The organism is Photobacterium piscicola (assembly GCF_900166965.1).
In the GTDB taxonomy this organism is placed as follows: Bacteria; Pseudomonadota; Gammaproteobacteria; order Enterobacterales; family Vibrionaceae; genus Photobacterium; species Photobacterium piscicola.
In genome coordinates, this window is record NZ_FUZI01000002.1 from 115,343 (window position 1) to 173,013 (window position 57,671).

A 57,671-nucleotide genomic window follows, 5' to 3' on the forward strand; every position below is an offset into this window, starting at 1 on the left:
GCGGTAGCTGTTTTAAAACATTTGGCACATGCTCGGAAAGTGGTACTCGACCATCAGCGTTAGTAACAATTGCCTGTGGTAACACACCTAAAATGCGATCTTTAAGTTGTTGTTCAAAACCATTCATGACGGACATTACTGTAATTAATGCCATCACCCCCACTGTGATGCCCGCAGTTGACATGTAGGAAACAAAGCGACTAAAACGGTCACCTGAACGTCCACGTAAGTAGCGTAAGCCAATAAAAAAAGATACAGGATGAAACATAGGATTGAAAAACCACTCCTTTATTTGATAGCTCAAGAATACGCGTTAACGGGTCTATTTACCATCTAGCAAGGTAAATGTAATGTAAAAACAGAGAGTAAAAGTTATCCACTTTACTGAGATCGCTTGCTCGTAGGTACGCACTAAGTAATAATTAACACAAATGTCACCGCTATTATTTTTAGTTTGATAACCTTCAACAGTGACACACTCGATGACAATTAACTGGCAGTGAGTAAGCAATGAGACAAGATGAATATTTTTCAGTTCACTTAGGACTAACAATCAATGTCGAACCATTAGCAGATGGTAAGCCTCTTCCCAATGCCGATACCTTCAGTGCAGAAATACCACCACTGTTTCGTATAGCCCGCGAATGTAACACGCTCGAAGAAAATGCAGAACGTCTATTAACCAACTTTGGAAAAGAAGACAGTAAAGCATTAATTGATTATCTTAGTGCTCAAAATAGTAAAATAAACCTGCTGTTATCTTACGTGCTATCTCAACAAGATAATGCTAATTATCGTTATATAACCGAAACTTTTGGTGCTAGTAATCTGAGCTTTCATAGCCCACAGCCTTTTACTCTTGGGCAAAATGTCACCGTTAAACTATTTTTAGATCACCCAGCAGCTGCAATTTATTGTTATGCTGAGGTGGTTAATTGCTCCGCTTTAGATGATCGTTTTTTAATTCAGTTACGCTATATGCGACTGTTAGAAGAAGATCGTGATTTATTAATCCGTGCTGCACTGCATTGCCAACAAAAGCTTTTACGTCAGCGGGCCCAACAACGAAACATGAATAATAACAATGACGAATAAAACATTACTCTCAATCCCCTTACCAAAAAAATCTGGGGATAATCGTTACATCGGTAATTTATCTGGTTCTGCGTTGGCATTGTCATTAGCAGAAATAGCCACTAAATATAATGGTCCTATACTTGCCGTTGTTGCAGATACGCAAACTGCGTTAAAACTACAGCCAGAGATCAGCCAATTTTGTGATCTTGACGTCCATGTTTTCCCTGATTGGGAAACATTACCTTATGATAATTTCTCTCCACATCAAGATATTATCTCTGAGCGCTTAGCTCGCTTATATAAAATGCCAACACAAAAAAATGGTATTATCTTAGTCCCTATCAGCACACTTTTGCAGCGATTAACACCTAAAGAATTCATTCACCAACATGCGTTAATCGTTAAAAAAGACGATCGTATCTCACTTGAAAAACTGCGATTACAACTAGAAGCATCAGGTTATCGTCACGTTGATCAAGTGATGGAGCACGGTGAATATGCTAGCCGTGGTTCATTGGTTGATCTGTTCCCAATGGGTAGTAACGCACCATACCGCATTGATTTCTTTGATGATGAAGTAGACTCTATTCGTCAATTTGATCCTGAAAATCAACGCTCAACAGCTGAAATCAATACCATAGATCTACTACCAGCGCATGAGTTCCCAACCGATGAGCTAACAATAGAAAACTTCCGTATGCGATGGCGCGAACGTTTTGAAGCGCGTCGAGAGCCTGAATCTATCTATCAGCAGGTTAGTAAAAAAATATGGCCAACTGGTATCGAATATTGGCAGCCACTATTTTTTAATCATACCGATACTCTGTTTGATTATTTACCAACCAATGCGCTATTAGTGACACTCGGTGATTTAGAGCCTGCGGTCGACACTTTCTTACATGATGCAGAGTATCGATATGACCAACGTCGCGTTGATCCGCTACGACCTTTACTTGCGCCTAAAGAATTATGGCTAACTAAAGATGAAATGTTTGCTGGCTTTAAGCAACTGCCTCGTGTACGTATACAACGTGAAGTAATTGATGCAGACAAAGCAGGTCGCTATAACCCAGCTTTAACCCCCGTCCCAGCTATAACAATTAATCATCAACTCAAAGAGCCGTTAGCTGAATTACGTCACTTTACTGAGCAATTTAAAGGGAAAATCATTTTCTCTGTCGCCTCGGAAGGTCGTCGAGAAGCATTATTTGATCTATTAGCGCGCATAAAACTACGTCCAACCGTTTTTGATAACCTTGATGCTGCAATGGTGGATAAAGCTAAACATTGTCTCGTTATTGGCGCTGCTGAAAATGGTTTTATTCTTGAAAAGCCAGCGGTTGCTTTTATTTGTGAAAGCGATTTACTTGGCGAGCGTATTCAACAGCGCCGTCGTAATGATAAAAAAACCACAGTTAATGCTGATACCATCATTCGTAACCTTGCTGAATTACAGGTAGGACAACCCGTAGTTCATATCGACCATGGTATTGGTCGTTATCAAGGACTTCAAACTCTTGAAGCTGGTGGGATTCAAACCGAATATGTCACTCTTGAATATCAAGGTGGTGCTAAGCTTTATGTCCCAGTGGCTTCATTGCACCTTATTAGCCGTTACTCCGGCGGCGCAGAAGAAACAGCGCCCATTCATAAATTAGGCGGTGAAGCGTGGGTTAAGGCACGGCGAAAAGCGGCAGAAAAAGTGCGTGATGTTGCCGCCGAGTTACTTGAAGTTTATGCTATGCGTGAGCTCAAACCAGGCTTTAAATTCAAGCTTGATCGCGAAAGCTATGCTGATTTCTGCACCAGTTTCCCATACGAAGAAACTTATGATCAGGCATTAGCCATTAATGCTGTTCTATCTGACATGTGCCAACCAAAAGCCATGGATCGCTTGGTTTGTGGTGATGTCGGTTTTGGTAAAACAGAAGTCGCAATGCGAGCCGCTTTTGTTGCAGTAGATAACAACAAACAAGTTACTATCTTAGTACCAACAACATTATTGGCACAGCAGCATTTCGAAAATTTCCGAGACCGTTTTGCCAATACGCCCGTTCGCGTTGAAGTATTATCGCGCTTTAAAACAGCCAAAGAACAAAAACAAATTCTATCTGATGTTGAAGAAGGTAAGATTGATATTCTTATTGGTACTCACAAACTGCTCAATAGCAGCGTTAATTACCATGATCTCGGACTATTGGTTGTGGATGAAGAACACCGCTTTGGTGTTCGTCAAAAAGAAAAGATCAAAGCTATTCGTGCTGATGTTGATATTTTAACACTAACCGCAACCCCAATTCCTCGAACACTGAATATGGCGATGAGCGGCATGCGAGACTTATCAATTATTGCCACACCACCTGCACGTCGCTTAGCGATTAAAACGTTTGTACGTCAAAGTGATGAAAATATTATTCGCGAAGCCATCTTGCGTGAGATTAGCCGTGGTGGACAAGTGTATTTCTTGCATAACGAAGTCGATAGTATTGAACAAACCACAGAAGATTTAGCCAAATTAATTCCAGAAGCGCGAGTAACATTTGCTCACGGCCAAATGCGCGAACGTGAACTGGAAAGAATTATGAGTGATTTTTACCATCAACGCTTTAACGTACTCGTGTGTACCACCATTATTGAAACCGGAATTGACGTCCCCACAGCCAATACTATTATAATGGATCGTGCAGATAATCTTGGCCTAGCACAACTACACCAATTGCGTGGGCGTGTCGGTCGTTCTCACCACCAAGCATATGCTTACCTTCTAACACCACATCCAAAGCGTATGACCAAAGATGCGGTGAAACGTTTAGAAGCCATTGCATCACTAGAAGATCTTGGTGCAGGCTTTACGCTTGCCACCCATGATTTAGAAATTCGGGGCGCAGGTGAACTATTAGGTGATGAGCAAAGTGGTCAAATTCAATCTGTTGGTTTTAGCCTCTTTATGGAAATGCTAGAACAAGCAGTAGAGTCATTGCGCGAAGGTAGAGAGCCGACACTCGATGATCTACTCAAACAACAAGCTGAAGTTGAAATGCGTATTCCAGCATTACTACCTGATGAGTATATTCCGGACATTAATACCCGTTTATCACTTTATAAACGTATTGCTAGTGCGAAAGATGATAATGAGCTTAATGAAATTAAAGTAGAGTTAATTGATCGATTTGGTCTTTTACCTGATGCTGCTATCAACCTAATTACCGTTAATAGCCTTAAACTTAAAGCCGCTATTATTGGTGTTAAGAAAGTTGAGAGTAATGAAAAAGGGGGCTATCTTGAATTTAAACAAGATGCAGCCATTAACCCTCACTTTCTGGTTGGTTTACTGCAAACACAGCCTCAGCATTTCAGAATGGAAGGACCAACAAAATTAAAAATCGTATCAAATGAAACAGATCGTAAAAAGAGAGTTAAATTTATTGAAGATCTACTAAATCAGTTTAGAGAAAATATGATTTAACCCTCCTCTCGCCCTAGACATAGCATCTGGGGCGATTTCTTGATTGTCATAAATTACCACAACTACGTCATAAACTAGAATTATCATGAAAATTGACTTTGAACTTACTACGCCTCGACTTATTTTACGTCCATTTAAGACTGCAGATTTAAATGCTTTTGTTGACGCTGTCACCCAATCAAGTGAGTATCTTCAACCTTGGTTAGAATGGTGTGATGCTGATTTTGATCAACAACAAGCTCACGAATGGATCGAAGCTAGCCGTTTAAGTTGGCAACATGATTACAGTTATGAGCTTGCTATTTTTGATCGATTTAATGATGACTTTATTGGCGCAGTTTCACTAAGTGCCATTGTGCCATTATTTAATTCCGCAAATCTCGGTTATTGGATCACCCACAATTATCATCGCCAAGGTATGGCGACTGAAGCAAGTCTCGCTATTATTCAATTTGCTTTTCAAATGTTAGGTCTAACCCGTTTAGAAATAATTACCCATACAGATAATTATGCCAGTCAAAAAACTGCACTTGCGTGTAATGCCATTTTTGAATGCGAGGCGAGAAACCGTATTTTTTATCAAAATATACCCATTAATGGCTATGTATATTCACTCATACCACAAGATTTATATTAAGTAGCGTTAACTGTATTGATATTGGTATACATCAATCTTTAGCACCTCAATTTCAGCTAACATTGCTTATTCTTTATTCAAAAAAAAATAGTTACTCATTATGAATACAACAGCAAGTCGCCATGGTCACGATGTACTAAACCTTATTGCAGATACATCAATACCTTTCACCATCAAAACATTACACGCGTATGTTGAACAACATTGGGGAACTAACCTCCACTTTCATACCTGTAAATTAAATGATCTATCATTAGATGCGTTGATTACTTTCCTTCTATCTCGTAATAAAATCACACTTGACGGTGAAAACTTACACACAAATCGAGATAAAATCTGTCACCATTAATAAATAATATCTCTGATTTAAAAGGCAGATAATTTTGCGAGTTTGCTATTGCGAGTAATGGTAAGATAAATCAATTTTATTAAGTAAGGACACACTCGTGCCAAAAATTATTATCGCAGTCGTTATCGCTGCATTAGTTGCATTTTTTCTTTATCGCTCTTACAGCAACAAACAGGCAGCGCAAGAAAATATTAAAATTGGGCAGGAATTTCTTGCTGCAAACAAACTAAAAGAAGGCGTACAAACGACTGCGTCTGGTTTGCAATATTTAGTTCTACAACAAGGTACTGGCACTGAACACCCAAAAGCAACGGATACAGTAACTGTGCATTACCACGGTACATTAATTAATGGTACTGTATTTGATAGCTCAGTTGATCGTGGCGAAAAAATTTCGTTCCCATTAAACCGAGTAATTAAAGGATGGACCGAAGGCTTACAACATATGGTTGTTGGTGAAAAAGTACGTTTCTTTATTCCCGCAAATCTTGCTTACGGTAATAATGGTGCAGGTAGTATTCCACCTGGCTCTGTACTTATTTTTGATGTTGAATTATTTAAGATTAACTAAATAATCAGCACTAATAACAACGCCAGTATGACGCTCAATTAACAAGCGTTTATCATACTGGCGTTTTTTATTGCATGAAAAAATCTTAGTGCAGTTTTAAGCTTGGACGAAGTACACGATTAATACGTCCAACTAACATAATCAAACCGGTTTTAAACATGCCATGTAACGCCATTTGGTGCATACGATACAATGAAATGTAAACCATACGAGCAATACGGCCTTCAACCATCATCGAACCTTTAGACAGGTTACCCATTAAGCTACCGACAGTAGAGAAACGGCTCAATGATACTAATGAACCATGGTCACTATAGATGTAAGGTTTTTGCTCACGATCTGATAATTTAGCCACGATATTAGAGAAACAACGACTTGCCATTTGGTGTGCAGCTTGAGCGCGTGGTGGTACAAACGAACCATCTTCTTGCACGCATGATGCTAAATCACCAATAACGTAAATGTTATCATCACGGGTGGTTTGTAGCGTTGGTTTAACGACAAGTTGATTAATACGGTTAGTTTCAAGACCCGCGATATCTTTCATAAAATCAGGCGCTTTAATACCCGCTGCCCAAACCATAATTTGTGCCGGAATATGTTCGCCATCTTTAGTTGTTAAGCCTGTTTCATCAGCTTTAGTCACCATGGTTGCAGTACGAACATTTACACCTAATTTAGTTAACTCATTATGTGCCGCTTGTGAGATTCGTGGTGGCAATGCAGGTAAAATACGCTCACCCGCTTCCACTAAGTTAATGTTTAAGCGTGAACTATCAAGATCGCCAAAACCGTAGTTATGAAGTTCTTGAACAGCGTTATGTAACTCAGCAGACAGTTCAACGCCCGTTGCGCCTGCACCAACAATCGCAATATCAACCGTTTTTTGATCTTTATTAGCATGTAACTTCATGAACTGATTATTCATTTCACTACGGAAACGGTGTGCCTGTTCGGGGCTATCAAGGAAAATACAATTATCACGTACACCTTGAGTATTAAAATCGTTTGAGGTCGAACCTAGCGCTAAGACTAAAATATCGTATTCTAACGAACGCTCAGGTACCAATAGCTCATTTTGCTTATCATATAATGCTGCTAATGTGATCGTTTTTGTTTCACGATCAATATCTTGTAATGATCCCATCTGGAAATCAAACGAATGATTTTTAGCATGTGCGCGGTAACTAATCGCATCAACACCTGCATCTAATGAGCCTGTTGCTACTTCATGTAACAACGGTTTCCATAAATGACTAGCACGACGATCAACTAATGTGATTTCTGCACGACGTTTACGGCCTAATGTACGACCTAATTTAGTAGCTAACTCCAAGCCACCAGCACCACCACCCACAACGATTATACGTGTCAAGATAGCTTCCTCTCTATTTTATGATTTTTAAAAACTGACAAAGACTGAATTGCATAGCAGTCTGCTGATAGTAAATAATCACGCATAAAGACTGCTAGGCGAAAAAGTATTAGCTCACGCATGTAGGCAGACGGATCTACGACCCGTCTGTGATATGTAGGAGGTAATGGTTCCGTTGTTACTGCGCTTTAAACGCTTTTATTTTTTGTAGATGCTGTGATATTTTTGCAAACTTATGGGATTCTTTTTCATCCCAAATAATGTCGTAAAATTGATCTAGCGCATCTTTTGTTTGCTGATTATCTAACACTTCATCATGAGTTGAAAGGATACAAAGACAATTTCCTGTATTTTTTTTACGAAAATTTGTTACACACTTTGTCAAAATATCCTCATATTCTTCTGGACGGTCTATTTTTCCTTCCATATTACGCTCAGGATGCAGATTAGGATTTAGCATGACCTGCTTTATACCTGATAAGAATCCAATCCGTTCCGCCCAATAACCGCCAAGGCCAACACCACAAATTAAAGGCTGAGGATCATTACTGGTTTCAAGCAATTTATGCACTTCTTTTAGAAGATGTTGCATATCATGTTTGGGATGAAGTGTGCTGTAATTTAGAAAACGAACATCAGAATCAATAAACTGCAATTGCAATACTTTATCGTGATTACCTGGGCTTGTTGAATCAAAGCCATGTAAATAAATAATCATTGTTATCTCTCGCTATCTAGTAATAATTTTACTTACTATCTATACCGACATCGACGAGTTAAATCCATAATCCAAGTAATGTTTTAACAAATTTAAAACAAAAAACATGATCTCGCCTACAAAAACAGATTCAAGCCCCAAAGCACCATCTCTGTTTGTGTATTACTTATCATAAGTTACTGATTATTTTGATACACAATAATTGTATATATCAATCAACAGTTATTAATATATTCAATGAGTTGCTGCTGCAATTGCGAAGCTTGTCGTAAATACTCAGGTTGCTGCCAAATGTCGTAGCCAACCAAATACCATAATAATGCCAAATACTGACACCATGGCTGCCATGCGATAACAGCCGCTAACCACTGCTGTTTATTAAATACCGTTTCGTCATTGATAAGCGCACGATAATCACAATAATCATTAACTACTTGTTCAATATCTAATTCATTAGCAATAATAGTCATCGCTAAATCTAAACTGGGATCCCCTGCAGCTGCATATTCCCAATCAATAATTTTGGCACTGGCAATAGTGTCGGTATTAATCGATGGCACGATAACGTTATAGCGTCCGAGATCAAAGTGACAGCAACAATCATCAAATGCGACTGGCAATGGCTGGCTCTGAAAAAAATGGTAGATTGAAACTAGAGACGAGGTGTGGTGGTCAGTATGGAGGTGTTGCCAATACTGTTTGGCACGTTGATGTACATCCAATCGCCACCAAGGTAAGGGAAGTTGATGTACTTTTGCTTGTAACTGACACAGGCTCTGATCAGAAAATGTCGTGGTCGCTTCTACGCCAGATAACCATTCAACCACCAACCCTATCACTTGCGGTGTCGGTTTGTCTGTACTTACAACTAACTGTAATGGTTGTGGTGCTAATTTAGTATCAGCAATCAGCGACAATAATTGATACTCATGCTGGCGTTCAATACCAAATGCTTGCGCAGATATAGAAAATGGCCGCCAGACATACTGCTTAGTCTGCTTGATTGACGGGTGAAATAAGGAGAGTTTCCAACATCGATTTGTCAATCCTCCCGTGAGTTCACATGCTGATATCAATTCAGTATCAGGTAAGGCAATTAAAAGATCACAATCAAAATGTTTATAATCAGCCATATTGCTACTCCTCACCTGATACTAAAGCAGTATAATTACCAAGCGGCACTATTGGTTGATGCACGTTGAATAACCTGATCTTGATCAGACCACTCAATCACACCTGACTTCAAATCCATCAAACGCATTGTCACTTTATAATAAGCTTGCTTGCCATTTGATGTTGATTTCATTACCGTCGATACATGGCCATACAACATATATTGAGCACCAACCATATTACCAAATTGAATAGCCGTACTTTGATTTACAAAACGATCATCTTCACGGAAATTTAACTGTTGGCGCACCGCTTTTACGCGGGCAGGATCAACAAATTTAAATTTACCAGAATCTTGTAAACGCTCAGTAATTATCGCCGTTAAATCTTGTGTATCAACATGATGACGAGTTTGGTTTTTAATACTATCAACCACAACAATGGGTTCGCCGCTCGCGGTCATAGAACGCACAGCCGATGACGCTAACATTTTATCAACCATTGATGATGATAATTTCTCTAAATCATTGGATCCAAAGTTAGTTACCGCACTTTCAAGTCCATGTAATCCACCACCGTAATTAATCGGTTGAGCACAACCCCCTAATAACGTTGCTGCTGCTAACAAGGCCATTACACTCTTTTTCATTTTCACTACCTTTAATGTCACTATTCTTATTCGTTAATTGTATGTTTCACCCACAACAATACGATATTGCGTTGCCGCTGTATTAGGAGCAAGACCTTGCAATAACAAAACTTGATGAGGATTAATGATCAATGTTTGTGATGCTGACGGTGAATGATTTATTTCTAATCCATTCGCATCATACCAATAAAAGTGATAGTTCAATGATATGGTTACGTCAGTTTTATTCATGACTTCAACAGATGCATGCAAATAACCGTCATTCCGTTGTGTTTTCGAATGACTAAATTGAAGTTTATTGGCTAATACCGTATTTCCAATAACAACATGATGGTTACTATTTTCAAGACTGATCGTTGATATTGCTGAACCACTACACCCTGAAATAAGTGTTACAAACAATATCGACAATATAGATATATATTTCATGCTACATTAATATACAGCTAGGCTGTAGCCTCCTACATTTCAATGGATTACGAATTAATATTATAAGTCTACTCAATAAAATGAAAAAAGCTTGAGTGACCAACAGCTCATCATTATTAGCAGATTAGCCATTTTACTACTCAAGCTTCATTCTCAACTTATTCTATTGCAACTTGATGCTAAGAATTGATGACTTATTAGCTAACAATCATTGGCCCTAATGGGCGGCCGCCTAATAAATGCATATGAATATGGTACACTTCTTGGCCACCAAAAGGATTACAGTTAACAATCAAGCGGTAACCATCTTCAGCAACGCCTTCACTTTCTGCAAGCTTACGTGCAACCGTAAACATACGCCCCATCATCAATTCATCTTCAGCTTCAACATCATTAACTGTTGGCAATAATTTGTTTGGAATAATAAGAATATGGCTTGGCGCACGAGGATTAATATCACGAAATGCGGTCACTAACTCATCTTGATATAAAACATCTGCTGGAATTTCTTTGCGAATAATCTTACTAAAAATAGTTTCTTCAGCCATACCTGACTCCATTAAATAATCAGCTTATATTAGTTCTGAGCTAAGTATGCGCTACCCACGTCTAGAGGGCAATATTGAACACTGTTTTAAACACTTTTTTCGCACCTCATTTCATGTTTTACCGTTTTTTTTGCAATCACCATCAAAATATTCATCAATGTTAACGCCAAAAAGTTAAGATTTTGAAGTTCAAGACGATAGATAAATCAAACTAACGTAATATTACAAATATCAATTATAACAATTAAATCAATCACTTTTAGAGTTGCTTTTATACCAAGCGCCATCGCTATAAAGGATATTACGATCATTAACGGCGCAATTCTCGAACTTTATGAAATTAGGGATATTATGAAAAAGAAATCTCAAACCTCTGTCATACGTCGTATGTACTTAGGCTTCGCTATCTTAGTAGCACTATTTGTTATCACTATTATGTTTATGCTTGATGGCGTTGATCGTATTCACAATCAATTAAAGTCCATTACAACTGGTGCCTTACCCCTAGTTTCAGCATCACATAATGTTAGTCTGCAACTGCTTGTCGCTGATAAAATTTTTAAAGATTACCTGACCAGCCAAGATCCAACAGCAATGGCAGCTTATAGTGTAGAATTTGAACAACAAACTACCCTCTTTCAACAAGCTCGAAATCAATTACAACAAGTGACAAAAAATAATCCTCAATTAGAAAAATCGATTCAAGCATTAACCGAATTAGAACAACGTTATTTTACTGAAGCCACTATTGCCATGACCAATTATCGCTTATTACTGCTTGCTACTAATGAACGCCAACAATCTGCGCGTCAATTTCAGCAACTACAAACAGAATTGAATATTGGTATGAAAGAGTTTATTAATGAGCAAGATAACCTTACCGTTAAAATGTTATCTAAAAACTATTTCTTAAAATTAAAAGAAACAGAAACGATCACTTTAGATGCCCTAGCATCTGATAATACTGCCGAGATCGAAAAAGCCATTAGAAGTAACAAAATTAGCGTTAATCACCTTAAAAACACCTTTCGTTCTTTATCTATATTACAACCAGAATTAACGCAAGCTTTCGGCAAATCAGTAGAACAATATGGACTTGATATTGGTCGTACTGGTGGCGTTCTCGACCAGCATTTTGAATACATTCAGGCACAACACCGCCTTTACAGTAATATTGCAACGTTAGCGAAAGAAATTAACCAATCTATGACTATTGTTGGAGATTTCAATAAACAAGCAAATAGCCAGATGAGTAATACGATTGCAACAGCAGATACGACCTACTCTGAAGTGGTGACAAAAGCTATTATCATTGGTATAGCAGTGATCTTGTTAGCTATTACCGTCGGCTGGTATTTAGCTCGCAGTGTGCGTCAGCCTTTAATGGCGATATTAAAAACGTTAGAAGCACTCACCGCTGGTAATATGACACAGCGAACAGCAGCCAGTACGTTTATTGAATTTAGTCAACTTAATCATCACATCAACATGCTGGCGCAGAACTTACAACAAATTTTAACCCAAATTAGCCACACATCATCAGAATTAAGCACCGTTGCAACGGAGAACCACGCCACAACAGCTGAAGCAAAGCAACGGTTAAATAATCAACGTCAACAAACGGCTTCTGCAGCAACAGCCATGATTGAAATGGAACACTCTGTAACTGATGTATCAAAAAGCGCGCAAATCACCATGGAGCGCGTAAATGAAGTAGAGCAAGCATCAGCAACAGGCCGTGAGGTAATGACCAGTAATATCAATACCGCCCATCAACTCTCTACTCGTTTGGATGAATCCGTTCAGGCTGTTCAACAATTACAAAAAATGAGCAGTAATATTGGCTCCATTTTGGATGTTATTCGTAATATTGCGGATCAAACAAACTTATTAGCCCTTAATGCCGCTATTGAAGCAGCAAGAGCCGGAGAGCAAGGACGAGGATTTGCCGTGGTCGCAGATGAAGTACGTGTATTAGCCAAACGCACCACCGACTCTACTGCAGAAATTGAAGATATGATCAAAAACTTACAATCCAGCTCCGGTCAGGCTATGCATATGATGCAAAGCTGTGTCACTGAAATGGATAACAGTATTAGCCTTGCTTCTAATGCCAATAGTTCAATGGAAGAAATTCAAGCGATTATCATTGAAATAAGTGATATGAGTACACAAATTGCACAAGCGGCCGAAGAGCAACGTTGTACGACAACAGAAATAGCCCGTAGTTTAGAAGACATTAGCCACATTGCTGATAATAGTTATAACACTATGGAAAAAATGGCTGATACGGGCGTCAAGCTTGAACACTTAGCAACTGAACAAAATACTCTCGTGAGCCGCTTTAAATTATAATTACCCCACTCACCGGCGACACAGTCGGTGAGTTTTCTTCATTTATCTACCGCTACCAGCAAACGATTGCTTTTTAAAGCAGCAATTAACCACATTGTTTGATTTATCAACTTTACTTCAGCGTGTGATACTTTTAGAATCGGACAAATTTTTTGGGAGGGAAGAAAAAATGACGATGTTAACAATTACACGTCCGGACGACTGGCATACACATTTACGTGATGGCGACGTACTCGCTGATACAGTTCGTGATATTAGCCGTTATATGGGACGCGCGATTATCATGCCAAACCTTATTCCCCCTGTTACAGATACCACATCTGCTTTAGCCTACCGTGACCGCATTCTTCAAGTAAACCCTCAAGGTAACTTCTCACCGCTAATGGTTATTTATCTCACCGATAAAACATCAGCTGAAGAAATTCAGCGTGCACATGCTTCTGGTCATGTTTACGCCGCTAAACTTTACCCTGCGGGGGCCACCACCAATTCAGATTCAGGCGTTACTTCAATCAATCATATTCGCCCAGCATTAGAAGCCATGCAACAAGTCGGCATGCCGCTACTGATTCATGGTGAAGTCACCCATCATGATGTTGATATTTTTGATCGTGAAAAAGCGTTCTTAGACACCGTATTAGCGCCTATCGTTAATGAATTTACCGCACTAAAAATCGTACTTGAACATATCACAACGGCTGATGCGGTTGAGTTTGTAACCAATGCAGGTCCAAATGTTGGAGCGACCATTACTGCGCACCATTTAATGTTTAACCGTAATCATATGTTAGTTGGCGGTATTCGTCCGCACTTCTATTGCTTACCGATTTTAAAACGTAATACTCATCAACAAGCGTTAGTTGCTGCAGCAACCAGCGGCAATGCGAAGTTCTTCTTGGGCACAGACAGCGCACCCCATGTCAAAGGACGCAAAGAAGCGGCTTGTGGTTGTGCTGGCTCTTACACCGCTCATGCTGCAATTGAATTATATGCTGAAGTATTTGAACAAGCAGGCGCACTGGATAAATTAGAAGCCTTTGCCAGTTTCAATGGTGCTGATTTTTATGGCCTGCCCCGTAACACCGACACCATTACATTAACCAAAGAAGCATGGCAAGTTGCTGAAGAAATGCAATTTGGTCATGATACCGTGGTGCCAATTAAAGCCGGTGAAATGATGACTTGGAAAGTACTCGCTTAATTTAACCGCTTTTATGATGACAAAAAAGGCTTCCTATTACAGGAAGCCTTTTTTGTTTCCATCATTATTATTTTAAGCTGCCTTTATTTTAAGCTGCCTTTATTTTACACTACCGGCTGTGGTGTCGTTTGATCTACTGGTATTTTCAATTTATGAAATAAACGATATAACACGGGTACTACAATCAGTGTCAGCACTGTGGCAAAGCTCAACCCAAACATAATCGTCACCGCCATCGGCTTAAAGAAAACATCAGGTAGTAAGGGTAACATACCTAAAACAGTGGTTATCGCCGCCATACACACAGGGCGCACACGACTGACCGCCGCATCAACCACCGCAAGATATTTCTCTTTGCCACTGGCGATCTCTATCTCAATTTGATCTAACAATACGATGCCGTTTTTCACCAACATGCCAGAAAGGCTCAAAAAGCCAAGTAATGCCATAAAACCAAAAGGCGTATTCAGAAGCAGTAATCCTACCGTTACCCCAATAATCGCCAGTGGTACTGTTGCCCATACAATGAGAGCTTCTTTAACTTTATTAAATAAGAATATTGTAATTAAAAACATGGCTAAGTAACCCATTGGCATAGTTTGGAATAGTGACGCTTTCGCATCTGCAGATGATTCATACTCACCGCCCCACTCCAAGCTATAACCTGCGGGTAAATCAATGGCTTCAATAGCGGGTAAAATACGCGCTTGAACCGACGCTGCTGTTTCATCACCTAAAGGATCAGGGTCTGCCATAATGGTTAACATACGTTTTCTGTTTTTACGCACCACTAATGGATCTTCCCAGCGCACATTAACATCCAATACTACTTGCTGTAGTGGAATATAACCTTGAATCGCAGGGCTCCAAATCTTCATGCCTTCAATGGTACTAATATCAACCCGTTCCTCTTCAGGTAACCGTGCGACTATTGGCATCAAGTTTGTCCCTTCACGATACAACCCAATGTTAATTCCTGAAAATGCCATCTGTAGTAGCTCATCAACATCTTTTTTGGTAATACCGTAACGTCTTGCTTGGCTTTCATTAAATACAGGTTCAATGACTTTAGTGCGCTCTCGCCAGTCATGACGAATATTAAATGCGCCAGGATCGGCATTCATAACATCTACAACTTGCGAGGCAATACCACGCAGAATTGTTGGATCAGAGCCCACAATTCGAGCTTCAATCTTAGATCCTGATGATGGACCTAGCATCACCTGTTTCAATTTGTATTCAACCTTTGGATAGTCCTTATTCATCGTTTGGCTAAATTTACGCATAACAGGAATTACATCATCAAAACTATCAACTCGAACGATTAATTCACCGTAAGAGGCATAGCTTTTTTCAGGGGCATAGGTCAACATGAAACGTTGTGAGCCTTTACCTGCACTAGAGCTAACATGCTGAACGCCTTGTTCTGCATTTACCATTTTCTCTAATGACTTTAAGGTGTCATTCGTGGCGCGAATATCCGTTCCTTCAGGTAACCAAACATCAACCATAAACATTGGCGTTGTTGAAGCAGGAAAAAATGATTGTTTCAATAATGTAAAGCCGTATAAGCTACCACCAAGCATCAGTACCAATGTCAGTACCGTTAGCCATGCACGACGCATACAAAACTCTAGCGACTTACGATATACCACAAAGAAAACACCGCTATAGGGATCTTTTTGATCTGCTCCTTGTTCAACTTTGACATTTTTAAAGAAAATATCAGCAAAGAAAGGTGTTAATGAAATAGCGGTAAACCAACTCAACATCAATGAAATCAGTAGCACTGTAAATAAAGTTCGACAATATTCACCCGTTGAATCTTGCGATAAACCAATAGGCGCAAAAGCCATTACCGCAATCACAGTTGCGCCCAGTAACGGCCACTTAGTTTGCGTGACAATATCTGAGGCTGCTTGCATTCGCGTACGCCCCTTTTGCATTCCGATCAGAATACCTTCAACCACCACAATAGCATTATCCACCAGCATACCCAGCGCGATAACCAATGCACCTAATGATATACGTTGAAGATCTATTGCCATCCACTTCATAAACACAAAGGTGCCAAGTACGGTTAATAGTAAAATAAGGCCAATTAACAGCCCTGAACGCAACCCCATAAAAAACAGTAGTACAATAATAACAATCGCAACCGCTTGGCCTAAGCTAACCACGAAACCACTGACTGATTTATCAACTTCTGTCGGCTGGCTATACACTTCATCGATATCGATACCAACAGGTTGTTGTTCTTTGAGCTCAGCTAATCGCTGCATCACACGTTGACCCACTTCAACAACGTTAACGCCTGCAACAAATGACACCCCCATATTAAGGGCTTGATGACCATTAAAGCTGACTAAGTTATCAGGGATCTCTTTAAAACCTTTTTTAATATCGGCCACATCTCGCAAATAAATTAGCCCGTCAGCCCCCTTATCGGTAATAATCAAATCACCTAATTCATCAACATTCTTAAACTCACCCGTTGGATGGACACGAACATATTCATCACCAATACGCACTGCACCCGCACTTGTAACTAAATTTTGAGTCGCTAAAATGTTATAAATAGTATCAAGCGAAATACCTAAACTGCTTAAACGTTGCATCGATATTTCAATAAATACTTGTTCTTGCTGATTACCCGTTACAGAAACTTTACCGACACCATCGACCAGTTCAATTTCACGACGTAAATAATCAACATAATCACTTAGCTCTTTGTAGCTATAACCTTCACCCGTGATCGCCAATAAAATTCCAAATACATCACCAAAATCATCAATCACTTTTGGCTTTGCAACACCTGGAGGCAAATTCGATGAAATATCATTCACTTTACGCCGTAATTCATCCCAAATTTGTGGTAAATCATCAGGCCCATAATTGTTTTTCATGGTAACTGTGATCTGCGAAAGGCCTCGACTAGACAGTGAATTAACTTCATCAACATACGTCAGTTGTTGAATTGCTTTCTCTATTGGATAAGTCACTTCTTCTTCTACTTGTTGAGGTGTCGCCCCTGGATAAGCGGTCACAACCATCGCATCTTTAATCGTAAAAGCGGGATCTTCTAACTGACCAAGACCAAAGAAAGATACCGTTCCACCCACGAGAAAGATCAGTGTTAACATCCAACTAATCACTTTGTTTTTAATAAAATAAGTCGCGATATCTTGTTTCATTACAGTGCCTCCTCCTGAGTAAATACCACCACTTTTTGTCCATCCCTTAAGCGGTTAACGCCTGTAACTACGACCTTTTCTCCTTCCTTTACACCCGATTTTAATCGCACCCCTTCTGGAACAACTTTATCTGTGACAACTTGACGCTTTGACACTGTATTATCGGCCGCAAGTACCCATACATATTTATTAGATGGTGTAATGTCATCCCCATCCAAATTAAATAATGCCTCTAATGGCACAATTTGTTGCCCCACTGTATACACTTGTAACTTTTGAGCATCAGCTTCAACTTCAACCGACATACCATCTAAAATGAACTGATTTTTAGGCATTGGCATAGTTAAGGTAACCAAAAAAGAGCCTGACTCTGGATCAGGTTCAGTCGTAAACTCTTTTAATATCACCGCGTATTTTTCACCATTAGGTAAAATCGCCTTTGCCGTCGCACGTTGCCCTTTATCAACATCTAATATACTTTGCTTGGAATAAATCATATCAGGGGCCTGAATCTCAATATCAACAGAATCAGTACTATGAATATTCATAATTTGCTGACCGACTTTGACATTCTCAAATTGCTCAACCGGAACAATTGAAATGACGCCACTAAAAGGCGCTTTAAGCACGGTAAAACTTAATTTTAATTGGGCTAAATCAAGATTGGCTTTTGCAATACTTCGTTTGGCTTTTAACTCATCAAATTGAGATTGAGGTAAATAACCATTTTTTAATAATGTTGCTGAACGACGGTATTGGCTATTATTAACGTTGTATTTTGCCTGAGCATCATCAACTTCTAATTTAAAATCACTGGGATCTAATCGTGCTAATACTTGGCCTTTTTTCACCCTGTCACCTGAACGTACTAATATCTGTGTCACTTCTCCCGCAATACGAAATGATAAAATAGATTTATCGGCGGCAGATGCTACTGCAGGGAAGGTTAATTTCGGTACTTGCTTACTTAATTTTACCTGTTGTACTTTCACTAAAGGCAGTTCTTCACGTGGCTCAACAGTCGGTTTATCACACCCGACAACGAGCAACGCAATACTGATTGATAGTACAGATAAACGGCAACATTTGATCATAGTCCTCGCTCCTTGATCCATGAGCGGACCTTTTGACCTGATTGCAATTCAGAGACACCCGATGTCGCTATAACATCACCATCATTCAATCCTGCAATAACACGGTTATTACTGTCTAATGTCACTTCTGTTCTGACAACTTGCTGCTTATCATCAACACGCCACACATAGTTTTTATTACCTTCAACTATGATTGCTCGCACCGGTATTGCACCCGCATTTCCTTGTGGTAATACAATTGTTACACTACCAGACATTCCCGGCATAATATTACTGCCTTCAGGTCGAGCCAGTGAAAGTGTTACTTTATAACTGGATGTTTTACTGTCAGGCTCTGTATCAATTTCTTTAAATTGGGCCGGAAAGGTTTGATTGGCTAAAGTATCGAACGCAACGGTAGGATCAATATTTTCAGCATTACCTTGAAACCGTGCTAAAAGGTAATCAGGAAGCTGAAATGTCATATTGATTAATTTGGCACTTTGAATATGCATAACCGGCTGTTTAGCAACAACATATTCATAGTTTTCAACCATGGACAAAGAAAGATGCCCATTATAAGGTGCAATTAGCTCAGCATAGCTTAAATTTGACTTTTCTTTATCTAACGCCGCTTTGGCCTGCTTTAGATTTGCTTTCGAAGTATCATAATCAAGTTCGGATACTACTTTTTTTTCACGCAGTTTTTTATCACGCTTAAATTGTACATTTGCTAAATCATATTTCGCTTGTGCTTGTTTTACCAACAGTGACAATTCATCGGTGTTTAATGAGGCAAGTGTCTGCCCTTTCGTCACAAACTGACCAGGATGTACGTCAACACTCGCAAGTTGGCCTGATACTCGAAAGGCTAAGACCGCTTTATCTCCAGCTTCAACAATCGCTGGAAACGCACGTTGTGATTCATTATCTCCAACGGAAACTGATTGTAATTTTACGGGGCGAGATTCAGGTTCAACAATTACTGCTTGATCATCCTTACACCCACTTAATGCTAAACATATAAATAATGCCGCAAAAAAGTGATATCTCATACTACTCTCCATGATGTCCCATACTGAATATTTGTTATTGTTAAAATATTGTATGAATAAAAGATATCTATGAATAATAGAAGTGGATAACCAAAAAATCTCTTTTCATTTATTAGAATAGCGTCAATATCACAATCTATGCTGATATAACAATGACAAAAAAAAGGAGCCCAAGGCTCCTTTTTTTAAATTATTTCTAAATGGCTTATTTTGCCATTTCAGCGATGTTCACACGCCATGTATCAGGACCTGTTTGATGAGCATTAACACCTTCAGCATCAACAGCAACGGTTACTGGCATATCTTCTACTTCAAATTCATAAATCGCTTCCATGCCTAAATCAGCAAAAGCGACCACTCGCGCTTTTTTGATGGCTTTGGCAACAAGGTATGCTGCGCCACCTACTGCCATCAAATAAACCGCTTTATGGTGTTTAATCGATTCAATCGTTGCAGGTCCACGTTCAGCTTTACCTATCATGCCCGTAAGGCCTGTTTCGCCCAGCATCATTTCAGTAAATTTATCCATACGGGTCGAGGTTGTCGGTCCAGCAGGTCCAACAACTTCATCACCAACGGCGTCAACAGGGCCAACATAGTAAATAAAACGATTAGTAAAATCGACCCCTTCAGGTAAGCCTTCACCATTAGCGAGCATTTCTTGAATACGCTTATGGGCAGCATCACGACCCGTAAGAATCTTACCTGATAACAGTACCGTTTCACCTGAACGCCATTCTTGTACATCAGCTTTGGTCACATTATCAAGGTTAACACGACGAACATTGTCACCAACGTCCCATGTTACTTGTGGCCAATCACTGAGTTTAGGTGGTGTTAACTCCGCAGGGCCAGAACCATCAAGCGTAAAATGCACGTGACGAGTTGCGGCACAATTAGGAATCATACATACAGGCTTAGAGGCTGCATGCGTTGGCGCACTTTTGATCTTAACATCAAGTACAGTGGTTAAACCGCCCAAGCCCTGTGCACCAATACCCAAACGATTGACACGATCATAGATATCTAACCGTAATGCTTCTTCTGTTGTTTTTGCGCCACGTTGTTGTAGCTCATGAATATCAACCGCTTCCATCAACGATTCTTTAGCAAGCACGGCCGCTTTTTCTGCGGTACCGCCAATACCAATACCTAACATACCTGGAGGACACCAACCCGCCCCCATTAGTGGTACTGTTTTTTCAACCCACTCAGCAACATCATCAGAAGGGTTCAGCATCACCATTTTAGTTTTATTTTCTGAACCACCACCTTTAGCCGCGATTTGAATCTCGACCTTATTACCAGCCACCATCTCAATATGTACCACAGCAGGTGCATTATCTTGAGTGTTCTTACGTGCACCCGCAGGATCAGCAACAACAGAAGCGCGTAATGGATTGTCTGAATTGGTGTAAGCTTGTCGCACCCCTTCATCCACCATTTGCTGCACAGTTAAATCACTGTCCCACTGCACATTCATGCCGATTTTTACAAAACAGGTAACAATGCCCGTATCTTGGCAAATAGGTCGACGGCCTTCTGCAGACATGCGGGAGTTAATTAAAATCTGGGCAATAGCGTCTTTTGCTGCTTGGCTTTGTTCTTTGTTGTACGCTTTTTCTAATGCTTTAATAAAATCTAAAGGATGGTAGTAAGAAATATATTGTAAAGCATCGGCCACGCTACTGATTACATCTTGTTTACGGATGATGGTCATAATTACCCTCGTTAAGTATTATCATTCCATGGCGCCCTATAAAATCTTCCAAATTGTAGGTATTAAACAACAAAATAGCGTTGCTCAATCTTGGGCGTCTTTCGCTGAATATGATACTCTTGCCCATAACATTGCGCTATGCGCCAATCAAACCCCTTGTCACAAAAAAGAAAATGATTTGTAAATCACACCCAGAATTAAGCATTATCTCATTGCCCTACTCAAAAGATGCCGCACTGTCATGGTTTACACCATTATCGGGATTACCTTGGGCAATGATATTACGTTCGGCAGCAGAAGCGCACCCAGATAATCGCTATGATATTTTAGTTGCTGATCCTTTAGCCACAATTGAATCACAATCTGATACAACTTATATTAAGTTTTCAAATGGTGACCAACGTAGCACAACTGACGATCCTTTTGCGGTCATCAATGCGCTACAACATGAGTTATTACCACCACTTAGCACAGAATTAGACTTACCATTTCTAGGTGGTGCATTAGGGTATTTCAGTTATGATTTAGGCCGCCGTGTAGAAAAAATGGCGACGACTGCAAACCATGATATTCACTTACCAGAAATGGCCGTTGGTATTTATGACTGGGCTCTCATTGTTGATCATAAATTACAGCAGACATGGCTTATTGAGCCTAAAAATAGCCACCGCTTGGTCTGGTTAAACCAACAACGAGAACAAGCAATAACACTACAATCTAATAACCAGAATAAGACATTCCAATTAACATCTTCTTGGTCATCTAATATGACTAAAGAGGATTACTGCAACAAATTTAACACCATACAATCTTATTTATTATCCGGTGATTGCTACCAAATTAACCTTGCTCAGCGATTTAAAGCCAGTTACCTAGGGGATGAGTGGCAAGCTTATTGTCGCTTAGACACCGCAAATGGTGCACCTTTTTCTAGTTTTATTCGTACCAATAATAGTGCGATTCTCTCTGTATCACCGGAGCGTTTTTTACAGTTAAAACAAGAAAATATTGAAACAAAACCGATTAAAGGCACACGCCCGAGAAGTAAAAACATCATAGAAGATAATGCCAACGCACAAGCACTTCAGTTGGCACCTAAAGATCGGGCTGAAAACGTAATGATCGTAGATTTATTACGTAATGATATTGGTCGTGTTGCAACACCTGGTAGTGTTCGTGTACCTGCTTTATTTGCCATTGAAAGCTTTCCAGCAGTACACCATTTAGTGAGTACCGTAACGGGTAAATTGGCCAGTCACTACTCAGCTACAGATTTATTACGAGCTTGTTTTCCTGGAGGATCGATAACAGGAGCACCAAAAATAAGAGCAATGGAGATCATTGAAGAATTGGAACCACATCGACGCAGCATTTATTGTGGCAGTATTGGCTATATCAGTCGTTGTGGCACCATGGACACCAATATTGCGATAAGAACGCTTGTGGCTTATCAACATAATTTATACGCATGGGCCGGCGGCGGTATCGTTGCTGACAGTGATGCCGAGAGTGAATACCAAGAAACTCTCGACAAATTAAGTAAAATTCTGCCAACCTTATAATAGCGCTAAATATAATAAAAAAAGTGTAATGGAGGCTTTAATGGGTGAACAGCAGCAGATTTTAACACGGTTTCTTATGGCACCAAGTCAACAGTATGACGCGAGCCATAAGCGTAGAATTGATCGTCATTTTAATGATGATACCTATTTCAAACCTGCTGCCGTTTTGATCCCATTAGTCCCTAGAGATCATGGCTTTAATGTGGTATTAACCCGTCGAGCTGAACATTTAAAGCACCACCCGGGACAAATAGCCTTCCCGGGTGGGCGTTTTGAAACCCAAGATAGCGATCTTATCACCACCGCATTACGTGAAACATTTGAAGAAACAGGCATTGTTTGCCAACGTAATAACGTTATCGGTCAATTAACACCCTTAGCGACGACCAGTGGCTATATAGTGACCCCCTTTATTTCAACGATCAGCAATGATTATAAACCTAAACCCGATCCCGGTGAGGTCGATGCCATCTTTGAAGTGCCACTCAATTACCTGCTTAATCCCAATAATATCCGCTCACACCAGTTTCGCCTTAGAGGTGAATCCCACCGTGTTTATGCCATTCCTTATCACAATTATTCCATCTGGGGCGCAACAGCACAGATGATTAAACTGTTATCCAACCAAATTTGGGAAGATAAAAAATAACCAAATAGACGTTTTATTTTAATCTTACAAGCCTATTTGTGTGATGTGGGTCTGATTTATTTGTATCACAAAAAGTTCGTATTACAGAACGAGATCTTTATCCTTGTTTTCCCCTCGTAAATAGCGACAATGCGCTCGTTCCTATATTCCGTTCCGTTCCCTTTTATTGGATATTACAGTATGCAAAACACATCGACAGCGTCAGCAACAAGTACGACAAAAACCAGATGGACCTACAAAGATTTCACTTGGGCTCTTTCTCTGTTTGGTACTGCAGTAGGTGCCGGTGTTCTATTCTTACCCATTAAAGCGGGTGCGGGCGGTTTCTGGCCATTAGTTATTTTGGCTCTTATTGCAGCACCAATGACATGGTTTGCACATAAAGGTCTAGCACGTTTTGTACTATCGTCTAAAAACCCTAATGCAGATATCACTGATACTGTAGAAGAGCATTATGGTAAAACAGGTGCTAACTTAATTACCTTCGCTTACTTCTTTGCTATCTACCCTATCGTATTAATTTACGGCGTTGGTATTACAAACACTGTTGATTCATTCATGGTTAACCAACTTGGTATGGAATCAGCACCTCGCTGGCTACTATCTGGCGTATTAATTTCACTAATGACTGCGGGTGTAGTCTTTGGTAAAGAACTGATGTTGAAAGCGACATCAGCAATGGTTTACCCATTAGTTGTTATTCTGTTGATTCTTTCTGTATACCTAATCCCTGACTGGAACATGTCAATGGTACAAACAGAAGCAGATTGGTCAGCAATGCCAACAATTATCTGGCTTGCAATTCCAATTATCGTATTCTCATTTAACCACAGCCCAATTATCAGCCAGTTTGCAAAAGAACAACGTCGCACTTACGGTGATGAAGCCGTTAAGAAAACGGACATGATCACTGGCGGCGCGGCAATGATGCTAATGGGCTTTGTTATGTTCTTCGTATTCTCAGTTGTGCTTTCAATGACACCTGAGCAACTAAACATGGCAAAAGAGCAAAATATTTCAGTATTGTCATACTTAGCTAACGTAAAAGATTCACCAGCAATCTCTTACTTAGGACCACTAGTTGCATTTGCAGCGATCACATCAAGCTACTTCGGTCACTTCCTTGGTGCACACGAAGGTCTAGTTGGCTTGACTAAGTCTCGCTCTAACATGCCAGTGGCTAAAATTGAAAAAATCTCATTAGCTTTCATTGTAATTACAACCTGGATTGTCGCTATCATTAACCCAAGTATTCTAGGTATGATTGAAACAATGGGTGCACCAATGATTGCCGGTATCTTATTCCTACTGCCAGTTATTGCGATGCAAACAGTACCAGCAATGGCTAAGTATAAAACATCAGTATTTGCTCGTATCTTCACAGTTTTATGTGGTATCGCAGCAATCACTTCTGTTATTTACGGTGCATTTTAATTTAACTATTAAAAATGTACTGATTACGAATAATTAATCGTATAAAAGCAAAAATATGTGCTAGTACTCATGGTGTTTACTAGCACAAATAACGTAAAATAGACGATACTTAAGAGTAAATATGCTTTAAGCATTTTACTCTTTTAGTTTAAGTGCGCTCGCCAAGGAAGGAGCGAGGATATCAACGAATAACAGTCTTTACAGGAGGCAAGAACCGCTTCCCCTATGACTGAGGTAATAACATGATCAGTATTTTCGATATATTCAAGATTGGTGTAGGCCCTTCCAGTTCTCACACTGTTGGCCCAATGAAAGCAGGTAAAGAGTTCATCGACGACTTACGTGCGTTAGGCCAATTACGTGACGTGACAAAAATTACCGTTGATGTTTACGGCTCTTTATCGCTTACAGGTAAAGGTCATCACACTGATATCGCTATCATTATGGGTCTTGCTGGTAATTCACCTGAACATGTTGATATTGATAGCATTCCTGGCTTTATCTCCCGCGTAGAAGAAACAGAACGTCTTCCAGTTGGTATGCATTGCCACACTGTTGATTTTCCACGCGATGGCGGTATGAATTTCCATACAACTAACCTTTCTCTTCATGAAAACGGTATGTCAATCCACGCTTGGATTGGTGATGACGTTGTTTTCTCTAAAACGTACTACTCAATCGGTGGTGGGTTTATTGTTGATGAAGAAAACTTTGGTAAAGAACAAACAAATACTGTTGAAGTTCCCTACCCTTTCTCTTATGCATCTGAATTGCTAGAGCAGTGTAGTGAACATGGCCTTTCTGTTAGTTCACTAGTAATGGCTAACGAACGCGCGATGAATGCAGAAGATGAAATTAGCACATACTTCGCGAACATCTGGAAAACCATGCGTGAATGTATGGAACGTGGTATGAATGAAGAAGGCATTCTTCCTGGGCCACTACGTGTTCCTCGTCGTGCTGCAGCATTACGTCAACAACTGATTACCACAGAAAAGCTAAGCAATGACCCAATGACAGTCGTTGACTGGGTTAACATGTATGCGTTCGCTGTTAATGAAGAAAATGCAGCCGGTGGTCGAGTAGTGACAGCACCAACTAATGGCGCTTGTGGCATTATTCCTGCCGTATTAGCTTACTACGACAAATTTGTACAATCTGTTGGACCAAAAGAATACACTCGTTACTTCGCAGCATCTGGTGCTATCGGTGGTCTATATAAGCGTAATGCTTCTATTTCTGGCGCTGAAGTAGGCTGTCAAGGTGAAGTAGGCGTTGCATGCTCAATGGCTGCAGCAGGTCTAGCTGAATTGATGGGGGGAAGCCCTGAGCAAGTTTGTATGGCGGCAGAGATCGCAATGGAGCATAACTTAGGTTTAACATGTGATCCAGTTGCAGGACAAGTACAAGTTCCTTGTATTGAACGTAACGGTATTGCAGCAGTAAAAGCAATCAATGCAACCCGTATGGCGCTTCGTCGTTCATCAGCACCACGTGTATCACTTGATAAAGTTATTGAAACGATGCTTGAAACAGGCAAAGACATGAATGCTAAATATCGTGAAACATCACAAGGTGGCTTGGCGATTAAAGTCATTTGCTAATATAAAATGAACATTTAACGCAATTAACTAAAAAAACTATCTTCGGATAGTTTTTTTGTTTTACACTCAAATTACTACATAAAAACCACAACTATATTCAACTCGATTCATTATTAATCACCTTGCAATAGCATTGCGTTAAGATATTAAGTCACATCGTATCAATATAACCATTAGCACTGCTCATTGCTTCTTATATCATCAATTGTGTCTATTCTTTCTTTTCTTTTAGTCCTATACTCAGTTAAATATACTCATTATCATTAATGTAGTGTAAGCATGGATGCGTATATCGCCCTTACATCATTGATGTACGATATGTAATGAAGGATTTATTCCCTTTATAGAGAAGCAATATTGCTATGAAATATAAGCGTATCCTCTCGCAGAGCCATGTCGTTCTGAAAGAGTTTTATGTCGATCATCATTTAATTGTGAAGTTATCTAATGCAGAAGGTAATATTCACATTAATGGTAATGTTATAGATGTAAAAAATAATAGCATTTTAGTTATACCTAAATTTAGTCATATTTCTTGTTCAATTAATCAATTAAATAACCAAGAAAACATTGAACTACAAATTTTAATGATCAATGAAGAATCAATTACGGAAGCATTTAAATATATAAGTGCTCTTAAGCAACCAGCCTTAGCAACTTCAAATTGCTCACCTATTTATCTTATTGATTCATCAGAAATTGTTGAGCAAAATTTCGCATTATTTAATCAACTATTGCCTAGCATTAGTGGATCAACAATGGAGCAAACTTTGCTGAGCCAATGCTTAGTATTCCTTTTGATTGCACTTAATAATACTGGAATTGATGTTTTTAATGTTTATCGCTTTAATTATGACGAACCTAAAGAACGTACAATTGCACGGCTAATTACTCAAGATCCTCAACGCAAATGGAGTGTTGATGATATGGCAAAGGCCCTCTTTACAACGCAATCTACTTTACGTCGTCATTTAGCAAAAGAAGGTGTCTCATTTAGCCAGCTATTACTGGATGTTCGAATGGGGCTTGCACTTAATTTTCTAACCTTTTCCAATTACTCTATATCACAAATCGGTAATCGGTCTGGGTTTGGTAGTGCCGCGTATTTTTGTGATGCGTTTAAACGTAAATATAATGTAACACCGTCACAATTTAGAACTAGCTCAAGAAAAGAAAATGATATGGATACTGATGGTTGTTTTACCTGTAAAGATCACACTGAATATCTACCAGAAGTTTGTCATTAGCAATAGCCGTTCACTAAAAAACCTCGTCAATGCGAGGTTTTTTTATATATCGTAAAAAGCAGATATAAAAAAGCCCCACTTAATAAAGTAGGGCTAATTTCAAATTATAACACGTTACGCTACAGCGTTAGCTTGTTGTAATTCGCGATCTTTAGGTGCAACACCTACAGGTAGAATCACACGACCGTACTCTGCATTTAATACTTGTGCCATTGCAAAATAGATAGCACTTAAACCACAGAAGATACCTTCAATACCTGCAATAAAGCCAATCGTTTCGTTACCCGTAAAATCACGCGCCGCAAGCAAGAAGAATAGAATCGTTAGAGAACCGAAAACAACTTGCTTTGCTGGTGGGTAACGTAAAGAACCAACATACATAAATGCTGTAAACACACCCCATAGTAGTAAGTACCATGCCATAAACGGTGCTGGGCTTGCCGCAAAGCCAAGTTTTGGCAAGATTAGTAAACCAACCAATGATAACCAAAATAAGCCGTAAGAAGTAAATGCTGTGGTACCAAAAGTATCACCACGCTTAAAGCACATCATACCAACAAGAACTTGCCCTAAACCGCCATAGAAAATACCCATAGCTAGAATCATCGAGTCTAGAGGAAAAAATCCAGCATTATGAATATTCAGTACAATGGTCGTCATACCAAAGCCCATTAGACCTAATGGTGCTGGATTAGCAAGTTTTGTAGACATTTTTTTCCCCTACAGGATTTACAACAAAAATAATAAAAATTAAAAATATGTGCACATATTTATGCGCGGAGGATCTTAATGTAAGCCGAGAAACAGATCAATGCTTATATCACTAAAACCAGCATCTAAATTAAAAAATCCCATTAAGGCATTAAAAGAACAACTCTGTATTATGACACTGAACGCTTAATTTTATTTGCTCTATTAAAATCACAATTTTGTTGCCTTTTTATTTATAAAACAGAAACCAAAACCACTCAAAGCATTGATTTTAAACATTTAATTTTATATATCATTTAAGTGGTTAAATTACCACCCTCTTTTTGTTATTAACTTTATTTGATAATTTAAAATTAAAACACAACAAACACCCCTAAAAAATCGATTTTTCTAAAAATTAGAGCTAAAAAAAAGCGACCTAAGTCACTTTTTTATATAAAACAAACAAAATTCAATATAATCATAAATACATTGTATCAGAACTATTTTCACTTATAACTGTGGTTACGCCATTTAAGCATGACAATCATTGTGACAAACTTGCCTCAAAATCGTAATTAATCGCTGTTGATTTAATGGTAACGGGTTACCTTTAATAGCACAGGTACGTAATGCATCTTCTGCAACCTCTTCAAACATAGTATTACATAGCCCATAATCAGATAACGACGGTAACTGTAGTTTTGTTAGCATGCTATCAACCCATTGCACACTATCTTCAATCTTAGCCTCATTATTTAATGTCAATATAACCGCTAATTTACGATAACGAGCCAGAACATCACTACGACCAAGTTCCATTGCAACAGAGATATTTTCAGTCATTACATAAGGCGATAAACGTGCAGTGATCAAACCATGAGGAGCATTCAACCGGCCACTTAATGCTGATGCTAATCCATGTGCTGCTCCTAACTTAGCATTTGACCGCGCCATACCACCAAGCATTGCAGCAAAAGCCATGTTACTTCGTGAAGGATAATGATCATCTTTACACGCTGGCAATATTGACATTGCAATACGCTTTAATCCTTCCTCGCAAATCATGTCGGTCAACGGATTCGGTTCGCCACACACGTATGCTTCCATTAAATGGGTAAAGGCATCCAAACCACAATATCCAGATAGCACCGCATCCATACCGTAGGTTAAAGTTGGATCAATAATGGCTAAATCAGGAAACAACTCTACATTACTTAAATTAACTTTTACTTGTTCTTGTGCAGATTGTAAGACAGCACTTTTACTGACTTCAGCGCCAGTGCCAGCAGTCGTAGGAATAGCGATAAATGGTAATGATTTAACTTGTAATGGAACATTGCGCCCGACAACATCGACATAATCATAAACGCTGCCTTGGTTAGGAATTAAAGCCGCGAGAGATTTAGCAACATCAAGTACGCTCCCCCCTCCAATACCAATCACCATATCAGGACAGAAAGTCCGCCCCATTGCCGCTAACTCTTCCATCATTGCGATTAAAGGCTCACCTTTGATAACTAACCGCTGATAACGCATATTCTGTTGTTTAAAATAGTGTTCCAATTGTAATGATCGTTGCTGATCTTGCCCTGTCACTAATAGCACACTGTAACCAAATTGATTAAGCAGCGATAAAGAATCATGCAGAGCACCTTCACCAAAAACAATCCGTGTTGAAGTCATAAACTGAAACATAGTTATTTATCCTGTTCTAAATAATGTTTATGCCATAGAAACCTCGTATTTGACCTTCGCTGCATCTTTACCAAGGTTCGCTGATTTATAAGCTGTCTAAAATTAGATTCTGTTAGATTGCTTAACTCTATATTGATTACAAACAAGTTTTTATCTATTTCAATGGCTATCGCCCCAAGATCAATACTGACTCACACTTAATGTTGATCACCACAATAAAACACGTGTCGTAAAAGTGACTTCTCATCGTAATAGAAGCGTAATAGTACATCGTTAGTCTGCGTAGAGTTCAAAGGCAATGAAGCCGTATAATAATCTATGAGGAATGAACCATGAAAAATGCAGCAGTGGTCGCCGCTATTTTTACAAGTCTATTTACCGGAACAACAACCGCCGCCACCATCTATGATAATAACGACACCAATATTGAACTTGGGGGTAGAGCTGAACCCCGCTTTAATCTTTCTAAAGAAAATAAAGGTGATAATAATGACGACAATGAATTTAAAGATAAAAGCCGGGCGCGTTTAGCATTAAAAGGCGAATCAGTTATTAATGAGCAATTCGCAGTCTTTGGTAAATATGAAGTTGAAATTTCAGATAATAACAACAGTACTGTAGATACTCGTTATCTTTATGCTGGTCTCGATACTGCGGTTGGTACGATTTCTTACGGTAAACAGGATTCAGCACAAGTTATGCTGACCGATTACACCGATATCTTATCGACTTTTGGCGGAGATGCCGTTGACCTTGTTGATGGTAATAAAGACAAACGAGAAAACAATTTTTTATACATTGGTGAATTTAATAATATTGCAGTTGCCACTAACTACATCGCTGAAAATAATAACAACCTAAAAGACAGCGATAGCTATGGTATCGCAGCACAATATCAGTTCCCATTTGGATTAAATGTGGGTGCAGGTTACGTTAATGGTAATGATGGCGCTAATATTGATGCTCGCCAATTTAACCTTGCTATGAGTTACCAACTCAATAACATTTATGCTGCCGCAACTTACGCTAATGGTAAACATGGTGATGCTGATTTAAGTGGTTATGAGTTAGCAGCCGCTTACACCTTTGATCAGTTTACGGCGCGAGGTGTTTATAACTTTCAGCAATCAGAACAGAATAATACCACTACCGATGAAGTAGATTACTTTGCTCTAGAAGGTCTATATAAGTTCAACAAATCGCTACGCACTTATATTGGTTATAAATTCCAACAACTCGATAAAAAAGATGATGAATTACAAGCAGGTATTCGCTACGATTTCTAAATAAACCACAATATTAAAGCCAGACTCAGTGTTTGGCTTTTTGTGGTTGGATATTGTTTTTATTTATGGTTGCTATATCGCTTTTATCTATTGGTTTAACAGAAAAAACCCGCTTTCGCTATTGCCTTCTCCGCGTTATAGTAATAACAAATTATGAGGAGAAATTTATGTTCGTTGTTATTTTTGGTCGTCCAGGTTGCCCATTTTGTGTTCGTGCAAAAGAATTAGCAGAAAAAATCAAAGAAGAGCGCGACGATTTTAACTTCCGCTACGTTGATATCCACGCAGAAGGGATCAGTAAAGCGGATCTAGAAAAAACTGTTGGTAAACCCGTTGAAACGGTACCTCAAATTTTTGTTGATCAAGATCACATTGGTGGTTGCACTGAATTTGAAGCTTATGCAAAAGAACATAACCTTCTTTATAAATAAGCCTCAAGCTTGATTAATCGAAAGGCTGACAATATCAGCCTTTTTTTATCATTCCGCTATTATTATTCATCATTAAAACACTATTTTTTAACGTATGCTGCTCCTTTAAAAAGCTCGCTGAAATAAAAGCACCCATTATTTTGAAGAGTTGGTTTATAAAATGGATTTTCACCATTTATTTATAATATAAACTATAACCTCTGTTCAAAATCAGCTAGAATTTACCTCACTTTTATCTTTCCATTATTTCGGAAATCCGTCGTGAACATTGATGTAGCCGCTCTTCTACACCAAAATGATATTTTATTGCTATTTGTAGTCCTTGCTGTTGGTTTAAGTCTCGGTAAAATTCGTTTTGCCAAGATGACACTAGGTAACTCTATTGGCGTTCTACTTACTGCTTTATTATTTGGTAATGCGGGTTTTACGTTTGACACAGATGCACTAAATATTGGCTTTATGCTGTTTATTTTCTGCGTTGGTATAGAAGCTGGACCAAACTTTTTTGGCATCTTCTTCCGCGACGGTAAACACTATTTATTACTCGCATTAGTCGTCCTACTCTCATCGATTGCTATTACCATGACCATGGCGCGTTATTTACACATGGATATCGGTTTAGCAACAGGTTTAATGGCCGGCTCACTTACAGCAACACCTGTCCTTGTGGGTGCAAAAGATGCACTGAATACAGGTCTGGCGGGTATTACCGATCCTGCAGTCATTAAACAATTAAGCGAAAGTTTAAGTGTTGGCTACGCCATGTCTTATCTTGTCGGCTTAGTTAGCTTAATTTTCCTTGCTAAATTAATGCCTAAATTGCAAAAACAAAACCTTGCCGAGTCATCGCAACAAATTGCACGTGAACGCGGTATTGGTGAAGTTGCGCAGCGTAAAGTGTATTTACCGATTATTCGCGCTTACCGTGCGGGTCCTGAACTGATTAACTGGATCGATGGCCGTAACTTACGTGAATTGGGTATTTACCGCCAAACGGGCTGTTATATTGAACGCGTGCGTCGTAATGGTATTTTAGCAAATCCTGATGGTGACGCTATTTTACAAGAAGGCGATGAAATCGCACTTGTAGGTTACCCTGATAGCCATGCCCGTCTTGATCCTAGTTTCCGTAACGGTAAAGAAGTTTTTGACCGCGACTTACTCGATCTTCGTATTGTTGAAGAAGAAATTGTAGTTAAAAATGACGGTATAGCTGGTAAGCGTTTATCAGAATTAAACTTATCTGAATATGGCTGTTTCTTGAACCGCGTAGTTCGAGCACAAATTGAAATGCCAATGGACCATAATATCCTATTAAATAAAGGGGATATTCTACAAGTCAGCGGCGAGAAAAGTCGTGTTTTAGGGCTAGCTGAACGTATTGGCTTTATCTCTATTCACAGCCAAATTGCAGATCTTCTCGCGTTCTGTTGCTTCTTTATTATTGGCCTATTAATGGGCTTAGTAACCATGAAGTTTGGTCATGTTGCTTTTGGTTTAGGCAGTGCTGCGGGCTTATTGATTGCAGGTATTACGTTAGGTTTCTTACGTGCCAACCACCCAACTTTTGGCTATGTCCCACAAGGGGCGCTAAATATGGCGAAAGATTTAGGTCTGATGGTGTTTATGGTAGGTATAGGTTTAAGCGCGGGTTCTAACCTTTTTGCTTCTATCGGACACATTGGTTTAACCGTCTTTGTTACCAGCCTAATGGTCAGTGTTATTCCTGTCGTGTTAGCGTATTTATTTGGTGCTTATGTACTAAAAATGAACCGCGCATTATTGTTTGGTGCCATTATTGGTGCGCGTACTTGTGCGCCAGCTATGGACATGATCAATGAGCATGCTCGTAGTACGATTCCAGCTTTAGGTTATGCTGGAACCTACGCGATTGCTAACGTATTACTTACCATCGCAGGTACGCTGATCTTTATCTTCCAATAATAATAATCAGACAATCTTGATAGCGGGCGGCTTATTAGTTCACTGATGAGTCAGCCCCTATTCAGTCAAATTATCTACACTAAATACACACATTAAACTGTAACTAGCCTAACGTTAATTCTATCTTTTATCATACTATTTACGCTAGTTTGCATACCCTTTCATGACGTTATGGTAACAATAACTGATGCACTTTATTAGTTGATACTTTACCATAGCTTATCAATACCATTTGTTATCTCTGGTGCCCAAACCATGCGTATTCTTATTGTCGAAGACGATGCTATTCTTAGCCATCACCTAAAATCGCAACTAAGCGAACTAGGAAACCAAGTTCAATGTGCTAACACTGCCGAAGAAGGGCTGTTTTTTGCACAGAACTATCCCAATGATATTGTTATTGTCGATATCGGTTTACCTGATAGAGATGGAATCAGTTTAATTAAAGACATGCGTAAGAAAGGTCTACGATTGCCCATCATGATCTTAACTGCACGTTCAAACTGGCAAGATAAAGTAACGGGGCTTGAAGCAGGTGCTGATGACTACCTTGTTAAGCCATTTCAAAAAGAAGAAATGGTTGCTCGCCTTAGTGCCCTGGTTCGTCGCAGTGCTGGCTTTGTTAAACCAGAAATGACCGCGGGTGATATTCGTGTCGATTTGCTCGCAAAACAAGTTTATGTTTGCGACGAACTGCTTGAACTCACTGCATTTGAATATGATTTATTAGAGTATTTAATGCGCCATAGCCGCCAAGTGGTCTCAAAACAACGCTTACTTGATGTGCTATATGAAGACCAAGAAGGTGATCCAAATACCATTGAAGTAATGATCAGTCGCCTGCGCAAAAAATTTACTAAAACAGGACAAAATAACCCTATCTCTACCATTCGTGGTCAAGGGTATATTTTTGAAATCAGTGCTCAATGAAGCGATTTTTCCAGCCTCGATTAAGACAACGAGTATTGATTACTTCCGTCGCTATTATTGCTTTAGTGACGTCGGCACTAGCTGCGGTTATCAATAAACTTTACTCTCAAAGTTATATGGCATCATATTCCTCAGAACTTGTTGCTCAAATGCCAATGGTAGTAGCCCAACTTAATCGAGCTGGATTAATTAAAGATGTTGATAAATGGATAGATTCTCTCGATCCTTCTGATACTGATTATATTGCTGTTGTCTGTGATCAAAGTGATAAAACAACTTGGGTTTCAAATCAATCATCAAAAGCCAATTTACATGATGTTTGTCGATATTTACCAGAAAATATTTCGACGCCAACATTGATTAAAATGAAGAATCATCAAGATTATATTGCTTATAATCTTACTCGTAATCAAGAAGATGGCACCATTTATCAATTAGTGGTTTTGCGTTCTGCTGATGCTTACGAATATTCCTTATCACAACTGCATAAACGTACGGCTTTCTATTTAGGGTTGTTTGTTTTAATTGCAGTTGCCTTCCTTATCGCAGCTTTTCATTGGGGATTTCAACCGCTACGGAAACTAGCCTCTCAGTTAGATCAAATGACAGAAGCGAAGCGAGAAAAGCTTGATGATGATTATCCAATGGAGTTACAAGAAGTCACCATGGCGGTTAATCGACTTAGCCGCATCAGTAACGATCAGCAAGGACGTTATCGTCACGCAATGGATGATCTTGCCCATAGTTTAAAAACACGTTTAGCTGCGACTAATGCCCTGCTTGATGATTCATCTTTAGATCGCCGCGAACTTAATCAGCGTATCATGGAACAAATCAGCCAAATGGATGATTTGGTACAATATCAACTCAAACGTGCCATGGTAGGTCAACAAGGGTTACAAAAAAGTAATGTCGAGCTTAAACCCATCGTCGTTAGTCTTAATCGAATGTTAAATAAGATTTATGCCGATAAATACGCGACGTTGCATTATCACTTCGATGACGACTTAAAATTACCCATTAATAAAGATGATTTAATGGAATTATTTGGCAATATGCTAGAAAACAGTTTTCGTTTTTGCATTAGCCAAGTGAAATTATCCGTTACTGAAAATAGTGATTCCTTCATTATTATCATTGAAGATGATGGCCCAGGTGTTAAGCCTAGCTTACGTGAAGCTATTTTCCAACGTGGAGTACGTGCAGATCAACTCAATCCGGGACAAGGTATTGGTCTCTCTGTTTGCAATGAAATCATTGATAGCTACCAAGGTAAGATTCATGTTGAAGACTCTGAACTTGAAGGTGCCGCTTTCATTATCGAACTACCAAAAAGCTAATGATTAATCGTTTTCTCTGATTTATTAGCCAGCACTTTTATGCTGGCTTTTTAATACCTGAAAAATATAAAATTATTATACATCAATAGGATAAACACGATCATAAATCAAATTATATCCATACGCGTAGAATAAATAAAATATCACCATACCAATATCTAACACTAACGCATGCCATAAACTCACATTCAGCACCCATGCTAAAACTGGAATAGTGAAAATTAATAATCCAACCTCAAAACCTAAACTATGTACTATCCGTTGCGACATTGTTTTTTGAGTCACGTTATATTTTTTATACATTAACCGATCAAACCATAGGTTATATAAGTAATTCCATACTGTGGCTACAATAGAAAAAAATATCCCCATAATGCCGACATGTCCAAGTTCAAACCCAAATTGACTTAAAATACCCACCATCAATATCAGACCAATAATCTCAAAACCAATAGCATGGCGAATGCGATCAAACGTTGTTCTCATAGTAAATGCTCTGTTGTGAACCAATAATATCTTTCACTAATATATCTACAAATCTCACCAATAAAAGTCATTAACTATCCGCTTAACAGATAGCAAAAAGAGCAGATATAAAAAAACCGCCATCACTGGCGGTTTATTCAATATCTATTTTATGATGCGATTATTAGATGTCTGCTACGTCAAAATCAACCACAGGATTCACATCAGCATCGTAATCAATACCATCAACACCAAAGCCAAATAGCTTCAAGAATTCATCTTTGTATTGTTGGTAATCAGCAACATCATATAAGTTGTCATTAGTTACTGTTGACCATAGATCACGGCAATGCTGTTGAATATCTTCACGCAATTCCCAGTCATCTAAACGAAGACGATTTTCTGCATCAACGTCAGGTGCTGTGCCATCTTCTTTATACAAGCGTTGCTTAAACATACGTAAAATCTGCTCCATGCAGCCTTCATGTACGCCTTCTTCACGCATTTTCTTAAATACCATTGCAATGTACAACGGCATAACTGGAATCGCAGAGCTTGCTTGTGTAACAACACTCTTTAACACAGCAACATTTGCAGAACCACCTGTCGCACTTAACTTGGTGTTTAGCTCTTTCGCGGCACGATCTAGGTCCATTTTTGCTTTGCCTAACGCGCCATGCCAGTAAATTGGCCATGTAAGCTCTGTACCAATGTAACTAAAGGCAACGGTCTTACAACCATCAGCCAATACATCAGCATTCGCTAGCGCATCAATCCATAGTTCCCAATCTTGGCCACCCATAACAGTAACAGTATCTTCAACTTCTTGTTCTGTTGCTGGTTCAATGCTGGTTTCAATTAATACGTTTTTATTGGTATCGACCGCTGTTGTTGTGTACGTTTCACCCATAGGTTTTAGGCATGAACGAATCACTTCACCAGTCTCTGGCAATTTACGTACTGGTGATGCCAGTGAATAAATAACCATATCAATTTGACCAAGATCTTGTTTAATCAAATCAATTGTTTTTTGTTTTGCTTCGTTAGAGAAAGCATCACCATTTAAACTTTTTGAATAAAGCCCTTCAGCTTTAGCAAACTTGTCAAATGCCGCAGAATTATACCAACCTGCAGTACCTGGCTTCTTCTCTGTACCTGGTTTTTCAAAGAAAACACCAATTGTTGCAGCGCCACCGCCAAATGCCGCAGCAATACGAGATGACAAGCCATAACCACTAGAAGAACCTACAACTAATACACGCTTAGGTGCATTTGCAATTGGGCCTTGTGCTTTAGTGTCAGCAATTTGCTGCTTTACATTTTCTTCACAACCAACAGGGTGCGTTGTTGTACAAATAAATCCACGAGTCTTAGGTTTGATGATCATTTTCAACTTCCCTTACATAATTGTGAATAGGATAAAAGGTTAATGACAGATACGCATTAAATTTATGCCATAAATGAGCAAAAATCGTAGTGGTTGGAGGTGTTACACTAAATTTTGGTCAAAAAAAGTGCCACGTATTAACGTGGCACACGGGAGAATCCAGGTTTATATATCAAAGACTAAGTACCCTAAGTTGCCTTTCCTGGTAGCAAACTTAGTTATTAAAATGGTTAGCACAGAAATGGTCAACTTGGATCGCTTTCTGCCTTAGTTGCTCTGCATTTTCTATCCTTTTGATCTCTTCTTCTGTGACCACTCCCGCATCCAAAGCTAACTGTAACTTCTTATTTAATAAAGCCTTGCGTGGGATCTCACCATTGCGTGTTGCTTGCATTAATTTACGCTCCAAAGGTTTGATCTCATGCAATGCAATAAATGCACGTTCCATAATAGCAACGGGATCATCATGCTTATCTCCGACATAACATAAATGTGTTAATCGATCACGGTGCACACTTGGTGTCATTAATAATGATGCAATACTGATACTAAGCGCATCTTTTGGCGCTGAATAATGTATACCTAGTGGAAATGTTAATAAGCGTAATGTGCGCCCAACCCCTTTACGAGGAAAATTTGTAAACACTTCATCAAATGCGACGCCACATTGATGCAAGCAATGCTGTAATGCATAATCAACTAACGGTAGATCTTGTTGTTGGCGTCCTTGATCTTCAAATCGCTTCAATGTTGCTGACGCTAAATACAAATAACTAAGCACATCACCTAAGCGAGCTGACAATAACTCTCGACGTTTTAATTCGCCTCCTAAGCTCAACATTGATATATCAGCACAAACCGCGAGCGCTTTTGACATACGGCTTAAATGACGATAGTAATGTCGCGTTTCACCGCTAACAGGGGCACGATTAAAACAACTACCACTCACTGCGTTTAATAATGACTTAATTATATTGCGAGTTGCAAAACCAATATGTTGTATCAACAAACTATCAAAATCTTTCATCCCTTGTTCTGCATCAGGATTTGCAGCTGCCGCCATTTCATCTAATACATAAGGATGACAACGGGTTGCACCTTGACCAAAGATCATTAAATTACGGGTAATTATATTTGCTCCCTCAACCGTTATTGCCACTGGAATACCAAAATAATGATGACCCAAATAATTCATTGGCCCCAATTGAATAGCCCGTCCAGCATGCACATCCATTGCATCATTTAAAACAGTTCGAGACATCTCCGTCATATGGTATTTAGCAATAGCAGTCACAATGCCAGGTGTTTGTCCCATATCTAATGCTGTGGTCGTCAATGTTCGAGCGGCTTCTAGCATGTAAGTAAAGCCACCAATACGACCTAATGCTTGTGCAACACCTTCAAAATTACCAATTGGCATACCAAACTGCTTTCGAACAACAGCATAAGCTCCCGTTGTTTTAGCGGCTAAATGCCCAACAGCAGTTCCTAAAGCGGGTAAGGATATACCACGTCCCGCAGATAAACACTCCACCAGCATTCGCCAACCTTTTCCTGCATAATCTTGGCCGCCAATGATCCAGTCTAATGGAATAAACACATTATGACCGCGCGTAGGACCGTTCATAAATGCCATATTAAGTGGATCATGCCGCTCACCAATCTCAACGCCAGCATGATCAGCAGGAATCAACGCACAAGTAATACCTAAATCAACCTTATCACCAAGTAAGCCTTGAGGATCTTGCATTTTAAATGCCAGCCCAAGTACCGTCGCAACAGGCGCAAGCGTAATATAACGCTTATTCCATGTGAGGTTTAAGCCAATAACTTGCTCGCCGTCATATTCGCCATAACAAACTATTCCCTCATCAGGAATACCGCCAGCGTCAGATCCCGCTTCAGGGCCAGTTAATGCAAAACAAGGAATATCTTCCCCATTAGCAAGACGAGGCAACCAATAATCCTTTTGTTGTTGAGTACCATAATGGGTAAGTAACTCACCAGGGCCAAGTGAATTAGGTACCATCACACAAACCGCAGCACTTAAACTACGGGTTGCTATTTGTGCCACAATAGTTGAATTAGCATGAGCAGAAAAATCAAGACCGCCATACTGTTTACTAATAATTAATGCAAAGAATTTTTCACGACGCAGAAATTGCCAAACGTCCTTAGGTAAATCTTTTTGCTGCTGCACAATTTGATAATCATTTAACATTGCTAATAAAGTCTGCAATGTTGTATCAATGAAGTGTTGTTCTTCTTGTGTCAATATTGGTTTAGGGTAATCAAGCAATGTTTGCCATTGTGGATCTCCACCAAATAACTCCCCATCCCACCACACACTACCGGCTTCCATTGCTTCTTTTTCAGTATTAGATAGTGGGGGTAATAATGTTTTAAACCGTTTAAAAACAGGATCACTTATATAACGTTTACGCATGCTTGATAACGAGCTCATAATGCATATCCTTTTGTGATTCAATGGCGAGTATTTATGGTTTATTAACCGCTAATATTGACGACAAAAGACTGATTCAGTTCTATTGGTGCAGCAACGCCTGCCGCAAGATAAGGCACTAATCTATTAATTAAATCGTCAATTTGGATCTGATTAGAAAAATCATTGGCAGCTATTTCACATAGGGCTGTACTTGATGCCATCGTAAATACTGCAGCACCAAGGGTAAAATGTAATCGCCAAAATAATGTTTCAGGATCTAAACAAGGATGGGCACGACGTACAGCGCTAATAAATAACTGAATAACTTCATCATAATGAGTGGTGATAAACCACCGTAAATGCCCTTGTACATCGGTATAGCCGCGGCCAAGTAAAGACATGAAAATAGTAGTACCATTAGCCTTGCAAGTATCCAAAGTTAACAATGGCTGTTTAGCGCAGAAAAATACCTCTTCCATAGAAAACTCATCACGCTGATGTAACGTGACTAATTCCATTTCTAATGCTGGCATAAATTGTTCAAGATAACGGCTTAATACCGCACGAATTAATCCTTTCTTATCGCCATAATGATAATTAACCGAGGCCAGATTAACCCCCGCAGCTGTCGTAATCGCACGTAATGACGTTGCTTTAAAACCACGAGCTGCAAACAATAATTCAGCAGTATCCAGTATTCGATTCTTCGTCGTTGCTTGTTGTTTCATATAATCAGCCCCGATTAAAACGCTTGTTTGAATATTACACAAGACCATAACATTTAACAAATGCGCTACATCACAATTTGTTATTTCGTCACGTAAAAATCAATTAAACGCTTTATAATCAATGACAAAAAAAACCATCATTTATAAAATAAGATTGGAACCAATATGAAAAAATAATGTCTTACGAATACCACTGCTTTTTTTAGAAGTTTTTACTTCAGAGCCCATTAACAAATATTTGTTGATGGGTTTTCTTTATCTACACGGCAATCAAGCGCTACAAAATATCATTTTCAAATAAAACTATTTTTTTTTGAACTTTATCTTATAGCGGTACTCTTACTTATGTATTCAATTTGATAAACCGCTATTTTGCATGGCAATAATACTTTTTATTAAATGTTTAATTCACTACTGCTTTAAATCCTAATTGTATTTTTTTGGATAATCTCCTTCCCGCTGATACTTATCAGCGGGATTTTTTTATCTGTCGCCATGGTTTTTACGCGATTAAACATCGATATAAGAAGAGTAATTTCATCCCTCAATAATATAATTGCATCTTTTTAAGATTAAGTTGAACTCTTTCGCTCACGTGCAGTCTGATTATATAAGAATTGAAGTTATAGATGATTAATGTGTTTTTCAGGCCGTCAAACACAGTATCTGTAATTTAAATTGTTACTACTGCTTTAACTCCTAATTGTATTTTTGGATAATCTCCTTCCCGCTGATACTTATCAGCGGGATTTTTTTATCTGCCATCACGGCTTTTATGCTATCAAACGCAGACATAAGAAGAGTCAACATATCCTTCAATAAAATAATTGAATCTTTCTAAGATTAAAATGAACTCTTTTACTAACGCGCAGTCTGATTATATAAGAATTAAAATTATAGATGATTATTATGTTTTTCAGGCCGTCAAACACAACATCTGTAATTTAAATTGCTACTACTGCTTTAACTCCTAATTGTAATTTTTTACGCTGAAATACTTATTTCAGCGTTTTTTTTGCTTATTTTAAGCTAATTTGTGGTGTACCTAATAATAAGTCATCATGTTGCAACACTACACTTAAGGTATTAAGAGTCTGATTTGAATTTATTTTTTTACCATTAACGCCATGATTATCATCGCTAAACTCAGGAATTGGCAGCTGTGATTTAATCGCCATCGCAGTATAGTATTGTTCACGACTAGGGTGTGTACTGGCGGCTAAATGCATGATTGGCATCGAAGGGTGCTGCGCAATAATGGCTGAGATAACACGAATACAATCATCTAAATGCACTAAATTAACGGGCTGCTTACCTGCACTCAATTGTTGACGACCAGATAAAAACGTCACCGGATGCCGTTGCGGTCCAATCAATCCAGATAAACGTAATACTGTCAGTTGTTGTTGCCATTGCTGACGTAATTGCTGTTCTAATGTGTAATGTAATTGTCCAGAAGCGGAATTAGGATGTATTGGGGTTGTTTCTAACACCTCCCCTTGTAGTGGATCATATACCGACGTAGTACTGATAAAAATAATCCGCTGACACCCAGCTTTCTTTGCTGCGGTTGCTAATGACATGATCTTTTCAATATGAACCTGAGGTTCAAGATTTCTACGGCCAGGCGGGATTGCAATAATCAACACATCCGTTGTTAAAAATTGGATTGTTGTTGGATTCATCTCTTCAGTTAATGGCAATGTTAATAAGCAGCCATTAATGCCTAGTTGCTGTAATACATTGACGCCCTCTATCGTTGTTTTAGAGCCCCATACTTCAATCGCTTGGCTTTTTAATGATAATGCTAACGGTAATCCGAGCCATCCACAGCCACAAATACTGACTTTCATTGATTATCCTTTTTTTATTTAAATATTATTCAATCTGTTATTTATTCAAAAATGATAGAACATAGTCATTATTATTTATTTCAGAGCTTAAAATAAGTCTTTATTTATAAAACAAATACTCAAAACTGATAAAATAAAACAACAAAAACTAACATTATTTGTTTTATAAATTTCAATTCTGAAAATAAAAAGTCGATCTCGATCAAAATCTAATAAGAACACACTGAAAAAGACCGTGAACAGCTAGAATATGTTAAGAGTTAAGTAGTATAGTTTCATTATATGGGCAACTTGATGACAAGAATGCTACAAATGAAATTCAATAACGAAGTGCATAAATACCTATGAATACCATAGAAAAAATACAAAATAACTTAGAACACTTCAGCAAATCTGAACGTAAAGTAGCGGAAGTTATTATAGCATCGCCACAAACGGCTATTCACTCTAGCATTGCAACATTAGCCAAAATGGCCGATGTAAGTGAACCTACCGTTAACCGTTTTTGTCGTCGACTTGATACTAAAGGCTTCCCTGACTTTAAATTACATTTGGCCCAAAGTTTGGCAAACGGCACGCCTTATGTAAACCGTAATGTTGAAGAAAATGATGGCCCTGATGCTTACACGGCAAAAATATTTGAATCAACCATGGCTTGCTTAGATGTAGCCAAAAATAGTCTTGATCCGATGCAAATTAACCGAGCGGTTGATTTATTGACACAAGCAAAAAAAATATCCTTTTTTGGATTAGGCGCTTCAGCATCCGTAGCACATGATGCTCAAAATAAGTTCTTTAGATTTAATATCCCGATTGTGTGTTTTGACGACATTGTTATGCAACGCATGAGTGTCATTAATTGCAGTGATGGCGATGTTGTGGTTGTTATTTCACACACAGGACGAACTAAAAGTCTGGTTGAAATAGCACAAATGGCACGTGAAAATGGCGCAACAGTCATTGGTATTACAGCAAAACATTCACCATTAGAGCGTGAATGTTCATTATCGATTTGCCTTGATGTTCCTGAAGATACCGATATTTATATGCCAATGGCGAGCCGTGTTGTACAAATGACTGTCATTGATGTTCTCGCAACCGGCTTTACATTACGTCGAGGATCGAGTTTTCGCGATAACCTAAAACGTGTAAAAGACTCACTTAAAGACTCTCGTTTTTCAAAAGAACGTCATTTATTGTAATACAGATAGATAGCGAAGTTTCGGCTTCGCTAACACACATTACTGTGCACTCTCATTACCCCTCTGTTTGATAATACCTATCATCGCCTTATCTTAAATTACTGAGTCGCATTTATACACACATCTTCTTTATCCAATCACTTATACTGCAATGGCATTGGATAGATAAATCAGTTTATTTACATGGAGCTTATAATGTTAGAACAACTAAGACGTACCAAAATTGTGACGACCCTAGGACCTGCAACTGATCGTGATAATAACCTAGAAAAAATCATTGCTGCGGGTGCTAACGTGGTTCGCATGAACTTTTCCCATGGTAGCCCAGAAGATCATATCCTTCGCACTCAACAAGTACGCGAAATTGCAGCACGCTTAGGTAAACATGTCGCTATTTTAGGCGATCTTCAAGGACCTAAAATTCGTGTATCAACTTTCAAAGATGGCAAAATTCAGCTTAGCATTGGCGATAGTTTTACTCTTGATAGTGACTTACCCAAAGGTGAAGGCCATCAAGATGCCGTCGGCCTTGACTATAAAGAATTACCTAATGATGTTGTGAAAGGTGATGTGTTGTTACTTGATGATGGTCGAGTTCAACTACAAGTAACTGAAGTTGCTGGTAATAAAGTACATACCATCGTTACCGTTGCTGGCCCTTTATCGAATAACAAGGGCATAAATAAAAAAGGCGGCGGCTTATCTGCGGCAGCATTAACAGCAAAAGATAAAGCAGATATCATTACAGCTGCAGCCATGAAGGTCGATTACCTTGCGGTTTCTTTTCCTCGCAATGGTGCAGATATGCATTATGCCCGTCAATTAGCAACAGAAGCAGGACTAACGGCGAAATTAGTCGCCAAAGTAGAACGTGCAGAAACAGTGGCAACAACAGAAGCGATGGACGATATTATTCTAGCGTCTGATGTGGTAATGGTTGCTCGTGGCGATTTAGGCGTTGAAATTGGTGATCCTGAACTTGTTGGTGTGCAGAAAAAGCTAATCCGTCGCGCGCGTAGTCTTGATCGAACCGTTATTACTGCAACTCAAATGATGGAATCAATGATCACTAGTCCAATGCCAACACGTGCCGAGGTGATGGACGTTGCCAATGCGGTATTAGATGGTACTGATGCGGTTATGTTATCGGCAGAAACAGCTGCGGGAGACTTCCCTGTTGAAACAGTAGCAATAATGGCCAGTGTTTGTCTTGGTGCAGAAAAAGAACCAAGTATTAATATTTCCAATCATCGCTTAGATCGTAAGTTCTCAACCCCTGAAGAAACCATTGCAATGGCAACCATGTATGCCGCTAACCATATGGTGGGCATTAAAGCGATTGTCGTGATGACAGAATCAGGCCGTACACCACGCTTAATGTCTCGTATTTCTTCAGGATTACCTATTTTTGCATTATCGCGAAATAAAACGACATTGAACCAAGCTTCATTATATCGCGGTGTTACTCCCGTCTTTTTTGATCGCGACAGTGACGCAGGTTTAGATGCGGCAAAGCATGCGTTGAATGTTCTAAAAGAGACAGGATATGTACAACCTGGCGATCTAACCATTATTACTCAAGGTGATAAAATGGATACCGTTGGATCAACCAATAATATGCGTATTTTGACGGTTGATTAACCCTTAACTACACCGCTATACACGTATCGTTGATAGCAGTGGAAATATGGATGACAAAGGCTGAGATCATATTCTCAGCCTTTTCGGTTTTAAAACAAACTTAATTTATCGGCAGTGACCAATTCGGGTTCACTAATGATGTTAAAATATGATCCTGCCATTGGCCATTGATCAATAAATAATCTTTCGCTAACCCTTCTTGCTCAAAACCTACCGCCGTTAATACACTACCACTTTTATTATTATGTGGCATATACGCCGCCATAACGCGATGAAAATGCTTATCGATAAATATCCATTCACATACAGCAGTTAACGCACGACGCATCACCGCTTTACCCTGATAATCTTGATCTAATGAATAACCGACATGACAGGCATAAAAAGGCGACTTCACTAAATTACTAAAATTAATCACCCCGATAATAGTATTCGTTTCACGATGCTCAATAACAAAATAAAAAGCCATCTCGTGACGATGCAGAGTCGCAATTTGTTCAAGACGTTGCTGCCAACCAGCTAAGCTAAAAAAAGCCTCATGCCGTAATGGCTCCCACGGCGCTAAAAAGTGACGATTACGCTGATAGTATGCTGAAATTTGTTCCGCATCTCGCGTTTCAATCAAGCGAATTTTTATATCATCAAGTACAATAGTTGATGAGCGATGTATAATTGAATGAAACAAGTACGACCTCGACATGACAATGTTAATTGATATAACGCACATTTTATGAGTTTACATGATATTGAATACAAGCCGCATTCAATATTCGATATATTAGCATGTCGTTGTCTGTTACTCTTTGTCAGTCAATGTTATTAATTATTACGCCTTTAGTGAGTTATTGATGTATTACGATTGTATTGAAACAGAACTGGGAAATATTATGTTGCTGGCAGATCATCAAGGTCTTCGACAACTATCAATTACGAGTCCCAGCTATAGCCCTAATGAAATATGGCAACATAACCCCGAGTTTATGGCCCCCTTCATTAGACAACTCAAAGAATACCTCATCGGCTCTAGACAAAAATTCACCTTCCCTCTTGCCCCACAAGGCACCTTGTTTCAACAACAAATATGGCATGCTATTGCTGATATTCCCTACGGTGAAACCGTTACCTATGAGCAAATAGCCGCAAATATTGGCAATACCAAAGCAACCCAAGCAATCGGTATGGCTAAAAATGTTAATCCCATCCCCATTGTAATCCCCTGTCACCGCGTATTAAACAGTCATAACTCATTATGTGGTTATCGCTATGGCGAAGATATTGTCGCACTACTATTAGCCCTAGAGGCTGGCGACACCATCTTACTAGAAGCGCATCAGAACGATTAATTCAAACTCCCATCGCTTTATTGTTTATTATAAAAAATAAAGAGATAGCAATGAAAGCTATCTCTTTTATTTTACGTTTAATGATCAACTGCGTTTGCTAAGCCCATATTCTCGAAGCTTATTCGCCACCGCAGTATGAGAAACCCCTAACCGTTTAGCCAATTTACGAGTGGATGGATAACTCTGATATAGATTCGATAAAATACCAGATTCGTACCGTTTCATTATTTCATCTAACGATCCCGTTAAGGTTTCTTCATTGATAACCGTACTTGACTCATTCTCAGGTAATTGCACATCCGTCGATGTCATTTCATCCCCTTCCACCTGCGTCATCGCGCGAAATAGCACGTTACGCAACTGACGAATATTACCCGGCCAAGCATATTGTTTCAGTGTGGATGCTAATTCTTCCGATAATAACGGCTTAGGTTGATGTAACTCTTGTGCAAATTGCGCTAAGAATAATTCAGCTAATGGCACAATGTCAGCAGCACGCTCACGAAGTGGTGGCACCACTAAAGCCAGTACATTCAGTCGGTAATAAAGATCTTCACGAAATGCCCCTTCAGCGACTAAATCAGGCAGTTTTTTCTGAGTTGAACAAATCACTCGTACCGATACTTTTATTTCAGCTTCTTCACCGACACGACGGAATGTGCCATCTTGTAGGAAACGCAGTAATTTAATCTGTAGGTGTTTTGACATTTCTCCAATTTCATACAAGAAAACAGTCCCCCCAGCCGCTTGTTCAAAAATCCCTTTCTTTGCCGGTTCATTAGCACTTTCAATACAACCAAATAACTCTGTTTCTGCCGCATTATCTGGCATAGAAATACAGTTAACGACTAAAAATGGTTTATCACGATGCACCGAGCGTTGATGGCAAGCACGCGCCAACATTTCTTTGCCTGTACCGGTTTCACCTTGAATGAGCAAAGGTGCATCTAATAACGCCAATTTCTTTGCTTGACCCAGTAAGTGTTTAAATCGTGATGACTGCCCGATTAAATGCTCAAAACCACTGTCACCATTAATGCTTCGCATCACTACAGGCATTTTAGCTTCAGAAAGCGATCTTAATAAAATCAACACACTAACGAGTACAGGTTCAGAGGTATCATCATTAACACAGACGGGCATAATATCCATTTGATAATCTAACCCAGCAATAACCACAATCTCGCTATGTTTCTGAGCTTGATTTCTATCTAACCAACGGGAAAAATTAAACCCTAATAAAGTATGAATATTTTCATTAAAGAGATCATCACTACGATGACCCATTAATTGCTCGGCTGCCTGATTGGCAAAATCAACTTTACCGTTTAGATTAATAGTAAAAAAGGGATCGGGTAATGTCTGTAATAAAGCAGATAATTCAGTGTGTTCACGCTCACTGGGCATAAACTGAATTTTACGTACATCGGTAACGCCATCAAGCTGACGGATCTGCGACATTAATTGGCTAAATTGTTCAAATTCAACTTCAGGACAATTTAAATAAATAATACCGATACGATCAATTTCAATCCCACGAAGATCAATATCTTGACTGGTTAAAATATCTAACAGTTCACGAGTCATGCCGACTCTATCTTCGCAAAAGACCTGTAATCTCATTGTTTACACCTTCTTGTTATTCGTTTTTTGTGCGTAATTCATTACAGTTATCCATCGAGGATAATCTTTAACAATAGTAATAATAATCATAGTGTTAAGGTTTATAATTGAGCGTCTTAATCCACATAATGAAAACAATTTGTTAGTGCATACTGTCAACTATTCCTGACAGTTATGTCAGTGTGCGACGAACCTATTAATGAGTCAAGCTACGAGATCGCATCTGTACTGATTAAATATAAAAAGAGATATTTCGGTAATAAAAAAGAGAACCGAAGTTCTCTTTTTTAAGTGCTAATGCTTGATTAACTTTTATCTTGTTTGCCTAGTTGACTTAACAAATCTCGACGAATTTCGCTTAACCTTGGTTGTTCTCCTTCCATCCACGGTAATGGACGCATAAGGTTAATCGCTTTAAGGCCTAATCGACCAGTAAGTAAACCAACACCAACCCCTTGTGCTACTCGTGTTGACATCCGTCCAGCAAGATCCATTGAAAGCATATCCATCCCTAAATCAGCCACGACTTCAGATGCACCAGCAAATGCCATATTGGCGAGCACTAACTTTACTAATTTAATCCGTGACCAATAACTAAGTTCAATACCATAAACAGCAGATATCTGCTCAATTAGACGAAAGTTACGCCAAGCAACGAGCAACATATCAGCTACTGCTAGCGGGCTCAACGCTACCATTAATGCCGCTTCACTGGAGTATTTTGCAACCAGTTGTCGGGCTAATTTATCTTGTTGACTCACTACCATTTGATCATAAAGTGCCAACACTTCCCGATCATTATGGGTTGCCGCTAGTGCGTGTAACCAACGATCATAGCCATGATTATCCGTTGGAATTTGACTCAATTTAGCTAATTTCACACAAAAAGCTTTACCCGAACCAATGCCATCAGCGGTTAATAATTGATGGGCTTGATCACGTTCTGTCTGACGCTGTTTTAAACGACGTAAATTAATTAACTCACGCCCTAACGCACCGATACCTGCAACAGCAATACCGGCAACAATGGCACTCCATCCTAATGATAACCAATTACTGGTTTGATAAGCTGTTACGACATGGTCTACTGTTTGCCAGCCCACCATCGCAGCACCAGCAACTAATAACCCTTTAAACCAACGGTAACGGCGCTTAGGTTTAGCTGCTAAAATTTGACCAAGTGTTTGTTCACTTTCAACTTCAGCACTTTCAACGGTATCGGGTAAAAACTCGCTTTGCTGTTCAAAGTTCATCTTTACCGTTAAATCCGGTTGCTGATCACTTAATGGCTGTTGTGATTCATCAAACACTATTTTTGCTTTTAATGGTTCTGTCATTGCAATTTATCTCCCAAAAGATATTCCAATGCTTTATCCATTCGAATATGTGGTAAAGGTTCATCTACTTGCTGAGGTAATGGACGTAAATTAATAAAATCAAATCCATTCCTATTCCAAAAATCTTGATTAGGTAATCGTCGCGGCACATCACCAGGAAAGAATGTTTGTGCATTACCATCAATATCCGTTCCACGTAATGCTGGCACTTGTTTGCCTTGATAGTTAACAAACCCAGGTTCACTGGCTTGAATCGATGCTAAGCTAACACAATCCATGGTAATACCTTCAAACGAGGCGGTCTGCCATGCTTCATTAACTAACTGCTGTAATAATCCCACTAAGTTTGGGTGTTGCTCTGGTGTAATATGATCCGCTTTTGTTGCGGCAAATAGCACCTTATCAATCCGTGGAGCAAACAATCGACGTAACATTGAACTACGCCCATATTTAAAACTTTGCATTAATTGATCTAACGCTTGGCGCATATCGTTAAACGACTCATGCCCAGCATTTAGTGGTTGTAAGCAATCAACGAGTACAATTTGTCGATCAAACTTTGAGAAATGATCATTATAAAAAGCTTTCACAACATGTTGTTGATAATACTTATAACGTTTTTTTAGCATGCCAAAATTGCTATCATCAGTGGCAGTAGCAAGTTGTTGCTCGGTGTATTTATTGGTCCATATCATCGGGAAGAACTGCAATACTGGGGCGCCCGCTAATTCCCCTGGCAATACAAATCGCCCCGGTTGAACCCAATGTAACCCACCTTCAGCCTTGCATTGATGCAAATAATCTGTAAATGACGCCGCGATAGTTTCAATTAACGCTTCATCAGCAGGAGCAAACGGATCAAAGTGCTCCCCCATTGCTAACCATGATTGTGCTAATGCTAAACGCTGTCCTTTTAATACTTGTGCTTGTTGCTTAGACCAGCTAATAAAATCAAGCTCAAGTAACGGTAAATCTAATAGCCATTCACCTGGGTAATCAATAATATCGAGGTACAGAGTTGCCGTATCTTGAAATAATTTTAATGCCCCTTTTTGCGGCTTAAAGCGCAATGCTAATCGTGTCTGGCTAACATCACTGGTTGGTTGCGGCCATGACGGTGGCGATGATAATAAAGCGTTGATCCCCTCATCATAGCCAAATTTAGGCACATGCATGTCTAACTGTGGAACACGTTTTGAGCCCAATAAATAACCTTCTCTTACCGCAGAAAACATCGGCAAGCGAGGATTGGTACTTACGTGCAATAGCTGATTAATCAGTGAGGTAATAAAGGCCGTTTTTCCTGCGCGTGATAAACCCGTTACCGCAAGACGCACATGGCGATCAAGGCTGCGATTAACCCATTTATTCACTTCATTGCTAATTCGATTCATTACGGTTCCTAATTAACATATATGGTTTAATAAACACCCATAAAAAAAGCAGGCCTGAACCATCAGTACCTGCTTATATTGATGTTCTTTACTTAAATTCCGGCAAGTAACATCAAGTACTTTAGTGTTTGACACTAAAGTTTATTAAATTCACGATCAACTTTAAAGGCTGATGATGTCACATAAGCTTCCATTTTTTGAATTTGGACTTCACTACGCTCAAGTTCAGTTTCAACGTTATGCAATATCTGCTGGGGTGACTGCCCACTTTGCCACGGTTTTTGTTTGACGTTATGTTCAGTATATTGATGTTGTTGTTCTTTACGCTGCAAAGGCATCTTATCTAAAATTAACCAAGCGGCAATATAAGCAACCGTTGCGAAAAAACCGACACCCAATAAAAAAGCTGTCACAGCCAAAATCCGCATCAGCCAAATTTCAACACCAAAATATTCAGCCAAACCTGCACAAACACCACCCAACTTACCATTTTTAGGATCACGGTATAATGTTTTACGCATTACTTTTGCCTCCATTGTGGCGCTTCAGCATCTAGAATTCGCTCAAGCGTAACAATCCGCTCTTGCATCACCTCTGCGCGTGCCACTAAGGTTTCTAACTTTTGATGATCCTCACCAGATAATCCCTCACCTGATTTACGCTTACTGCGGTAATGAAGAATCAACCACAGTGGCGCCACAACGATCATAAACACCACTAACGGAACACTAATAAAACCCATCGACATTTGTTGTTCTCCTTTCACGCAAAGGTAATAGCACTATTCTTCTTTTGCTCTTATTGAAAAGGCAATACCTACAATTATTTATTGTTGTTTTTCATTCATGCTTGCTTTTAGACGTTCAAGCTCTTTTTCAATATCATCTTGTGCTTGAAGATCAGCAAATTCTGACTCTAAGCTTTTTCCGCGTCCAAAACTATAGCTATCCGCTTCTGCTTCCATTTCATCAATTCGACGCTCATATTGTTCAAACTTCGACATAGCTTCATCCACTTTACTGGTATCAAGCTGACGACGTACATCTCGACGAGTACCAGCCGCTTTATGGCGGGTCACTAATGCTTGTTGACGAGCACGCGTTTCTTGTAATTTACGCTCAAGTTCAGCGACTTCTAACGATAGTTTCTCAATCGTTTCATCAACTAATTTATATTCTTCATTTAGCGTTAACGCAACGTCAACCAATTTTTGTTTTTCAATTAATGCAGCACGAGCAAGATCTTCACGCCCTTTTTGAATCGCTAAACTGGCTTTTTGTTGCCAATCTGTTGACTGTGCTTCAATAGCAGTAATACGGCGACGCAGTTCTTTTTTGTCAGCTAATGCACGTGCTGATGAAGTACGCACTTCAACCAATGTATCTTCCATTTCTTGAATAATAAGACGAATTAACTTTTGTGGATCCTCTGCCTTATCTAATAATGAATTAACGTTAGCATTTACAATATCAGCAAAACGAGAAAAAATACCCATAATAAAACTCCTTGGTCAACCGTATTGAAGTTCACTCAATTAACGGTTTCTGTCATTAAACTCACAGTATATTGTTATGTGAGGTGTCATTCTTTTATATACATATCAATTTACGTGCCAATTTTTAAGCTGTTGTTTTTATAGAAAATAATAAATACCCTCGTTTTTCACCAAACAATGATATAGTGAATATAACTAATTATTAGTGAGATTGACCAATGAGAAAGACCGAAACATTAATCGGTGAATCAGACGCTTTTTTAGCCGTACTTGATCACGCATCACGGTTAGCAACACTTAACCGCCCAATACTAATTTTAGGTGAACGAGGCACTGGTAAAGAACTGATTGCACAAAGAATTCACTATTTATCAACTCGATGGGAACAACCACTTATTAGCTTAAATTGTGCCGCATTAGCAGAAGGTGTGATTGATTCAGAACTGTTTGGTCACGAAGCGGGCGCATTTACAGGCGCGAAAGGTCGACATCAGGGGCGGTTTGAACGCGCAGAAAATGGCACACTTTTTTTAGATGAACTCGCAACCGCACCAATGGGCGTACAAGAAAAGCTTTTACGCGTAATTGAATATGGTGAATATGAACGAGTTGGGGGTAATAAAAGCTGCCAAGCCAATGTTAGATTGATTTGTGCTACCAATCAAAACTTGCCACAACTCGCAACTGAAGGAAAATTTAGAGCCGATCTATTAGATAGATTAGCCTTTGAAGTGATCCACCTTCCACCACTAAGAGCACGCATTGATGATATTCTACCGCTGGCTGAACATTATGCGGTTCGTATGTGCCGTGAGATGAACTTCAGTTATTTTGCAGGTTTTAGCTCTCAAGCCCAGCAACAACTATTAGACTATGCATGGCCTGGTAACATTCGTGAATTAAAGAATGTCGTTGAACGTTCAGTGTTTCGTCACGCGCAGGAAGATGAAGTTATTGATACTATTGTTATCGATCCTTTTAGTACTTCATGGGATGCTCCTACACCAACCATCGAACAACCAACGGCCAAACCACAGCCAAATCAAACAGTATCAACCTTGACCTTTCCGATTGATTTACGCCAACAGCTACAACAGCAAGAAATTACGTGGATTGAACAATCTTTAGTCTTAGCTAAATTTAATCAAACAAAAGCAGCCGAGTTATTAGGGCTTAGCTACCATCAACTAAGAGGATTAATACGCAAATATGACCTCAATGTTAATGGTGATTAATCAATCAAATTACACATAAAATTCAACATAATTGACGCTTTTTTGCTAATTTAATTCAAAACTAGCAGGATAACTTGGTGACCGACATGGAAAATGTTAAATTTAAAAACTTAATTTCAAATAACGCCTATTAAATATGAGCGCTTACTATCGTCTTTTTATTGTTGGTTTGGTTTTATTAGCTCTCAATGGCTGTAAACAACCAACAAAAGAATCTACAACTCAACGTCATGGGTTTGTCTATTGTGGTCAAGATACACCCACAACACTTAATCCCCAGTTAACAGACGGTGGACTAACAGCAGAAACCCTTTCGGCACAAATTTTTGACCGTCTGCTATTACTTGATCCTGTTAGCCACAAACCGTTACCTGATTTGGCGAAAAGCTGGACCGTCAGTGACGATGGTCTAATATATACCTTTACCCTTCGCCAGGGAGTACAGTTTCAAACAACCGCATGGTTTACTCCAACTCGTACCATGAATGCGAATGATGTCGTATTTAGCTTTGATCGCGTGATTAACCCTGATAACCCTTTTCATCATATTTCAGGCGGACGCTATCCATGGTTTGAAAGTCTTGGGTTTGCCAATGATATCGAAGCGATTAAAGCCCTTAATCCTCATACGGTTCAATTTACTTTAAGACGCCCTGATAACTCATTTTTATCTAATTTAGCCACCAGCTATGCGGTTATTTATTCTGCAGAGTATGGCAAACAATTATTAAAATCAGGCCAAATAGGTAAATTAGACAGTCGCCCTATTGGCACTGGACCTTTTTATGTGGATCAGTTTATTCCAAATGATCTCATTCGATTAAAGCACCATACTCATTACTGGCAAGGCGCTGCGCCGATGGAACAAGTGGTGTTTGATATTTCATCACGTGGGATGGGCAATCTAACCAAATTATTAAGTGCTGAATGTGATGTTTTAGCCTCTCCCGTTGCAAGTCAGCTACCCGTTATTACTGATAATGACAATTATGAGCTATTGGCTCAAACAGGCATGAACGTATCATTCCTAGCATTAAATACTGATCTAAAACCCTTAAACAACCTTAAAGTTCGTGAAGCGATTAGTTATGCCATTAATAGAAATACATTATTAAATTCAGTCTATTACGGTACAGCCACTAAAGCAAAAAGCTTATTACCACCAACATCATGGGCCTACAATAATAATAGTAAAGCCATTAACTATAACCCTAAAAAAGCGAAGGCCTTACTCAAACAAGCTGGCTATGACAATGCGCAGGTGCTAACAATGTGGGTGCCTTTAGAATCACGACCTTATAACCCTAGCCCACAAAAAACAGCCGAGCTTATTCAAGCTAACCTCAAAGCCATTGGGATTAATGTGATTATTTATCATCAAGATAACGTTGGTCGTCTGGGTGTGAATGATATGAATAAATACGATATGATGCTGGCGGGTTGGATTGCAGATAACGGCGATCCTGATAACTTTTTACGGCCATTATTGTCATGTAATGCTAAACATGCAGGACTCAATGTTGCTAATTGGTGTGATGTTCAATTTGATAATTTAATTGAATTAGCATTACGTACCAATAAAACTCAACAGCGAGTTACCTATTATCAACATGCACAAGATATTCTTGATCAGCAAGTGCCTATCATTCCTCTTGCTCATGGTGTGCATTTCCAAGCGCATAACAAAACACTCGGTGGGCTGCAAATGAGTCCTTTTGGCTCACGCTCATTTTCTAGTGTCTATCGGACTGAGTAAAGTATGTTTATTTACACTATGCGTCGCTTAAATCTGTTTGTTATTACTCTACTCATTCTGACGATGGTGAGTTTTAGCATTTTAAGACTTGATACTCAATTGCAATGGGCATATGAACCCTTTTGGCAAGGCTGGTTCATTTACTTACAAAACTTAATCTCTGGTAACTTAGGTATTAGCCCTGCAGGTATTCCTATGAGTACAGAAATACTCAAAGTTTTTCCAGCCACATTAGAGTTGTGCTTTTTTGCATTTATGCTGTCTTTAGTGATTGGTATTCCTTTAGGTACCATTGCCGGTGTCCGTCGTGGCTACCCAATTGATACCATCATCACTTCGATCACATTACTGGGCTATTCGATTCCATTATTCTGGTTAGCCATGTTACTTATCCTATTATTTTCATTGCACCTTGGATGGTTACCTGTTTCTGGACGCTATAGCTTGTTATACCAATTTAATCATATAACTGGTTTTGCATTAATTGATATTTTGCTCTCCGATAAGCCTTACCGTATGGAAGCATTTTTTGATGCCATTAAACATTTAGTCTTACCAACTATTGTGCTGGCAATGGCACCAACCACTGAAGTTATTCGTTTAACACGAGCCTCAATTGCCGAAGTAATGACTAAAAACTACATTAAAGTCGCACAAACGAAAGGTTTATCAACCTTTGAGATTGTACGCCGTCACGGAATGAAAAATGCGTTACCGCCCATTATTCCTAAATTAGGTATGCAGTTTGCAGCCATGATGACTTTTGCAATGTTAACTGAATCTATTTTCAACTGGCCTGGCATTGGCCGCTGGTTACTCAATGCCATTGCCGCTCAAAACTATGTTGCCATTCAAGCAGGTGTGATTACTGTGGGTGGGTTTATTTTATTAGCCAACATTCTCTCTGATCTTGTTGGTGCCATTATTAATCCATTAGTCAGGAAGGAATGGTATGCCATCAAATAGTGTTTACCAAGAAGCCACCATCCCGACACAATGGGAGCGTTCATGGCAAAACTTTCGCGCCAATTCATTAGCTATGTTTGGCTTATGGTGTTTATTAGCACTGCTATTAATTACCATTAATGCGCGTTGGTTAGCACCCTATTCTGCGATAGAGCAAGTGGGTGAATTATTGATGCCGCCATCATGGGACAACTCTGGTCATGTCTCATTCTTTTTTGGTACTGACGATCTGGGGCGAGATATTCTGTCACGACTGTTAATCGGTAGCCAATTAACCTTTGGTTATGCTTTATTAGTTGCGATTGCATCTAGCATTATTGGACTGCTAATTGGTATTTTAGCTGGCATGAGTAATGGTCTTAAATCAAGTTTTCTTAACCATATTTTAGACACAGTTTTATCTATTCCATCACTATTACTGGCTATCATTGTTGTCGCATATATGGGGCCGGGTG

General features: G+C 39.1%; 50 protein-coding genes (2 of these 50 running past the window's edge). 25 read left to right on the top strand and 25 right to left on the bottom strand.

All coding sequences use genetic code 11. The features are described 5' to 3' along the window. A protein-coding gene (lolC, locus tag CZ809_RS06790; protein WP_080156677.1) for a lipoprotein-releasing ABC transporter permease subunit LolC crosses the window boundary here: on the bottom strand, positions 1-268 show its 5' end (the start). It extends 941 nt beyond the left edge of the window; only the first 268 of its 1,209 coding nucleotides appear in the window; the start codon lies at positions 266-268; its stop codon lies off the left edge, out of view. Positions 269-510: 242 nt separating this feature from the next. Between lolC and CZ809_RS06795 the strand changes: the two genes are divergently transcribed. The 5 genes from CZ809_RS06795 (at position 511) to bamJ (ending at position 6,100) form a co-directional block, all read left to right on the top strand. After that, positions 511-1,095: a PilZ domain-containing protein gene (locus tag CZ809_RS06795; protein WP_080156678.1), complete on the top strand. Its 585-nt coding sequence runs from the start codon at positions 511-513 to the stop codon at positions 1,093-1,095. Further along, positions 1,085-4,543 (top strand): transcription-repair coupling factor, encoded by a 3,459-nt coding sequence (gene mfd, locus CZ809_RS06800; protein ID WP_080156679.1) that lies wholly within the window; start codon positions 1,085-1,087, stop codon positions 4,541-4,543. Before CZ809_RS06795 ends, mfd begins: the two co-directional genes overlap by 11 nt. Positions 4,544-4,628: 85 nt before the next feature. Continuing rightward, on the top strand, positions 4,629-5,180 hold the full coding sequence (locus tag CZ809_RS06805; RefSeq protein WP_080156680.1) for a GNAT family N-acetyltransferase: 552 nt from the start codon (positions 4,629-4,631) through the stop codon (positions 5,178-5,180). 100 nt (positions 5,181-5,280) lie between these two features. Beyond that, entirely contained in the window at positions 5,281-5,529 is a 249-nt protein-coding gene (locus CZ809_RS06810; protein WP_080156681.1) for a YecH family metal-binding protein, read from the top strand. A 97-nt stretch (positions 5,530-5,626) separates the two neighbouring features. Further along, positions 5,627-6,100 carry a BamJ family beta-barrel-assembly machinery protein gene (gene bamJ / locus CZ809_RS06815; RefSeq protein ID WP_080156682.1) on the top strand — a complete coding sequence of 158 codons (474 nt, stop codon included), beginning with the start codon at positions 5,627-5,629 and terminating at the stop codon, positions 6,098-6,100. Between the two features lie 85 nt (positions 6,101-6,185). Here the strand turns inward: bamJ and CZ809_RS06820 are convergent, their stop codons facing one another. The 6 genes from CZ809_RS06820 to hinT form a co-directional block, all read right to left on the bottom strand. Continuing rightward, complete coding sequence (locus tag CZ809_RS06820) at positions 6,186-7,475, bottom strand: NAD(P)/FAD-dependent oxidoreductase (protein WP_080156683.1); 1,290 nt, start codon at positions 7,473-7,475, stop codon at positions 6,186-6,188. 178 nt (positions 7,476-7,653) lie between these two features. Then, entirely contained in the window at positions 7,654-8,193 is a 540-nt protein-coding gene (ycfP, locus tag CZ809_RS06825; RefSeq protein WP_045039371.1) for an alpha/beta hydrolase YcfP, read from the bottom strand. A gap of 215 nt (positions 8,194-8,408) precedes the next feature. After that, entirely contained in the window at positions 8,409-9,326 is a 918-nt protein-coding gene (locus CZ809_RS06830) for a phosphotransferase (protein WP_080156684.1), read from the bottom strand. Between the two features lie 35 nt (positions 9,327-9,361). Further along, positions 9,362-9,955 carry a penicillin-binding protein activator LpoB gene (lpoB, locus tag CZ809_RS06835; RefSeq protein WP_080156685.1) on the bottom strand — a complete coding sequence of 198 codons (594 nt, stop codon included), beginning with the start codon at positions 9,953-9,955 and terminating at the stop codon, positions 9,362-9,364. A 33-nt stretch (positions 9,956-9,988) separates the two neighbouring features. Continuing rightward, a complete protein-coding gene (locus CZ809_RS06840; protein ID WP_080156686.1) occupies positions 9,989-10,384 on the bottom strand; it encodes a YcfL family putative periplasmic lipoprotein in 396 nt (131 codons plus the stop codon). A 197-nt stretch (positions 10,385-10,581) separates the two neighbouring features. Then, on the bottom strand, positions 10,582-10,932 hold the full coding sequence (gene hinT, locus CZ809_RS06845; protein ID WP_080156687.1) for a purine nucleoside phosphoramidase: 351 nt from the start codon (positions 10,930-10,932) through the stop codon (positions 10,582-10,584). A 387-nt stretch (positions 10,933-11,319) separates the two neighbouring features. On the opposite strand from hinT, the gene CZ809_RS06850 reads away from it, so the two are divergent. Then, on the top strand, positions 11,320-13,287 hold the full coding sequence (locus tag CZ809_RS06850; RefSeq protein ID WP_080157174.1) for a methyl-accepting chemotaxis protein: 1,968 nt from the start codon (positions 11,320-11,322) through the stop codon (positions 13,285-13,287). Between the two features lie 169 nt (positions 13,288-13,456). Continuing rightward, on the top strand, positions 13,457-14,488 hold the full coding sequence (gene pyrC / locus CZ809_RS06855) for a dihydroorotase (protein ID WP_080156688.1): 1,032 nt from the start codon (positions 13,457-13,459) through the stop codon (positions 14,486-14,488). A gap of 104 nt (positions 14,489-14,592) precedes the next feature. Here pyrC and CZ809_RS06860 read toward each other — a convergent pair whose 3' ends face one another. From CZ809_RS06860 to CZ809_RS06875, 4 genes are all read right to left on the bottom strand, one after another. Then, on the bottom strand, positions 14,593-17,682 hold the full coding sequence (locus CZ809_RS06860) for an efflux RND transporter permease subunit (RefSeq protein ID WP_080156689.1): 3,090 nt from the start codon (positions 17,680-17,682) through the stop codon (positions 14,593-14,595). Continuing rightward, positions 17,682-18,776: an efflux RND transporter periplasmic adaptor subunit gene (locus CZ809_RS06865; RefSeq protein ID WP_080156690.1), complete on the bottom strand. Its 1,095-nt coding sequence runs from the start codon at positions 18,774-18,776 to the stop codon at positions 17,682-17,684. Before CZ809_RS06865 ends, CZ809_RS06860 begins: the two co-directional genes overlap by 1 nt. Next, positions 18,773-19,810 (bottom strand): efflux RND transporter periplasmic adaptor subunit, encoded by a 1,038-nt coding sequence (locus CZ809_RS06870; protein ID WP_080156691.1) that lies wholly within the window; start codon positions 19,808-19,810, stop codon positions 18,773-18,775. Before CZ809_RS06870 ends, CZ809_RS06865 begins: the two co-directional genes overlap by 4 nt. Positions 19,811-20,015: 205 nt before the next feature. Further along, entirely contained in the window at positions 20,016-21,530 is a 1,515-nt protein-coding gene (locus tag CZ809_RS06875; RefSeq protein ID WP_080156692.1) for a fumarate hydratase, read from the bottom strand. A 28-nt stretch (positions 21,531-21,558) separates the two neighbouring features. Between CZ809_RS06875 and CZ809_RS21160 the strand changes: the two genes are divergently transcribed. The 6 genes from CZ809_RS21160 to CZ809_RS06900 all read left to right on the top strand — a co-directional run bounded on the left by CZ809_RS21160 (position 21,559) and on the right by CZ809_RS06900 (position 28,026). After that, positions 21,559-21,714, top strand: a complete 156-nt coding sequence (locus CZ809_RS21160) for a hypothetical protein (protein WP_158258902.1) — start codon at positions 21,559-21,561, stop codon at positions 21,712-21,714. Continuing rightward, positions 21,704-23,092 carry an aminodeoxychorismate synthase component 1 gene (gene pabB / locus CZ809_RS06880; protein WP_080156693.1) on the top strand — a complete coding sequence of 463 codons (1,389 nt, stop codon included), beginning with the start codon at positions 21,704-21,706 and terminating at the stop codon, positions 23,090-23,092. The genes CZ809_RS21160 and pabB overlap by 11 nt, the downstream gene beginning before the upstream one ends. 40 nt (positions 23,093-23,132) lie before the next feature. Continuing rightward, complete coding sequence (locus CZ809_RS06885; RefSeq protein WP_080156694.1) at positions 23,133-23,741, top strand: CoA pyrophosphatase; 609 nt, start codon at positions 23,133-23,135, stop codon at positions 23,739-23,741. A 180-nt stretch (positions 23,742-23,921) separates the two neighbouring features. Then, positions 23,922-25,175, top strand: a complete 1,254-nt coding sequence (locus tag CZ809_RS06890) for an aromatic amino acid transport family protein (protein ID WP_080156695.1) — start codon at positions 23,922-23,924, stop codon at positions 25,173-25,175. Between the two features lie 242 nt (positions 25,176-25,417). Further along, positions 25,418-26,779: an L-serine ammonia-lyase gene (locus CZ809_RS06895; RefSeq protein WP_080156696.1), complete on the top strand. Its 1,362-nt coding sequence runs from the start codon at positions 25,418-25,420 to the stop codon at positions 26,777-26,779. A gap of 362 nt (positions 26,780-27,141) precedes the next feature. Then, on the top strand, positions 27,142-28,026 hold the full coding sequence (locus CZ809_RS06900) for an AraC family transcriptional regulator (RefSeq protein WP_080156697.1): 885 nt from the start codon (positions 27,142-27,144) through the stop codon (positions 28,024-28,026). 114 nt (positions 28,027-28,140) lie between these two features. Here the strand turns inward: CZ809_RS06900 and CZ809_RS06905 are convergent, their stop codons facing one another. Further along, entirely contained in the window at positions 28,141-28,737 is a 597-nt protein-coding gene (locus CZ809_RS06905; RefSeq protein WP_045035596.1) for an acetate uptake transporter, read from the bottom strand. 513 nt (positions 28,738-29,250) lie between these two features. Further along, positions 29,251-30,414: an iron-containing alcohol dehydrogenase gene (locus tag CZ809_RS06910; RefSeq protein WP_080156698.1), complete on the bottom strand. Its 1,164-nt coding sequence runs from the start codon at positions 30,412-30,414 to the stop codon at positions 29,251-29,253. Positions 30,415-30,746: 332 nt separating this feature from the next. Between CZ809_RS06910 and CZ809_RS06915 the strand changes: the two genes are divergently transcribed. The 5 genes from CZ809_RS06915 to CZ809_RS06935 all read left to right on the top strand — a co-directional run bounded on the left by CZ809_RS06915 (position 30,747) and on the right by CZ809_RS06935 (position 36,345). Beyond that, on the top strand, positions 30,747-31,700 hold the full coding sequence (locus CZ809_RS06915) for a porin (RefSeq protein WP_080156699.1): 954 nt from the start codon (positions 30,747-30,749) through the stop codon (positions 31,698-31,700). Positions 31,701-31,867: 167 nt separating this feature from the next. Beyond that, the gene (locus tag CZ809_RS06920) at positions 31,868-32,131 is read left to right on the top strand and encodes a GrxA family glutaredoxin (protein WP_045035599.1); all 264 of its coding nucleotides are present in this window, start codon (positions 31,868-31,870) and stop codon (positions 32,129-32,131) included. 261 nt (positions 32,132-32,392) lie between these two features. After that, on the top strand, positions 32,393-34,075 hold the full coding sequence (locus CZ809_RS06925) for an aspartate:alanine antiporter (protein WP_080156700.1): 1,683 nt from the start codon (positions 32,393-32,395) through the stop codon (positions 34,073-34,075). A gap of 255 nt (positions 34,076-34,330) precedes the next feature. Continuing rightward, positions 34,331-35,005 (top strand): response regulator, encoded by a 675-nt coding sequence (locus CZ809_RS06930; protein WP_080156701.1) that lies wholly within the window; start codon positions 34,331-34,333, stop codon positions 35,003-35,005. After that, positions 35,002-36,345 (top strand): ATP-binding protein, encoded by a 1,344-nt coding sequence (locus tag CZ809_RS06935; protein WP_080156702.1) that lies wholly within the window; start codon positions 35,002-35,004, stop codon positions 36,343-36,345. The genes CZ809_RS06930 and CZ809_RS06935 overlap by 4 nt, the downstream gene beginning before the upstream one ends. 75 nt (positions 36,346-36,420) lie before the next feature. Here the strand turns inward: CZ809_RS06935 and CZ809_RS06940 are convergent, their stop codons facing one another. The 5 genes from CZ809_RS06940 to CZ809_RS06960 all read right to left on the bottom strand — a co-directional run bounded on the left by CZ809_RS06940 (position 36,421) and on the right by CZ809_RS06960 (position 43,224). Next, the gene (locus tag CZ809_RS06940) at positions 36,421-36,831 is read right to left on the bottom strand and encodes a PACE efflux transporter (RefSeq protein ID WP_080156703.1); all 411 of its coding nucleotides are present in this window, start codon (positions 36,829-36,831) and stop codon (positions 36,421-36,423) included. 163 nt (positions 36,832-36,994) lie between these two features. Then, positions 36,995-38,197: an enoyl-ACP reductase FabV gene (gene fabV / locus CZ809_RS06945; RefSeq protein ID WP_080156704.1), complete on the bottom strand. Its 1,203-nt coding sequence runs from the start codon at positions 38,195-38,197 to the stop codon at positions 36,995-36,997. Between the two features lie 214 nt (positions 38,198-38,411). Beyond that, positions 38,412-40,661: an acyl-CoA dehydrogenase gene (locus CZ809_RS06950; protein WP_080156705.1), complete on the bottom strand. Its 2,250-nt coding sequence runs from the start codon at positions 40,659-40,661 to the stop codon at positions 38,412-38,414. Between the two features lie 44 nt (positions 40,662-40,705). After that, on the bottom strand, positions 40,706-41,371 hold the full coding sequence (gene psrA / locus CZ809_RS06955) for a TetR family transcriptional repressor PsrA (protein ID WP_080157175.1): 666 nt from the start codon (positions 41,369-41,371) through the stop codon (positions 40,706-40,708). Positions 41,372-42,390: 1,019 nt separating this feature from the next. Beyond that, on the bottom strand, positions 42,391-43,224 hold the full coding sequence (locus CZ809_RS06960; RefSeq protein WP_080156706.1) for an NAD-dependent epimerase/dehydratase family protein: 834 nt from the start codon (positions 43,222-43,224) through the stop codon (positions 42,391-42,393). A 344-nt stretch (positions 43,225-43,568) separates the two neighbouring features. Between CZ809_RS06960 and CZ809_RS06965 the strand changes: the two genes are divergently transcribed. Together CZ809_RS06965 and pyk are read left to right on the top strand one after the other, a co-directional pair. Next, entirely contained in the window at positions 43,569-44,426 is an 858-nt protein-coding gene (locus CZ809_RS06965; protein ID WP_080156707.1) for a MurR/RpiR family transcriptional regulator, read from the top strand. 195 nt (positions 44,427-44,621) lie between these two features. Next, positions 44,622-46,067 (top strand): pyruvate kinase, encoded by a 1,446-nt coding sequence (gene pyk / locus CZ809_RS06970; RefSeq protein ID WP_080156708.1) that lies wholly within the window; start codon positions 44,622-44,624, stop codon positions 46,065-46,067. A gap of 100 nt (positions 46,068-46,167) precedes the next feature. Here pyk and rimJ read toward each other — a convergent pair whose 3' ends face one another. Beyond that, a complete protein-coding gene (gene rimJ, locus CZ809_RS06975) occupies positions 46,168-46,752 on the bottom strand; it encodes a ribosomal protein S5-alanine N-acetyltransferase (RefSeq protein ID WP_080156709.1) in 585 nt (194 codons plus the stop codon). Positions 46,753-46,915: 163 nt separating this feature from the next. Between rimJ and CZ809_RS06980 the strand changes: the two genes are divergently transcribed. Continuing rightward, entirely contained in the window at positions 46,916-47,410 is a 495-nt protein-coding gene (locus CZ809_RS06980) for a methylated-DNA--[protein]-cysteine S-methyltransferase (protein ID WP_080156710.1), read from the top strand. An 84-nt stretch (positions 47,411-47,494) separates the two neighbouring features. Here CZ809_RS06980 and tyrR read toward each other — a convergent pair whose 3' ends face one another. The 6 genes from tyrR to pspA form a co-directional block, all read right to left on the bottom strand. Further along, positions 47,495-49,033, bottom strand: coding sequence for a transcriptional regulator TyrR (gene tyrR, locus CZ809_RS06985; RefSeq protein ID WP_080156711.1), 1,539 nt, complete (start codon positions 49,031-49,033; stop codon positions 47,495-47,497). A gap of 305 nt (positions 49,034-49,338) precedes the next feature. Further along, on the bottom strand, positions 49,339-50,370 hold the full coding sequence (locus CZ809_RS06990) for a YcjF family protein (protein ID WP_080156712.1): 1,032 nt from the start codon (positions 50,368-50,370) through the stop codon (positions 49,339-49,341). Continuing rightward, entirely contained in the window at positions 50,367-51,764 is a 1,398-nt protein-coding gene (locus CZ809_RS06995) for a YcjX family GTP-binding protein (RefSeq protein WP_080156713.1), read from the bottom strand. Before CZ809_RS06995 ends, CZ809_RS06990 begins: the two co-directional genes overlap by 4 nt. A gap of 134 nt (positions 51,765-51,898) precedes the next feature. Next, positions 51,899-52,285, bottom strand: coding sequence for an envelope stress response membrane protein PspC (pspC, locus tag CZ809_RS07000; protein ID WP_080156714.1), 387 nt, complete (start codon positions 52,283-52,285; stop codon positions 51,899-51,901). Continuing rightward, positions 52,285-52,512 carry an envelope stress response membrane protein PspB gene (pspB, locus tag CZ809_RS07005; protein WP_045026590.1) on the bottom strand — a complete coding sequence of 76 codons (228 nt, stop codon included), beginning with the start codon at positions 52,510-52,512 and terminating at the stop codon, positions 52,285-52,287. Before pspB ends, pspC begins: the two co-directional genes overlap by 1 nt. Before the next feature lie 78 nt (positions 52,513-52,590). Continuing rightward, the gene (pspA, locus tag CZ809_RS07010; RefSeq protein ID WP_080156715.1) at positions 52,591-53,259 is read right to left on the bottom strand and encodes a phage shock protein PspA; all 669 of its coding nucleotides are present in this window, start codon (positions 53,257-53,259) and stop codon (positions 52,591-52,593) included. 218 nt (positions 53,260-53,477) lie between these two features. On the opposite strand from pspA, the gene pspF reads away from it, so the two are divergent. The 4 genes from pspF to sapC all read left to right on the top strand — a co-directional run. Continuing rightward, positions 53,478-54,494, top strand: a complete 1,017-nt coding sequence (pspF, locus tag CZ809_RS07015) for a phage shock protein operon transcriptional activator (RefSeq protein ID WP_080156716.1) — start codon at positions 53,478-53,480, stop codon at positions 54,492-54,494. 136 nt (positions 54,495-54,630) lie between these two features. Further along, on the top strand, positions 54,631-56,250 hold the full coding sequence (gene sapA / locus CZ809_RS07020; RefSeq protein ID WP_080156717.1) for an ABC transporter substrate-binding protein SapA: 1,620 nt from the start codon (positions 54,631-54,633) through the stop codon (positions 56,248-56,250). Positions 56,251-56,253: 3 nt separating this feature from the next. After that, a complete protein-coding gene (locus CZ809_RS07025) occupies positions 56,254-57,216 on the top strand; it encodes an ABC transporter permease (protein WP_080156718.1) in 963 nt (320 codons plus the stop codon). Further along, positions 57,203-57,671, top strand: the 5' portion of a protein-coding gene (sapC, locus tag CZ809_RS07030; RefSeq protein ID WP_080156719.1) for a putrescine export ABC transporter permease SapC. The gene runs 419 nt beyond the window's last position; 469 of the gene's 888 nt are visible here — the first part of the coding sequence; its start codon is at positions 57,203-57,205; its stop codon lies off the right edge, out of view. Before CZ809_RS07025 ends, sapC begins: the two co-directional genes overlap by 14 nt.

Coding starts and splice junctions, on each gene's coding strand:
- CZ809_RS06795 (WP_080156678.1), top strand. CDS start 511: ATGAGACAAGATGAATATTTTTCAGTTCACTTAGGACTAACAATCAAT.
- mfd (WP_080156679.1), top strand. CDS start 1,085: ATGACGAATAAAACATTACTCTCAATCCCCTTACCAAAAAAATCTGGG.
- CZ809_RS06805 (WP_080156680.1), top strand. CDS start 4,629: ATGAAAATTGACTTTGAACTTACTACGCCTCGACTTATTTTACGTCCA.
- CZ809_RS06810 (WP_080156681.1), top strand. CDS start 5,281: ATGAATACAACAGCAAGTCGCCATGGTCACGATGTACTAAACCTTATT.
- ycfP (WP_045039371.1), bottom strand. CDS start 8,193: ATGATTATTTATTTACATGGCTTTGATTCAACAAGCCCAGGTAATCAC.
- CZ809_RS06830 (WP_080156684.1), bottom strand. CDS start 9,326: ATGGCTGATTATAAACATTTTGATTGTGATCTTTTAATTGCCTTACCT.
- lpoB (WP_080156685.1), bottom strand. CDS start 9,955: ATGAAAAAGAGTGTAATGGCCTTGTTAGCAGCAGCAACGTTATTAGGG.
- CZ809_RS06840 (WP_080156686.1), bottom strand. CDS start 10,384: ATGAAATATATATCTATATTGTCGATATTGTTTGTAACACTTATTTCA.
- hinT (WP_080156687.1), bottom strand. CDS start 10,932: ATGGCTGAAGAAACTATTTTTAGTAAGATTATTCGCAAAGAAATTCCA.
- CZ809_RS06850 (WP_080157174.1), top strand. CDS start 11,320: ATGTACTTAGGCTTCGCTATCTTAGTAGCACTATTTGTTATCACTATT.
- pyrC (WP_080156688.1), top strand. CDS start 13,457: ATGACGATGTTAACAATTACACGTCCGGACGACTGGCATACACATTTA.
- CZ809_RS06860 (WP_080156689.1), bottom strand. CDS start 17,682: ATGAAACAAGATATCGCGACTTATTTTATTAAAAACAAAGTGATTAGT.
- CZ809_RS06865 (WP_080156690.1), bottom strand. CDS start 18,776: ATGATCAAATGTTGCCGTTTATCTGTACTATCAATCAGTATTGCGTTG.
- CZ809_RS06870 (WP_080156691.1), bottom strand. CDS start 19,810: ATGAGATATCACTTTTTTGCGGCATTATTTATATGTTTAGCATTAAGT.
- CZ809_RS06875 (WP_080156692.1), bottom strand. CDS start 21,530: ATGACCATCATCCGTAAACAAGATGTAATCAGTAGCGTGGCCGATGCT.
- CZ809_RS21160 (WP_158258902.1), top strand. CDS start 21,559: ATGGCGCCCTATAAAATCTTCCAAATTGTAGGTATTAAACAACAAAAT.
- pabB (WP_080156693.1), top strand. CDS start 21,704: ATGATTTGTAAATCACACCCAGAATTAAGCATTATCTCATTGCCCTAC.
- CZ809_RS06885 (WP_080156694.1), top strand. CDS start 23,133: ATGGGTGAACAGCAGCAGATTTTAACACGGTTTCTTATGGCACCAAGT.
- CZ809_RS06890 (WP_080156695.1), top strand. CDS start 23,922: ATGCAAAACACATCGACAGCGTCAGCAACAAGTACGACAAAAACCAGA.
- CZ809_RS06895 (WP_080156696.1), top strand. CDS start 25,418: ATGATCAGTATTTTCGATATATTCAAGATTGGTGTAGGCCCTTCCAGT.
- CZ809_RS06900 (WP_080156697.1), top strand. CDS start 27,142: ATGAAATATAAGCGTATCCTCTCGCAGAGCCATGTCGTTCTGAAAGAG.
- CZ809_RS06905 (WP_045035596.1), bottom strand. CDS start 28,737: ATGTCTACAAAACTTGCTAATCCAGCACCATTAGGTCTAATGGGCTTT.
- CZ809_RS06910 (WP_080156698.1), bottom strand. CDS start 30,414: ATGTTTCAGTTTATGACTTCAACACGGATTGTTTTTGGTGAAGGTGCT.
- CZ809_RS06915 (WP_080156699.1), top strand. CDS start 30,747: ATGAAAAATGCAGCAGTGGTCGCCGCTATTTTTACAAGTCTATTTACC.
- CZ809_RS06920 (WP_045035599.1), top strand. CDS start 31,868: ATGTTCGTTGTTATTTTTGGTCGTCCAGGTTGCCCATTTTGTGTTCGT.
- CZ809_RS06930 (WP_080156701.1), top strand. CDS start 34,331: ATGCGTATTCTTATTGTCGAAGACGATGCTATTCTTAGCCATCACCTA.
- CZ809_RS06935 (WP_080156702.1), top strand. CDS start 35,002: ATGAAGCGATTTTTCCAGCCTCGATTAAGACAACGAGTATTGATTACT.
- CZ809_RS06940 (WP_080156703.1), bottom strand. CDS start 36,831: ATGAGAACAACGTTTGATCGCATTCGCCATGCTATTGGTTTTGAGATT.
- fabV (WP_080156704.1), bottom strand. CDS start 38,197: ATGATCATCAAACCTAAGACTCGTGGATTTATTTGTACAACAACGCAC.
- CZ809_RS06950 (WP_080156705.1), bottom strand. CDS start 40,661: ATGAGCTCGTTATCAAGCATGCGTAAACGTTATATAAGTGATCCTGTT.
- psrA (WP_080157175.1), bottom strand. CDS start 41,371: ATGAAACAACAAGCAACGACGAAGAATCGAATACTGGATACTGCTGAA.
- CZ809_RS06960 (WP_080156706.1), bottom strand. CDS start 43,224: ATGAAAGTCAGTATTTGTGGCTGTGGATGGCTCGGATTACCGTTAGCA.
- CZ809_RS06965 (WP_080156707.1), top strand. CDS start 43,569: ATGAATACCATAGAAAAAATACAAAATAACTTAGAACACTTCAGCAAA.
- pyk (WP_080156708.1), top strand. CDS start 44,622: ATGTTAGAACAACTAAGACGTACCAAAATTGTGACGACCCTAGGACCT.
- CZ809_RS06980 (WP_080156710.1), top strand. CDS start 46,916: ATGTATTACGATTGTATTGAAACAGAACTGGGAAATATTATGTTGCTG.
- tyrR (WP_080156711.1), bottom strand. CDS start 49,033: ATGAGATTACAGGTCTTTTGCGAAGATAGAGTCGGCATGACTCGTGAA.
- CZ809_RS06990 (WP_080156712.1), bottom strand. CDS start 50,370: ATGACAGAACCATTAAAAGCAAAAATAGTGTTTGATGAATCACAACAG.
- CZ809_RS06995 (WP_080156713.1), bottom strand. CDS start 51,764: ATGAATCGAATTAGCAATGAAGTGAATAAATGGGTTAATCGCAGCCTT.
- pspC (WP_080156714.1), bottom strand. CDS start 52,285: ATGCGTAAAACATTATACCGTGATCCTAAAAATGGTAAGTTGGGTGGT.
- pspB (WP_045026590.1), bottom strand. CDS start 52,512: ATGTCGATGGGTTTTATTAGTGTTCCGTTAGTGGTGTTTATGATCGTT.
- pspA (WP_080156715.1), bottom strand. CDS start 53,259: ATGGGTATTTTTTCTCGTTTTGCTGATATTGTAAATGCTAACGTTAAT.
- pspF (WP_080156716.1), top strand. CDS start 53,478: ATGAGAAAGACCGAAACATTAATCGGTGAATCAGACGCTTTTTTAGCC.
- sapA (WP_080156717.1), top strand. CDS start 54,631: ATGAGCGCTTACTATCGTCTTTTTATTGTTGGTTTGGTTTTATTAGCT.
- CZ809_RS07025 (WP_080156718.1), top strand. CDS start 56,254: ATGTTTATTTACACTATGCGTCGCTTAAATCTGTTTGTTATTACTCTA.